Origin of the sequence: Streptomyces sp. NPDC001663, from assembly GCF_042893105.1 — a bacterium.
GTDB lineage: Bacteria > Actinomycetota > Actinomycetes > Streptomycetales > Streptomycetaceae > Streptomyces.
In genome coordinates, this window is sequence record NZ_JBIAUR010000008.1 from 386,468 (window position 1) to 441,910 (window position 55,443).

The 55,443-nt window shown below is 69.6% G+C and carries 49 protein-coding genes and 3 pseudogenes (1 of these 52 running past the window's edge); 27 read left to right on the forward strand and 25 right to left on the reverse strand.

Going from position 1 to position 55,443, the window contains the following annotated elements; genetic code table 11:
- Nucleotides 1-292: 292 nt before the first annotated feature.
- Together ACFY1L_RS26930 and ACFY1L_RS26935 are read right to left on the reverse strand one after the other, a co-directional pair.
- The gene (locus tag ACFY1L_RS26930; RefSeq protein ID WP_388829386.1) at nt 293-751 is read right to left on the reverse strand and encodes an SMI1/KNR4 family protein; all 459 of its coding nucleotides are present in this window, start codon (nt 749-751) and stop codon (nt 293-295) included.
- A gap of 129 nt (nt 752-880) precedes the next feature.
- Nucleotides 881-1,746 (reverse strand): annotated as a pseudogene (locus ACFY1L_RS26935) (IS5 family transposase).
- Between the two features lie 93 nt (nt 1,747-1,839).
- Between ACFY1L_RS26935 and ACFY1L_RS26940 the strand changes: the two are divergent.
- The 3 genes from ACFY1L_RS26940 to ACFY1L_RS26950 all read left to right on the forward strand — a co-directional run bounded on the left by ACFY1L_RS26940 (nt 1,840) and on the right by ACFY1L_RS26950 (nt 4,115).
- Nucleotides 1,840-2,616, forward strand: a complete 777-nt coding sequence (locus tag ACFY1L_RS26940) for an HAD family hydrolase (RefSeq protein WP_388829389.1) — start codon at nt 1,840-1,842, stop codon at nt 2,614-2,616.
- Nucleotides 2,617-2,655: 39 nt separating this feature from the next.
- Nucleotides 2,656-3,642 carry a hypothetical protein gene (locus ACFY1L_RS26945; RefSeq protein ID WP_388829392.1) on the forward strand — a complete coding sequence of 329 codons (987 nt, stop codon included), beginning with the start codon at nt 2,656-2,658 and terminating at the stop codon, nt 3,640-3,642.
- A 344-nt stretch (nt 3,643-3,986) separates the two neighbouring features.
- A complete protein-coding gene (locus ACFY1L_RS26950) occupies nt 3,987-4,115 on the forward strand; it encodes a hypothetical protein (RefSeq protein ID WP_388829395.1) in 129 nt (42 codons plus the stop codon).
- Nucleotides 4,116-4,124: 9 nt separating this feature from the next.
- On the opposite strand, the gene ACFY1L_RS26955 is transcribed toward ACFY1L_RS26950, so the two are convergent.
- Nucleotides 4,125-4,916 (reverse strand): hypothetical protein, encoded by a 792-nt coding sequence (locus tag ACFY1L_RS26955; protein WP_388829398.1) that lies wholly within the window; start codon nt 4,914-4,916, stop codon nt 4,125-4,127.
- Nucleotides 4,917-5,121: 205 nt separating this feature from the next.
- On the opposite strand from ACFY1L_RS26955, the pseudogene ACFY1L_RS26960 reads away from it, so the two are divergent.
- A pseudogene (locus ACFY1L_RS26960) lies at nt 5,122-5,372 on the forward strand (GntR family transcriptional regulator); the annotation flags it as partial.
- Nucleotides 5,373-5,493: 121 nt separating this feature from the next.
- On the opposite strand, the gene ACFY1L_RS26965 reads toward ACFY1L_RS26960, so the two are convergent.
- Both ACFY1L_RS26965 and ACFY1L_RS26970 read right to left on the reverse strand, forming a co-directional pair.
- Entirely contained in the window at nt 5,494-6,168 is a 675-nt protein-coding gene (locus tag ACFY1L_RS26965; RefSeq protein WP_388829401.1) for a pentapeptide repeat-containing protein, read from the reverse strand.
- A gap of 394 nt (nt 6,169-6,562) precedes the next feature.
- Entirely contained in the window at nt 6,563-7,924 is a 1,362-nt protein-coding gene (locus tag ACFY1L_RS26970) for a glutamine synthetase family protein (protein WP_388829404.1), read from the reverse strand.
- 327 nt (nt 7,925-8,251) lie between these two features.
- Between ACFY1L_RS26970 and ACFY1L_RS26975 the strand changes: the two genes are divergently transcribed.
- On the forward strand, nt 8,252-9,439 hold the full coding sequence (locus tag ACFY1L_RS26975; RefSeq protein WP_388829407.1) for a globin domain-containing protein: 1,188 nt from the start codon (nt 8,252-8,254) through the stop codon (nt 9,437-9,439).
- On the opposite strand, the gene ACFY1L_RS26980 is transcribed toward ACFY1L_RS26975, so the two are convergent.
- Nucleotides 9,436-9,873 (reverse strand): Rrf2 family transcriptional regulator, encoded by a 438-nt coding sequence (locus ACFY1L_RS26980; RefSeq protein ID WP_388829410.1) that lies wholly within the window; start codon nt 9,871-9,873, stop codon nt 9,436-9,438. The genes ACFY1L_RS26975 and ACFY1L_RS26980 overlap by 4 nt on opposite strands.
- A gap of 144 nt (nt 9,874-10,017) precedes the next feature.
- Between ACFY1L_RS26980 and ACFY1L_RS26985 the strand changes: the two genes are divergently transcribed.
- The 4 genes from ACFY1L_RS26985 to ACFY1L_RS27000 all read left to right on the forward strand — a co-directional run bounded on the left by ACFY1L_RS26985 (nt 10,018) and on the right by ACFY1L_RS27000 (nt 15,658).
- Nucleotides 10,018-10,698, forward strand: a complete 681-nt coding sequence (locus ACFY1L_RS26985; RefSeq protein WP_388829413.1) for a DUF3105 domain-containing protein — start codon at nt 10,018-10,020, stop codon at nt 10,696-10,698.
- 1 nt (nt 10,699) lies between these two features.
- Nucleotides 10,700-11,326, forward strand: coding sequence for a DUF305 domain-containing protein (locus ACFY1L_RS26990; RefSeq protein WP_388829416.1), 627 nt, complete (start codon nt 10,700-10,702; stop codon nt 11,324-11,326).
- A gap of 225 nt (nt 11,327-11,551) precedes the next feature.
- Nucleotides 11,552-13,495: a protease pro-enzyme activation domain-containing protein gene (locus ACFY1L_RS26995; protein ID WP_388829419.1), complete on the forward strand. Its 1,944-nt coding sequence runs from the start codon at nt 11,552-11,554 to the stop codon at nt 13,493-13,495.
- Nucleotides 13,496-13,621: 126 nt separating this feature from the next.
- On the forward strand, nt 13,622-15,658 hold the full coding sequence (locus ACFY1L_RS27000; protein WP_388829422.1) for an NAD(+) synthase: 2,037 nt from the start codon (nt 13,622-13,624) through the stop codon (nt 15,656-15,658).
- Nucleotides 15,659-16,063: 405 nt separating this feature from the next.
- Here the strand turns inward: ACFY1L_RS27000 and ACFY1L_RS27005 are convergent, their stop codons facing one another.
- The 4 genes from ACFY1L_RS27005 to ACFY1L_RS27020 all read right to left on the reverse strand — a co-directional run bounded on the left by ACFY1L_RS27005 (nt 16,064) and on the right by ACFY1L_RS27020 (nt 20,923).
- Nucleotides 16,064-17,284, reverse strand: coding sequence for an MFS transporter (locus ACFY1L_RS27005; protein ID WP_388829425.1), 1,221 nt, complete (start codon nt 17,282-17,284; stop codon nt 16,064-16,066).
- A 98-nt stretch (nt 17,285-17,382) separates the two neighbouring features.
- Nucleotides 17,383-18,351, reverse strand: a complete 969-nt coding sequence (locus ACFY1L_RS27010; protein ID WP_388829884.1) for an endonuclease/exonuclease/phosphatase family protein — start codon at nt 18,349-18,351, stop codon at nt 17,383-17,385.
- Between the two features lie 277 nt (nt 18,352-18,628).
- Nucleotides 18,629-19,270 carry a TetR/AcrR family transcriptional regulator gene (locus tag ACFY1L_RS27015; RefSeq protein ID WP_388829428.1) on the reverse strand — a complete coding sequence of 214 codons (642 nt, stop codon included), beginning with the start codon at nt 19,268-19,270 and terminating at the stop codon, nt 18,629-18,631.
- 63 nt (nt 19,271-19,333) lie between these two features.
- The gene (locus ACFY1L_RS27020; RefSeq protein ID WP_388829431.1) at nt 19,334-20,923 is read right to left on the reverse strand and encodes an MFS transporter; all 1,590 of its coding nucleotides are present in this window, start codon (nt 20,921-20,923) and stop codon (nt 19,334-19,336) included.
- 196 nt (nt 20,924-21,119) lie between these two features.
- On the opposite strand from ACFY1L_RS27020, the gene panB reads away from it, so the two are divergent.
- From panB to ACFY1L_RS27035, 3 genes are all read left to right on the forward strand, one after another.
- Nucleotides 21,120-21,995 (forward strand): 3-methyl-2-oxobutanoate hydroxymethyltransferase, encoded by an 876-nt coding sequence (gene panB / locus ACFY1L_RS27025; protein ID WP_388829434.1) that lies wholly within the window; start codon nt 21,120-21,122, stop codon nt 21,993-21,995.
- Between the two features lie 148 nt (nt 21,996-22,143).
- The gene (locus tag ACFY1L_RS27030) at nt 22,144-23,169 is read left to right on the forward strand and encodes an ATP-binding cassette domain-containing protein (RefSeq protein ID WP_388829437.1); all 1,026 of its coding nucleotides are present in this window, start codon (nt 22,144-22,146) and stop codon (nt 23,167-23,169) included.
- Nucleotides 23,166-23,981 carry an ABC transporter permease gene (locus tag ACFY1L_RS27035; protein ID WP_388829440.1) on the forward strand — a complete coding sequence of 272 codons (816 nt, stop codon included), beginning with the start codon at nt 23,166-23,168 and terminating at the stop codon, nt 23,979-23,981. Before ACFY1L_RS27030 ends, ACFY1L_RS27035 begins: the two co-directional genes overlap by 4 nt.
- 20 nt (nt 23,982-24,001) lie before the next feature.
- On the opposite strand, the gene ACFY1L_RS27040 is transcribed toward ACFY1L_RS27035, so the two are convergent.
- Entirely contained in the window at nt 24,002-27,499 is a 3,498-nt protein-coding gene (locus tag ACFY1L_RS27040; RefSeq protein ID WP_388829443.1) for a BTAD domain-containing putative transcriptional regulator, read from the reverse strand.
- A gap of 14 nt (nt 27,500-27,513) precedes the next feature.
- Nucleotides 27,514-27,954: a DUF6578 domain-containing protein gene (locus ACFY1L_RS27045; RefSeq protein WP_388829446.1), complete on the reverse strand. Its 441-nt coding sequence runs from the start codon at nt 27,952-27,954 to the stop codon at nt 27,514-27,516.
- Nucleotides 27,955-28,125: 171 nt separating this feature from the next.
- Between ACFY1L_RS27045 and ACFY1L_RS27050 the strand changes: the two genes are divergently transcribed.
- Complete coding sequence (locus ACFY1L_RS27050) at nt 28,126-29,523, forward strand: recombinase family protein (RefSeq protein WP_388829449.1); 1,398 nt, start codon at nt 28,126-28,128, stop codon at nt 29,521-29,523.
- A 141-nt stretch (nt 29,524-29,664) separates the two neighbouring features.
- A complete protein-coding gene (locus ACFY1L_RS27055) occupies nt 29,665-30,465 on the forward strand; it encodes a site-2 protease family protein (protein WP_388829452.1) in 801 nt (266 codons plus the stop codon).
- Nucleotides 30,466-30,475: 10 nt separating this feature from the next.
- On the opposite strand, the gene ACFY1L_RS27060 is transcribed toward ACFY1L_RS27055, so the two are convergent.
- The 3 genes from ACFY1L_RS27060 to ACFY1L_RS27070 form a co-directional block, all read right to left on the reverse strand.
- Nucleotides 30,476-30,661, reverse strand: coding sequence for a hypothetical protein (locus ACFY1L_RS27060; RefSeq protein ID WP_388829455.1), 186 nt, complete (start codon nt 30,659-30,661; stop codon nt 30,476-30,478).
- A gap of 65 nt (nt 30,662-30,726) precedes the next feature.
- The gene (gene npdG, locus ACFY1L_RS27065) at nt 30,727-31,443 is read right to left on the reverse strand and encodes an NADPH-dependent F420 reductase (protein WP_388829458.1); all 717 of its coding nucleotides are present in this window, start codon (nt 31,441-31,443) and stop codon (nt 30,727-30,729) included.
- A gap of 37 nt (nt 31,444-31,480) precedes the next feature.
- Nucleotides 31,481-32,554, reverse strand: coding sequence for an exo-alpha-sialidase (locus tag ACFY1L_RS27070; protein ID WP_388829461.1), 1,074 nt, complete (start codon nt 32,552-32,554; stop codon nt 31,481-31,483).
- Nucleotides 32,555-32,633: 79 nt separating this feature from the next.
- Between ACFY1L_RS27070 and ACFY1L_RS27075 the strand changes: the two genes are divergently transcribed.
- Together ACFY1L_RS27075 and ACFY1L_RS27080 are read left to right on the forward strand one after the other, a co-directional pair.
- Nucleotides 32,634-33,236 carry a hypothetical protein gene (locus tag ACFY1L_RS27075; protein WP_388829464.1) on the forward strand — a complete coding sequence of 201 codons (603 nt, stop codon included), beginning with the start codon at nt 32,634-32,636 and terminating at the stop codon, nt 33,234-33,236.
- A gap of 65 nt (nt 33,237-33,301) precedes the next feature.
- Nucleotides 33,302-34,615, forward strand: coding sequence for an MFS transporter (locus ACFY1L_RS27080; protein WP_388829468.1), 1,314 nt, complete (start codon nt 33,302-33,304; stop codon nt 34,613-34,615).
- Nucleotides 34,616-34,644: 29 nt separating this feature from the next.
- Here ACFY1L_RS27080 and ACFY1L_RS27085 read toward each other — a convergent pair whose 3' ends face one another.
- Nucleotides 34,645-34,875 carry a hypothetical protein gene (locus ACFY1L_RS27085; protein ID WP_388829471.1) on the reverse strand — a complete coding sequence of 77 codons (231 nt, stop codon included), beginning with the start codon at nt 34,873-34,875 and terminating at the stop codon, nt 34,645-34,647.
- 58 nt (nt 34,876-34,933) lie between these two features.
- On the opposite strand from ACFY1L_RS27085, the gene map reads away from it, so the two are divergent.
- Both map and ACFY1L_RS27095 read left to right on the forward strand, forming a co-directional pair.
- A complete protein-coding gene (gene map / locus ACFY1L_RS27090; protein WP_388829474.1) occupies nt 34,934-35,791 on the forward strand; it encodes a type I methionyl aminopeptidase in 858 nt (285 codons plus the stop codon).
- Between the two features lie 155 nt (nt 35,792-35,946).
- Nucleotides 35,947-36,594 carry a heme oxygenase (biliverdin-producing) gene (locus tag ACFY1L_RS27095; RefSeq protein WP_388829476.1) on the forward strand — a complete coding sequence of 216 codons (648 nt, stop codon included), beginning with the start codon at nt 35,947-35,949 and terminating at the stop codon, nt 36,592-36,594.
- A gap of 16 nt (nt 36,595-36,610) precedes the next feature.
- On the opposite strand, the gene ACFY1L_RS27100 is transcribed toward ACFY1L_RS27095, so the two are convergent.
- Nucleotides 36,611-37,267, reverse strand: coding sequence for a PhzF family phenazine biosynthesis protein (locus ACFY1L_RS27100; RefSeq protein WP_388829479.1), 657 nt, complete (start codon nt 37,265-37,267; stop codon nt 36,611-36,613).
- Complete coding sequence (locus ACFY1L_RS27105) at nt 37,260-38,144, reverse strand: hypothetical protein (RefSeq protein WP_388829482.1); 885 nt, start codon at nt 38,142-38,144, stop codon at nt 37,260-37,262. The genes ACFY1L_RS27100 and ACFY1L_RS27105 overlap by 8 nt, the downstream gene beginning before the upstream one ends.
- A gap of 40 nt (nt 38,145-38,184) precedes the next feature.
- Here ACFY1L_RS27105 and ACFY1L_RS27110 point away from each other — a divergent pair.
- The 5 genes and pseudogenes from ACFY1L_RS27110 to ACFY1L_RS27130 all read left to right on the forward strand — a co-directional run.
- Nucleotides 38,185-38,427, forward strand: a pseudogene (locus ACFY1L_RS27110) (hemin ABC transporter ATP-binding protein); the annotation flags it as partial.
- Between the two features lie 189 nt (nt 38,428-38,616).
- The gene (gene efeO / locus ACFY1L_RS27115; protein ID WP_388829485.1) at nt 38,617-39,756 is read left to right on the forward strand and encodes an iron uptake system protein EfeO; all 1,140 of its coding nucleotides are present in this window, start codon (nt 38,617-38,619) and stop codon (nt 39,754-39,756) included.
- 11 nt (nt 39,757-39,767) lie between these two features.
- Nucleotides 39,768-41,045: an iron uptake transporter deferrochelatase/peroxidase subunit gene (gene efeB / locus ACFY1L_RS27120; protein ID WP_388829488.1), complete on the forward strand. Its 1,278-nt coding sequence runs from the start codon at nt 39,768-39,770 to the stop codon at nt 41,043-41,045.
- Nucleotides 41,046-41,048: 3 nt separating this feature from the next.
- On the forward strand, nt 41,049-41,921 hold the full coding sequence (efeU, locus tag ACFY1L_RS27125) for an iron uptake transporter permease EfeU (RefSeq protein ID WP_388829491.1): 873 nt from the start codon (nt 41,049-41,051) through the stop codon (nt 41,919-41,921).
- Complete coding sequence (locus ACFY1L_RS27130) at nt 41,881-42,882, forward strand: hypothetical protein (protein ID WP_388829494.1); 1,002 nt, start codon at nt 41,881-41,883, stop codon at nt 42,880-42,882. The genes efeU and ACFY1L_RS27130 overlap by 41 nt, the downstream gene beginning before the upstream one ends.
- A gap of 30 nt (nt 42,883-42,912) precedes the next feature.
- On the opposite strand, the gene ACFY1L_RS27135 is transcribed toward ACFY1L_RS27130, so the two are convergent.
- The 5 genes from ACFY1L_RS27135 to ACFY1L_RS27155 form a co-directional block, all read right to left on the reverse strand.
- Nucleotides 42,913-43,650 carry a bifunctional DNA primase/polymerase gene (locus tag ACFY1L_RS27135; protein ID WP_388829497.1) on the reverse strand — a complete coding sequence of 246 codons (738 nt, stop codon included), beginning with the start codon at nt 43,648-43,650 and terminating at the stop codon, nt 42,913-42,915.
- Nucleotides 43,651-43,688: 38 nt separating this feature from the next.
- The gene (locus ACFY1L_RS27140) at nt 43,689-44,369 is read right to left on the reverse strand and encodes a TetR/AcrR family transcriptional regulator (RefSeq protein WP_388829500.1); all 681 of its coding nucleotides are present in this window, start codon (nt 44,367-44,369) and stop codon (nt 43,689-43,691) included.
- 25 nt (nt 44,370-44,394) lie between these two features.
- Entirely contained in the window at nt 44,395-45,390 is a 996-nt protein-coding gene (locus tag ACFY1L_RS27145) for a small ribosomal subunit Rsm22 family protein (protein WP_388829503.1), read from the reverse strand.
- A 153-nt stretch (nt 45,391-45,543) separates the two neighbouring features.
- Nucleotides 45,544-46,731 (reverse strand): serine hydrolase domain-containing protein, encoded by a 1,188-nt coding sequence (locus tag ACFY1L_RS27150; RefSeq protein WP_388829506.1) that lies wholly within the window; start codon nt 46,729-46,731, stop codon nt 45,544-45,546.
- Complete coding sequence (locus ACFY1L_RS27155; protein ID WP_388829509.1) at nt 46,683-47,981, reverse strand: multidrug effflux MFS transporter; 1,299 nt, start codon at nt 47,979-47,981, stop codon at nt 46,683-46,685. Before ACFY1L_RS27155 ends, ACFY1L_RS27150 begins: the two co-directional genes overlap by 49 nt.
- A 116-nt stretch (nt 47,982-48,097) precedes the next feature.
- Between ACFY1L_RS27155 and ACFY1L_RS27160 the strand changes: the two genes are divergently transcribed.
- Complete coding sequence (locus tag ACFY1L_RS27160) at nt 48,098-49,108, forward strand: Gfo/Idh/MocA family protein (protein WP_388829512.1); 1,011 nt, start codon at nt 48,098-48,100, stop codon at nt 49,106-49,108.
- Here ACFY1L_RS27160 and ACFY1L_RS27165 read toward each other — a convergent pair.
- Nucleotides 49,095-50,738, reverse strand: a complete 1,644-nt coding sequence (locus ACFY1L_RS27165) for an alkaline phosphatase D family protein (protein ID WP_388829515.1) — start codon at nt 50,736-50,738, stop codon at nt 49,095-49,097. The two genes, ACFY1L_RS27160 and ACFY1L_RS27165, sit on opposite strands and share 14 nt — an antisense overlap.
- A 130-nt stretch (nt 50,739-50,868) precedes the next feature.
- On the opposite strand from ACFY1L_RS27165, the gene ACFY1L_RS27170 reads away from it, so the two are divergent.
- A complete protein-coding gene (locus ACFY1L_RS27170; RefSeq protein ID WP_388829518.1) occupies nt 50,869-51,639 on the forward strand; it encodes an SDR family oxidoreductase in 771 nt (256 codons plus the stop codon).
- A 239-nt stretch (nt 51,640-51,878) separates the two neighbouring features.
- Here ACFY1L_RS27170 and ACFY1L_RS27175 read toward each other — a convergent pair whose 3' ends face one another.
- Entirely contained in the window at nt 51,879-53,027 is a 1,149-nt protein-coding gene (locus tag ACFY1L_RS27175) for a D-alanyl-D-alanine carboxypeptidase family protein (protein ID WP_388829521.1), read from the reverse strand.
- Nucleotides 53,028-53,227: 200 nt separating this feature from the next.
- Between ACFY1L_RS27175 and ACFY1L_RS27180 the strand changes: the two genes are divergently transcribed.
- Both ACFY1L_RS27180 and ACFY1L_RS27185 read left to right on the forward strand, forming a co-directional pair.
- A complete protein-coding gene (locus ACFY1L_RS27180; RefSeq protein WP_388829524.1) occupies nt 53,228-54,700 on the forward strand; it encodes an ABC transporter permease in 1,473 nt (490 codons plus the stop codon).
- Nucleotides 54,701-54,782: 82 nt separating this feature from the next.
- Nucleotides 54,783-55,443: the 5' portion of an ABC transporter ATP-binding protein gene (locus tag ACFY1L_RS27185; RefSeq protein WP_388829527.1), read on the forward strand. Its footprint extends 56 nt past the window's final position; the window shows 661 of its 717 coding nt (coding positions 1-661); it begins with the start codon at nt 54,783-54,785; its stop codon lies beyond the right edge, outside the window.

Here is a 55,443-nt window from a genome sequence, read left to right on the forward strand (position 1 = left end):
CGGCCCACAGGCGGCCCGAGGGCGGCCCCGTTACACGGTGCCGGCAGGTTACAGACCTCGCGCACGATGCGTTCTGACCAGCATGTGTGTGCATGGAAGCTACCGCCTTGCCCCACGCGCACCCCGCAAAGCCCTGACTGCGGCGATTTGATCGACGGTGCCGGCATCCTTTGAGGCGGCCCGGACAGGGATACGGCCAAGGCCCGGAGGAGTAGTTAACGAGCGGTCCTGCACACCGTCATGGCCGCCGCTGACTTACAACGGCTAACAAAATGGGCGCTGGGGCCTGTGCTTACAGGTATCCCGGATCACCGTCGGTTTTGAACCTTGTCAGGGAGCGCTCCAGCAGCTCCAGAAACTGTCGTAGGTCATCGGCCACCTTGTCGAGCTCCGGTTCGTCCAGCGACGCCGTCCGCGTCCGGTAGACGGTCCCATCGGGCCCCGCGACATAGATCAGGCCGCCGCCGTTCGAGCCGATGACCAGGCCATGGGCCTTGCGGTCCGTGCCGACGTCGACAACGCCGTACTCCTGGAGCCGCAGCAGGACGTCACCGGCCGGATCGAGGAAGTAGCCGTTGCCGACGTCCGCCCAGGTGACATCGCCGATGCTTTCGTAGAAGGTGACCAGGTCAGCTGGTGTAGGGGTGACTTGGGCGAGCGTGCGAGCCGCGGCTTGATCGTCGTGGTCGGCCAGCCGGACCTGGTTGGTCCCAGGCGGGAAGCCGTGCCGATACTCGAACTCGCCTGTCATTGCCGTGAGAGTCCCGGAGACTCTGTCTGTCCACGAGGCCAGCCAGGCAGGTGTAAGCGATCGGTCACTCATGAGGCCGGATCATGGCATGAGCCATGGACATCCATGGGGTGCCCAGCGCTTCCGGTGTCAGCACAATGCCCTGAGTTGCCGATGGGTGATGAGACAGCAGGCGAGTTTGAGGAACGCTTCGTGGATGTCGGCTCGCCGTTCCCAGCGGATGCGCAGGCGTCGGAAGCCGTGCAGCCAGGCAAAACTCCTCTCCACAACCCAGCGGTAGGTGCCCAGTCCGGTGCCGTGCAGGGTGCCGCGGCGGGCGATCGCGGCCACGATGCCGCGGGCGCGGACCTGGTCGCGGTAGATGTCGTGGTCGTAGCCGCGGTCGGCGAACAGCGAGTCCGGCTTCCGGCGAGGATGACCAACCCGGCCGCGGACCGGCGGGATCGCGTCGAGCAGGGGCAGGAGCTGGGTGACGTCGTTGCGGTTGCCGCCCGTCAGCAGGACCGCGAGCGGGGTGCCGCGCCCGTCGGTGATCAAGTGATGCTTGGAGCCGGCCCGGCCCCGGTCGACCGGCGACGGGCCCGTGTGCTGCCCCCTTTTAGCGCCCTGACGTGGGAAGAGTCGACCACACAGCGGGACCAGTCCAGACGTGCGGCCGCGTTCAGTTCTGCCAGCAGGACCTCGTGCAGCCGCTGCCAGACGCCGGCCTCGTTCCAGTCCCGCAGGCGCCGCCAGCAGGTCATGCCCGAGCCGAAGCCCAGCTCCTTCGGGAGGTACTCCCACTGGATCCCGGTGTGCAACACGTACAGGATCCCGCACAGCACCTCCCGGTCGGGCAACGGCTTGCGGCCCGGGTACCGGAAGCGCCGCTCGCGCTGCGGCAGCAGCTGCTCCAGGCGATCCCACAGCTCATCCGACACGATCCACGGCGAAGTCCCCACACCGCACCGAACGCTCAACTCCCGCCCCGGACACGGCAACCAGGGGCGATCCACCTCATTCTGTTAGCCGCTGTTAGATGAGCATTGGTTTGGGAGCTGACTCTACGAGGCTGGACGCGTGACTCCCATTGGCCCAAACTGAACCAGGTGGCCGTGACGGGACCTATGGACGACGCCCTCGACGAGCAGCAAGCTCTGCGGCGGCTCCTCGAAAGCACGCAAGCGGTGCTCCTGGACTTCGACGGTCCCGTCACTGATCTCTTCAAAGACATCTCCACCGAACCCATCGCCGACGAGATCAAGGGCGTCGTGCGCAGGCTCTGGGGTGCCCTGGACCAGGACGTCGACGACTCCAAGGACTCGCACGGCATCCTGCAACGCCTCAGGGACATGTACGACCGCCCCAGCCCAGCACCTCGTGGTCGCGAGGCACTCAAGCTGGCGGAGGACATCGTGACGCGCCACGAATCCGCGGCAGTTGAGACGGCCGCGCCGACACCGCACGTCACCAGGCTGGTGACGGCACTTCGCCAACTGCCGAGGCGCCTTGCGATCGTGGGCAACAACGCCGCGGCCCCGGTCCGGCGGTTCCTCGAACTCCAGGGCCTTCAGAAGGAGTTCGAAGCCGTGTTGGGGCGCGACCCCAACGAACTTCGCCACATGAAGCCCGACCCCGACTGTCTGAACCGTGCCGTCGAACACCTGGGCCTGGCACCTTCCGAGTGCCTCTTCATCGGAGACCAGCTCACCGATCTACAGGCGTCCCTCGCGGCGGGAACCCGATTCCTCGGATACGACCCGACGACGAAGCGCGCACCGGAGATGCGGCGGCTCGGTGCCGTCTGGGTCGTGCAGTCGCACGAGCCTCTCATCACCACCACCGAGGTGCTTCTGCACCCCAACCGACGCTCTGTGGCAGGCTAGTTGAACGAGCCATCATGGTGGCCACGAACGGGGGCGAGAGTGCTTTCACACAGCCCAGACAACGGCAGCCCGTCCAGGCTCGAGCGCATACGACATTCGCTGAGCGTACGGAAACCGCGCATCGCCAAGTGGCTGCTGGCCTTCGTCGCGGCCCTCGGGTTTGCCGCCGAAATCATCGAGCCGCTCGGAAACGCACTCAAAGTACTAGGGTTTCTCGGCGCCTCCTTCGCGGCATTCATCGCACTCATCCTCTTCGACGCCATCGGCGATTCCGGGCCGAAGGAGATATCGGATGTCTACGTCCTGACGGATCTGGATGATCTGAATGCCGCGACGAGGGACGCATTCCAGGCGCGACATGTGCGCATCGATTTCTCTGGGTTCAGCATGGAAACACTGCTCGAACTACTCAAGCCACACCTCAACAGGCTCGCCTCGCGAACCGAGCTCACGCAAGAATTGACGCTGAACCTCATCGTGACTCACCTCAATTTGCCACAGAGCCGGTCGGGCAATCTTGAACTTGCCCCGGAAAGCGCTGGACACGCTGCCAGAACAGAGTATTTCAGGGATTCGCCCGAGAATCGTGATCGAATTCGTGAAGAGTTTACGATTCCCAACTGGGGTCGCCTCAAGCGACTTCTCGACGATATATACGAAAAAAACCCGCACATCGCCATATCTTGCGAGGTGCGAGAGTCTCCACAGGTGCCCGAAAGAAAGCTTTACATCCTCAACCAGGAGAAGGTTTTCTCCGTGCCGTATGGCATGAGTAAAAATCACGTAACCTGGCACGGAAATTCCGTCCAGATCCTCGACACCGAGGGCGTTGGGCGCACATACGGAAATACCGGCATTATCCGCTGGGACAGGCGCTCGACTTCCCGTTCGACGCACGAGATCGTCGAGCATCACATAGCGTGGCACCAGAATCTGTGGGAGAAGCTGGAATACATCAAGCCCGAAAACCCCATTTTCGATGACCCGCGATGGGTGGTGCCGCGGCGGCCACGTGGCATGTGTTAGCCGGATGATGTTGCGACGGCACTGCTTAACGCGCCGGATGTGGAGTTAATCCTGGCACCACGCTGATTTTAATGGCTCCAGGAGAAGGTGAAATTGCAGGGCGAGGAAGGACAGCTGCCCCGCTCAATTCCGTCTGAGCAACAGGTCGACGCGTTGACTCGACAGCCTGCTGGCGCCACGCGATCAGATCATTTAGAGGGTGTCTCACGTGGCAAGTTTCGCGAGCGCTTCTTGTAGCGACGGCCAGGCCGAGGAAGGCGAGGAAGTGCGAGCCCTTTCGTTCGTATCGGACGGTGAGGCGGCGGTAGCCGAAGAGCCAGGCGCGAAGTCATCGATCATGCGGCATGAGCCTGCCATGGGCTGCTCATGGTCTGAAGATCCCGTACGTGGTCCGCAACGACCGGCAGAGCCGAGACCTGGCCATGGCCGCCGCCCTGACCTGCTACAAGAAGCTCGCGAAACTTGCCACGTGAGAAAACCTCTTAGGCCTGCCCGTCTCGTTTCGCCGAATTTCCTGAGGCTAGACCAGGCTTGCTACGGAGACCATTTTTCTTCCCGCCGGAGGGAGGAATCGGTTCACCCTGCCGTTCATTAGAGCGCACACTCACATGCAGGATCTGCTCAATAATCCGCTGCCTCATCTCCGGCATACTGTCACCTGCCAATCGCTCTGCCGCAAGGAAGTATCCATTTTTTACCGGCTGATCGAAGTATCGATTCAGTTGCGACAGAGTGTCCCGATAAATAGCGAGATACGTCTTGCTCAAGTAGCCAGTCATTGCACCACTGACTGCACCCATGGTTGCGGCGAATGCCTTGATTTCCGCGGCGTTGTATCTGAGACCTACGTAGAGGCACGCTGCCAGCATTGCGACACCTGACCACATCGCAAACTGAGCTGACCGATAAGATTGCTTCGCCTGCTTTGTGACAATATCATGATATCCCTCAATCTGGCGCTGGTTCAGGTCCATCAGAATTTTAAGGGAGTCAGGTTCCAGTAGATTCTGATAAGCCTCCTTCTCCTCTGATCGCCTCTCACGACGCGCCAGCGCCTCCTGCTTCTCTCCAAAATCGACTAGATATTGAACAATCAGTGCCGACGAGCCGATGGTAACTGACGCAATAAGCGCCATATTGTCGGTGGAATCCTGATTGAAGAGCTGAGTAACGAGAAAGGCCCCACCAGCCGCAAGGGCCGTAGTTAGAATCCTTAAGAAGAAACGCGGTATCGCCACGCGCTCCCGCTCTTGCGTTTCCTGTGCACCATCCATCAGAGCCCCCTTCCCGATAAGCAAGGTGTGGATTATAGCGACCGGTATCCCGGAGCGGGGAGGTCTTTGACGTCCCAGAAAAAATCGATCACTTGTTCTACATCTGATGCCTTGATACGGGATTGGCTTACAAGGTGCTGGAGGCTGGGTATACACAGCCCGCTCCGCTGGTACGCACCATGTCAGAACGGAGAGTGCTCCGCGGATGGGACCGAAGACGACCTACCTCTACGAGACGCTTCGCGCACGGCTCACCGCTGGCGAGTAGGCCCCCGGCGACAAGTTCCCTCGGAACGCTCGCTGGTCGAAGGACTTGGCATCGGCCGGACGGCGCTCCGGCAAGTTCTTGCCCGACTCGTGACAGAGGGCGCGTTGGAGGTTCGCGGCAGGAGTTCGTACCGGGTTCAGGGCCAGGCGACCGTGAAGGCACCCGAGGGGCTTAAGCCGTGGCGCGTTTGCCTCGACTGGGCCGTCCTCGCTCTTCCTCCCTCCTATCCGCCGGCATCGCGCTAAGGCTGTGTCTTGTCGCGACAAGACACAGCCTTAGCGCAGGGGAGACCGTGCCAGGCGACAAGCACTAGCGGAGGGACGGCGGTAGCCCGCGGGCTCCATCGAGGTGTGCACCGGTAAAGTCGGCGTTTGTCAGCTTGGCCCCAGTAAGGTCCGCGCCGCGGAGGTTCGCGTCCGCCAAAATCGCATTGGTAAGGTTCGAATCGATCAAGGAAGCATTGGACAGATCAGCGCCTGCCATATCCGCACCATGAAGGTTAACTTCGTCAAGAATCGCACTGTTCAGGAGCGCAAAATTCAAAGAGGCGCTGGAAAGGTTCGATCCCCTGAAATATGCAGCCTCGAAGTTGGCTTCTCCTCGTCCGGCGTCCAGTCCCCTCAGATTCGTTCGGTTCAGATCCACATTGTGAGCGTATCCGCCGCCCAGTACAGGAAGGTCAGCCAGAACATCCATCGCCGCCGCAATATCGGCGGGCGGTGATTTATCTTCCGACGTATTTTGCGTCTTCTCAGCTTCCGACGCTGACAGAGGCGCGTGAAGGCATACGTATGCGCTAAGGATCAACGGGATTGTCTCGGCGTCACGCTCGGAGTCCTCCATAATGCGCTCAAGAGCGTAGATTCCACCTAAACGCACATCAGTGGATGGCGATCCCAAGTTGGTGACAGCAGCGTTGAACCGGTTAGTGATCTGCCCCTGCTCACTGACTTGAAGTTCCTTGGCGGCTTGTCCCACCTGCATCCACGTGAACAGTAGTGCACCTAGAGCCGCGAGTCCTGGCAGGCTGGCCGCGATCGGAGTGACCCACTGCGTCCGGTCCCGAGCCTGAGACCTCGACGCCGTCGACCATCCATGATGGCGACGCCGACGGACGCTGCGGCGAAGTCCGGCGATACTCGGTTTCTCGGACACCTTCCCATCACATCTCGCAGGCCAAGCGTCAGCAACTCTTATTACTGCAGCGAGACCGCCACCAAGGTCGTCATGCAATCCAGCGAAACGCCCTAGATCACTTGCGGCGCTGGGCCTAATCCAGCGGCAGACGGCCCAGACTCAGTGAGACGCCACGGGGCCAACGGTCCGCGACCGTCAGCCCCAGTGGTCCAATGGGCGGGAAACCCGCCCCCACCTGCGCCTACAGCACCGGCAGATTCTTCCGCAGCTCGAACGCCGTGACCTCCGAGCGGTACTCCTCCCACTCCTGCCGCTTGTTGCGGAGGAAGAAGTCGAAGACGTGCTCGCCGAGCGTCTCGGCGACCAGGTCGCTGCGCTCCATCAGGGTGAGCGCCTCGCCGAGGTTCTGCGGGAGGGGCTCGATGCCCATCGCGCGGCGCTCGGCGTCCGACAGGGCCCAGACGTCGTCCTCTGCGCCCGGCGGGAGCTCGTAGCCCTCCTCGATACCCTTGAGGCCGGCGGCCAGCAGGACGGCGTAGGCCAGGTACGGGTTCGCTCCGGAGTCGAGGGAGCGGACCTCCACGCGCGCGGAGCCGGTCTTGCCGGGCTTGTACATCGGGACGCGGACCAGGGCGCTGCGGTTGTTGTGGCCCCAGCAGATGTACGAGGGGGCCTCGCCGCCGGCGCCGGCCGTGCGCTCCGAGCCGCCCCAGATGCGCTTGTAGGAGTTCACCCACTGGTTGGTGACGGCCGCGATCTCGGCCGCGTGCTTGAGCAGGCCCGCGATGAAGGAGCGGCCGACCTTGGAGAGCTGGTACTCCGAGCCGGACTCGTAGAAGGCGTTCCGGTCGCCCTCGAAGAGGGACAGGTGCGTGTGCATGCCGCTGCCCGGGTGCTCCGAGAACGGCTTCGGCATGAACGTCGCCTGGACGCCCTGTTCCAGCGCCACCTGCTTCATGACCAGGCGGAACGTCATGATGTTGTCCGCCGTGGACAGCGCGTCGGCGTAGCGCAGGTCGATCTCCTGCTGGCCGGGGGCGCCCTCGTGGTGGGAGAACTCGACCGAGATGCCCATCGACTCCAGCATGGTGATCGCCTGGCGGCGGAAGTCCATGCCGATGTTCTGCGGGGTGTGGTCGAAGTAGCCGGAGTTGTCGGCCGGGGTCGGGCGCGTGCCGTCGAGCGGGCGGTCCTTCAGCAGGAAGAACTCGATCTCCGGGTGCGTGTAGAACGTGAAGCCCAGGTCGGAGCCGCGGGTCAGGGCGCGCTTGAGGACGTAGCGCGGGTCGGCGAAGGACGGTGAGCCGTCCGGCATGAGGATGTCGCAGAACATCCGCGCCGTACCGGGGGCCTCCGCCCGCCAGGGCAGGATCTGGAACGTCGACGGGTCCGGCTTGGCGATCATGTCGGACTCGTATACGCGGGCGAAGCCCTCGATCGCGGAGCCGTCGAAGCCGATGCCCTCGTCGAAGGCCTGTTCCAGCTCGGCCGGGGCCACGGCGACGGACTTGAGGAAGCCCAGCACGTCCGTGAACCACAGGCGTACGAACCGGATGTCGCGCTCCTCCAGGGTCCGGAGCACGAACTCCTGCTGCTTGTCCATCTAGCTTCCCCATCCTTGCTGGTCAGGCCGCCTGTCTCCGTGTCCCGCAGGAGGCGGTCGGGCACCTGAGCATCACACCACAACAGCATTTCATGCGCGTTGCGCACCTTGATCGTCGTAGCGACCTCGGACCGAACGCCTCATGTACGCCGCGTGTACGGCTCTGCCGCCCATATTGCCTGCTCGGACCGACATCCGTAATGCCCGGCCCCGCAAGACCGTGCCGCCCGGCCCCACAGGACCGTGAGCGACGCCACTCCACTTTAATTTGCATCTCAGATGCAAGTTTAAATAGCGTGCCGATCAGCCGAGCCACGAGGAGCCCCGATGCTGTCCGAGCCGTCCGCCGCCACCGTCCGCGCCACCCTCCCCGCCGTCGGAGCCGCCCTCGGCGAGATCACCGAGCGCTTCTACGCCGGACTCTTCGCCGCCCGCCCCGAGCTGCTGCGCGACCTCTTCAACCGCGGCAACCAGGCCGCCGGCACCCAGCGCCAGGCCCTGGCCGGCTCGATCGCCGCGTTCGCCACGCACCTGCTGGAGCACCCGGACCGGCGCCCGGACGCGATGCTGACCCGCATCGCCCACAAGCACGCCTCCCTGGGCGTCACGCCCGAGCAGTACGCGCTCGTCCACGAGCACCTCTTCGCCGCCATCGCCGACGTCCTCGGCGAGGCCGTCACGCCCGAGGTCGCGGCCGCCTGGGACGAGGTCTACTGGCTGATGGCGAACGCCCTCGTCGCCATCGAGAAGCGGCTGTACGAGGAGGCGGGCGAGCCCGGCCGGCGGCGCTGGGAGGTCGTCGAGCGGGTCACGGAGACCGCCGACGTCGTCTCCTTCCGGCTGCGGCCGGTCGACGGCGGGGCGGTCCCGGACTTCCGGGCCGGACAGTACGTCTCGGTGCGCGTCGAACTGCCGGACGGCGCCCGGCAGATACGGCAGTACAGCCTCTCCGGGGCGCCCGGCACGGACATACGGCAGATCAGCGTGAAGCGGGTCGCCGGGGACACCGCGTCACCCGACGGCGAGGTCTCCGATCACCTCCACGCGCGCGTGCGCGAGGGCAGCGTCCTCGAACTGTCCGCCCCCTACGGCGATCTCGTCCTGGACGCCGACGACGACACCCCTCTTCTGCTCGCCTCCGCCGGCATCGGCGTGACCCCGATGGTCGCCATGCTGGCGCACCTCACGGACACCGGTCGCCGCGCCCCGGTCACCGTCGTGCACGCCGACCGCTCCCCCGCCGACCACGCCCTGCGCACCGACCAGGAGGCGTACGCGGGCAAGCTCGCGGACACCGCCGTACACCTCTGGTACGAGCGGGACGTCCCGGCCGGGGCCCACGCGGGCCTCGTCGACCTCGCGCGCGTGCCCGTCGCGTCCGGCACGCGCGCGTACCTGTGCGGTCCGCTCCCCTTCATGCGGGCGGTACGCACCCAGCTGATCGCGAAGGGCGTGGCCCCGGCCGACATCCACTACGAGGTGTTCGGGCCGGACCTGTGGCTGGCGCAGGGCTAGGAGGAAGCCCGGCCGATCTGCAGGAGCAGGGGGCCGGTGGGGTCGGCGACCATGTCGCCCACCGTCAGCGGGTCCAGTGAGGCGAAGAAGGCCTCCTGGGCCCGGCGCAGGGCGCCGCGCAGACGGCAGGCGGAGTTCAGGGGGCAGGGGGTGGCGCCCTCGCAGTCGACCACGTCGCCGTCACCCTCGAAGGTGCGCACGACGGCGCCCACGGACGCCGTACGCCCCTTGTCGGTGAGCGAGAGGCCGCCGCCGCGGCCGCGGCGGGCGTCGACCAGGCCCAGGTGCTGGAGTTCGGCGACGACCTTCGCCGCGTGGGTGTAGGGCACGTCCATGTCCGCCGCGACCGCGCGGGTCGTCGGGCTGGTCCCCTCGGCCACGGCGAGCCGCATGAGGACCCTCAGGGCCAGGTCGGTGGAGCGCAGCAGACGCATACCGGCAGCGTAGATAATGCGCATCTGCGCTTCAAATTATGGGTTGGCCGAGCCCGCCCTTCGAAAGCGCATACGTCCCCCATTACGATCAGCGGGCCCGACCCACCCGCACCACCCACCCCCCTTTCCCCAGAAGGACAATCCATGGGTTCCGCCAAGTCGAAGAGCAGCAACAACGCGGCACGCAAGGCGCGAATAGAAGAGATGCGGCGCGCCGAGCAGGCCCGGGAGCGTCGCAACCGGATCCTGACGATCGCCGCGAGCGTGGTCGTCGTCGCCGGTCTGGTCGTGGGCGGTGTCTTCGTCGTGAAGTCGCAGAGCGACAAGAAGGACGACACGGCGAGCGGCGCCAAGGGTTCCTCCGGGGACTCCGGCCACTTCACCACCGGCAAGGACGGCGTGCGGACCTGGACGGGCAAGCTGTCCCGCAACCACGTCGAGACGACCGTGAGCTACCCGATGCACCCCCCGGTCGGCGGCAACCACAACCCGGTGTGGCTCAACTGCAACGGCAACGTTTACACCAAGGCCGTGAAGGACGAGAACGCCGTGCACGCGCTGGAGCACGGCGCGGTCTGGGTGACGTACACCGACAAGGCGAAGAAGGCGGACGTCGACGCGCTGGCGGCGAAGGTGAAGCAGACGCCGTACACGCTGATGAGCCCGTACGCGAACCAGACCTCCCCGATCGAACTGTCGGCGTGGGGGCACCAGTTGGGCGTGAAGAGCGCCGACGACCCGAAGGTCGCCAAGTTCTTCGAGACGTATGTGGAGGGCAAGCAGACCCCGGAGCCGGGTGCCTCGTGCACCGGCGGGACGATGTGACGTGACGAGGCACATCGGCTGGATCGCCGGGACGACCGCCGCGGTGCTCGTCGCGGCCGGCGCCATCACCTACGCGGTCGCCGAGGACGGCGGGTCGAGCGCGAGCACGCCCACCGCCGGCTCCGCGGACGCCGGGTTCGCGCGGGACATGGCCGTGCACCACCAGCAGGCCGTCGAGATGTCGTACATCGTGCGCGACCGCACGAAGAACGCCGAGGTGCGGCGGCTTGCATACGACATCGCGCAGACGCAGGCCAATCAGCGCGGCATGCTGCTGGGCTGGCTGGACCTGTGGGCGCTGCCGAAGGTGTCGGCGGATCCGCCGATGACCTGGATGGGCATGGGCGACATGGCCTCCGGCAAGGACGGCGCGCTGATGCCCGGCATGGCGACCAACTCCGAGCTGACGAAACTCGGCACGCTCAGCGGCAAGCAGGCGGAGATCTTCTACCTGCAGCTGATGACGGACCATCACAAGGGCGGCATCCACATGGCCGAGGGCTGTGTCGCCAAGTGCAGGGTCGGCGTGGAGAAAAGTCTCGCGCAGGGCATGGTCGACGCGCAGACCTCGGAGATCAAGCTGATGGCGGACATGCTCAAGGAGCGGGGCGCGAAAGCGCGTTCCTAGCAGCCTTCGTAACACTGCCGTAAGAACGAAAGCCTCAAATCGCCCCACCTGACGGTTCCTTGGGCTTCTCTTGGCTTCCGATTTCCCCTGGCATGAACGGTTCATCGAAAGAGTGGCCCCCATCGCTTGATCCAATGCCCGCGCCTCCGCCGCGGAGCGGGATGTCTACGCGGATCACTGCGACGACCGACCACACATGCGAAGAACCGCATCGCAGGGGGTTCCATGAGATCCAACCGCGCCAAACTGCGCGCCGTGAGCATGGCAGCAACACTGCCCATGGTCGCGGGTGCGCTGGCGCTCGGCATACCCGCGGCGCACGCCGCGGACAACCCGGGCCGGGACGCGCTCGCGGGCACCAAGCCCGCGTGGGCGACGGCCAAGGCGGACAAGGGCGCTACCTCGAACAGCGCCGGCGTCTCCGCCCGGGTCTACCTCGCCGGCAAGGACGCCGACGGCCTCGCCGCCTACGCCAAGGCCGTGGCCGACCCGAGCTCCGCCTCGTACGGCAAGTACCTGAGCGCCAAGAAGGCTCAGGCCCGCTTCGGCGCGACCAAGGCCCAGGTGGCCGCGGTCAAGTCGTGGCTGACGTCCGCGGGCCTGAAGGTCACCGGCGTCACGCAGCACTACGTCTCCGTCACCGGTGACGTGGCCGCCGCCGAGAAGGCGTTCGGCACCCAGCTGCACAACTACACCAAGGGCTCGAAGACGTACCGCGCGCCGGCGAAGACCGCCTCCGCGCCGGAGAGCCTGAAGGGTGCCGTCCTGACCGTCACCGGTCTGGACAACGCTCCGCACAAGGCCACCCACAGCGACCAGCTGCCGGGTCCGGGCACCGTGTTCAAGAACTCCGGGCCGTTCTCCTCGTACTACGGCTCGAACATCGCGAGCACGCTGCCCGACGCGTACGGCACGAAGATCCCGTACGCCGTGCAGGGTTACACCGGCAAGCAGCTGCGGGCCGCCTACGGCGCCGGCAGCTACACGGGCAAGGGTGTGCGCGTCGCCATCACGGACGCGTTCGCCTCGCCGACCATCGCCTTCGACGCGCAGACCTACGCGAAGAAGCACGGCGACGCCGCCTGGAAGACCGGCCAGCTCAGCCAGGTGCTGCCCAAGAAGTACACGCACACCGGTGCCGACGAGTGCGACGCCTCCGGCTGGTACGGCGAGGAGACCCTCGACGTCGAGGCCGTGCACGCGGTCGCGCCGAACGCGAACGTCACGTACGTGGGCGCCTCGTCCTGCATGGACGACGACCTGCTGGACTCGCTCAGCAAGATCGTCGACAAGCACCTGGCCGACATCGTCTCCAACTCCTGGGGCGACATCGAGGCCAACCAGACGCCCGACCTCGCGGCCGCCTACGACCAGGTCTTCCAGTTCGGCGCGGTCGAGGGCATCGGCTTCTACTTCTCCTCCGGCGACAACGGCGACGAGGTCGCCAACACCGGTACGAAGCAGGTCGACACCCCGGCCAACTCGGCATGGGTGACGGCGGTCGGCGGTACCTCGCTGGCGGTCGGCAAGGACGACAAATACCTGTGGGAGACCGGCTGGGGCACCGAGAAGGCTCTGCTGTCCGCGGACGGCAAGAGCTGGACCGGCTTCCCGGGCGCGTTCACCTCGGGTGCGGGCGGCGGCACCAGCAAGACGGTCGCCGAGCCCTTCTACCAGAAGGGTGTCGTCCCGGACGCGCTCGCCAAGGCCAACAACGCCGCGGGCAACCGCGTCGTGCCGGACATCTCGGCGATCGCCGACCCCAACACCGGTTTCAAGGTCGGCCAGACGCAGACCTTCCCGGACGGGTCGGAGCAGTACAGCGAGTACCGCATCGGCGGCACCTCGCTCGCCGCTCCGGTGATCGCGGCCGTCCAGGCCCTGGCCCAGGAGGCGCGCGGCGGCAAGGCGATCGGTTTCGCCAACCCGTCGATCTACTCCAAGTTCGGGTCGAAGGTGTACCACGACGTCACGGACAACCCGACGGGCTCCGGCCTGGCGGTCGCCCGCGTCGACTTCGTGAACGGCTTTGACGCCTCCGGCGGCCTGGCCACCTCGGTCCGCAGCCTCGGCAAGGACAGCTCGCTGTCCGCGGTCAAGGGCTACGACGACGTCACCGGCGTGGGCACGCCCGCGAACGGCTACGTCGAGTCGTACCGCAAGCACTGAGGTACCGCCGGCAACGGCAACCTGAGGGGGCGCGGGGTGTGTTCACCCCGCGCCCCTTCGCCGTGCGTGGCGTGCCGCACGCCCCCGCACCACCCATCGTGTCGCTCTGACGATTACACTGTGCGGGTGCCTGCCTTGAACTTCTGGTCGATCTATCAGCACGGCTTCGCACGCGTCGCCGCATGTACGGGTCACACCGTCATCGCGGACCCGCTCGCCAACGCCGAATCGGTCCTGCGTCACGCCCGCCGGTGCGCCGAGGAGGGCGTCGCCGTCGCCGTCTTCCCCGAGATGGTGCTGTGCGGCTACTCCATCGAGGACCTGCTGCTGCAGGACGCACTGCTCGACCAGGTCGAGGAGGCGGTCTCGCAGGTGGTGGCCGGGTCGGCGGATCTGCTGCCGGTGCTGGTCGTCGGGGCCCCGCTGCGCCACCGCCACCGGGTCTACAACTGCGCGGTGATCGTGCACCGCGGCCGCATCCTGGGCGTCGTACCCAAGTCGTATCCCCCGAACTACCGGGAGTTCTACGAGCGTCGGCAGATCGCGGACGGCGCCGACGAGCGCGGTGGTTCGATCCGGGTCGGCGGCGAGGCGGTCCCCTTCGGTGTGGATCTGCTGTTCGCGGCGGACGACGTCCCCGGGCTCGTACTGCACGCGGAGATCTGCGAGGACATGTGGGTGCCGGTGCCGCCCAGCGCGGAGGCCGCCCTCGCCGGTGCGACCCTGCTCGTCAACCTCTCCGGCAGCCCGATCACGGTCGGGCGGGCCGAGGACCGCAAGCTGCTGTGCCGCTCGGCGTCCGCCCGCTGCCTCGCCGCGTACGTCTACGCGGCCGCCGGCCTCGGCGAGTCGACCACCGACCTGTCCTGGGACGGGCAGGCCATGGTCTACGAGAACGGTGTGCTGCTGGCCGAGACCGAGCGGTTCCCGCTGGGCGACGAGTACGCGGTGGCCGACGTGGACCTGGACCTGCTGCGGCAGGAGCGGCAGCGGATGGGCACGTTCGACGACAACCGGCGTACGCACCGGGCACGGACGAGTGACTTCCGCACGGTCGGGTTCGAGCTCGATCCGCCGCTCACCGACCTGGGGCTGCGTCGTCGGCTGGAACGCTTCCCGTTCGTGCCGGCGGACGCCGAGCGGCTCGCCCTGGACTGCTACGAGGCGTACAACATCCAGGTCGAGGGGCTTCAGCAGCGGCTGGCGTCGATCGGCGGGCCGAAGGTGGTCATCGGGGTGTCCGGCGGGCTCGACTCGACGCATGCGCTGATCGTCGCCGCGCGTGCGATGGACCGGGCGGGGCGGCCGCGCAGCGACATCCTGGCGTGGACGCTGCCCGGGTTCGCCACCAGCGACCACACGAAGGACAACGCGCATGCGCTGATGCGTTCCCTGGGTGTCACCGCGGCCGAGCTGGACATCACGCCGACCGCGCGGCTGATGCTGCAGGAGATGGAGCACCCGTTCGCGTCCGGCGAGCCGGTGTACGACGTCACCTTCGAGAACGTGCAGGCGGGCCTGCGGACCGACTACCTGTTCCGGCTGGCCAACCAGCGCGGCGGCATCGTGCTCGGCACCGGTGATCTGTCGGAGCTGGCGCTGGGCTGGTCCACGTACGGCGTGGGCGACCAGATGAGCCACTACAACGTCAACTCAGGTGTCCCGAAGACGCTGATCCAGCACCTCATCCGCTGGGTCATCAGCAGCGGGCAGTTCGACGAGGAGACCGGGAAGATCCTCGCGGCGATCCTCGACACCGAGATCAGTCCGGAGCTGGTGCCGGGCGAGGAGATGCAGTCGACCGAGTCGAAGATCGGGCCGTACGCGCTGCACGACTTCACGCTCTTCCAGGTGCTGCGGTACGGGTTCCGGCCGTCGAAGATCGCGTTCCTGGCGTGGCATGCGTGGCACGACGCGGACGGCGGGGCCTGGCCGCCCGGCTTCCCCGAAGCCAAGCGGGTGGCGTACGACCTGCCCGAGATCCGGCAGTGGCTGGAGGTCTTCTGCCGCCGCTTCTTCGCGTTCGCCCAGTTCAAGCGGTCGGCGATGCCGAATGGGCCGAAGGTGTCGGCCGGGGGTTCGCTGTCGCCGCGGGGTGACTGGCGGGCGCCGTCGGACAGTTCGGCCACGGCTTGGCTGCGCGACCTGGCCCGCTTCGACTAGTCCGGCACGGCTTCGACCAGTCCGGCACGGCCGGTGGTCCGGTGCGGGCAGGTGGGGTGCGCGGCCCTGGGGGCTGCGCCCCCAGACCCCCATCGGCCCGAAGGGCCTCGTCCTCAAACGCCGGACGGGCTGAATTGCGCGGACCGGCGACGAAAGGCTCGCCTCCGGCCGGGGGCTCGGGACGCCTGGACCTCGTCCTCGAACGCCGAACCGGCAGGAGATGCACAACCGGCACCGACAAGTACGCCCCACCGGCCGGGTGGGGCTCGGGACGGCAACTACTCGTCCTCGGACCCCGGACCCGCTGGAAACGCGTGACCAGCACCGCGAACCGCGGGCCACAACCGGCGGCAGGGACTCGGGACAGCCGCGCCGCGTCCCCACCCCCCGGGCGGGCCGAGTGCGTCAGCGGTACAGCGTCTCGGAGGCCTGAGGGACGTGCACCGCGACCAGGCGTTCGCGGCCGGACCGCGGAGCAACCCGTCGCCGGTCCACCGCATACGCCGTCCCCGCCACGCCCAGTCCGAGCACGGCCAGCGCCGCCCCCGCCAGGGCCGGGGACGTCACGCCGAAGCCGGCCGCCAGGGTCAGGCCGCCGATCCATGCTCCGCCGGCGTTCGCCAGGTTGAAGGCGGCCTGGTTGGCGGAGGAGGCCAGGGAGGGGGCGGCGGACGCCTTCTCCATGACCATCAGCTGGAGCGGGGAGCCGGTGATGAAGGCCGCCGCGCCGAGCAGGACCACGGCCAGGGCGGCGCTCCACTGCGTCGACATCAGCAGCGGGAAGAGGCCGAGTACCGCCACCAGGGACAGCAGCCCGCCGAACAGCGTCCCGCGCATCGAGTGGTCCGCCAGGCGGCCGCCCGCCAGGTTGCCGATCGTCGCGCCGACGCCGAACAGGGCGAGCAGCAGCGTGACGCTCGCGTCGGCGTAGCCCGCCGCGTCCGTGAGCATCGGTGTGATGTAGCTGTACGCGGCGAACAGGGCGCCGAACCCGGCGACCGTCGTGCCGAGGGCCAGCCAGACCGGGAGCGACCGGAGCGCCGCCAGTTCGCCCCGCAGCCCCACCGCCGGCGCCTGCGCGTGGTCGTGCGGGATCAGCAGGGCCAGCGAGGCGATCGCCGCCAGCCCGATCGCGCTGACGCCCAGGAACGTGGCCCGCCACCCCAGGTGCTGCCCCATGAGCGTGGCGACCGGGACGCCCGCGATGTTGGCGACGGTCAGGCCGAGGAACATCAGCGAGACGGAACGGGCCTTGCGCGCCGGCGCCACCATGTTCGTCGCGACGACGGCGCCCACGCCGAAGAAGGCGCCGTGCGGCAGACCGCTCAGGAAGCGGGCGGCCAGGAGGGAGTCGTAGCCCGGGGCGAACGCCGACAGCGCGTTGCCGGCCACGAACAGCGCCATCAGGCCGATCAGGACCGTGCGGCGGGACAGCCGCGCGGTGACGGCAGCCAGCAGCGGAGCGCCGATCACCACGCCCAGCGCGTACGCCGAGACCAGGTGACCGGCGGTGGGGATGGAGACGTTCAGGTCGTTCGCGACGTCGGGCAGCAAGCCCATCATCACGAACTCGGTCGTACCGATCCCGAAGGCGCCGACGGCCAGAGCGAGCAGGGCCAGGGGCATGAAGGGGCCTGTTCCTTTCGGAGTTCAGAGGGGTTCGTGTTCCGCAAGTGTATGTTCATTCGCGGAACAAAGCCTCTCAGGCCCAGTATTCCTGGAGGTTAAGAGCTGGTGTCGAGGCTCACACGGGCCGCGATCGGCAGGTGGTCGCTGCCGGTCCGGGGCAGTGTCCACGAGCTCACCGGCTCGATGCCCTGGACCATGATCTGGTCGATGCGCGCCATCGGGAACGAGGCCGGCCAGCTGAACCCGAAGCCACTGCCCGCCGCGCCCTGCGTGGAGCGCATCTGGGCGGTGACGGCGTTGAGCGAGCGGTCGTTCATGGTGCCGTTCAGGTCGCCGAGCAGGATCTTCCTGGGGAGCTTCTCGTCGGCGATGGCCTCACCGAGCGCGTTGGCGCTCTTGTCGCGCTGCCGGGCGGTGAACCCGGCCTCCAGCTTCACCCGCACCGAGGGCAGGTGGGCGACGTAGACCGCGATCCGCCCCTCGGGCGTGGTCACCGTGGCGCGCATGGCGCGGGTCCAGCCCAGCTTGATGTCGACGGGCTTGACGCCGGCCATCGGGTACTTGCTCCACAGCCCGACCGTGCCCTGCACGGAGTGGTACTTGTACGTCGACGCCAGCGCCTTCTCGTAGACCGGCACCGCCGACGCGGTCAGCTCCTCCAGGGCTACGACGTCCGCACCGGAGGCGGCCACGTCGCGGGCGGTGCCGGACGGGTCGGGGTTGTCGGCGTTGACGTTGTGCGTGGCGACGGTGAGGTCGCCGCCGCTGCCGGTCTTGTCGGTGAGCAGACCGCCGAAGAGGTTCAGCCATACGGCGACCGGGAGGATCAGGGCGATGAGCGCCGTCGCCGACTTGCGCACCAGCGCGAGCAGCAGCAGGAGCGGGATCAGCAGCCCCAGCCAGGGCAGGAAGGTCTCGGTGAGGCTGCCCAGGTTGCCGATGCGGTTGGGGATCCGCGAGTGCAGCAGCATGACCAGGGCGAGGATCACCGCGAGGGCGGCGACCACGATGCCGCGGCGCCAGATTCTCGGGTCACCGCGCCACCCGGCGACCAGGCGGTTCATCAGGCGCCGGAACCGGGCTCCCCGACGCTCGGGCCCCGAGCCGCCGTTGTCCGTCTCCGTCATGTACGCCTGCTGCGCCATACCGCGTCGCCTCACTGCCTGCCGTGCACACCGTTCGTCCCCCGTGTCCCGAGACTCTTAAGACCCTAGGGGATGATCGGTTCCGATCCTGCCGTCGCATGACGGCCGTACGGGCACGAGGACGAACAAGTCGGTCGCGCAAGTTCCGTCCTCGGACGCCGAAAGCGCCCTCTGTGACGAAACGCGCACATGCGGGCTACGTGGTCGGGGAGCTGACGGGCCGTAGTCCTTCGAGGAGGGTGTCGACGATCCGTTCCGACAGCCCCTCGGAGAGGTCGGTCTCCACCTCCGCCTCGGGGCGCATGACGGTGCGCAGCAGCATCGGGCCGACGAACAGGTCGTTCACCAGCTCGATGTCGACGTCCTCGCGCAGTTCGCCGTTCTCCTGACCGCGGCGCAGGATCTCGATCTGCAGTCTGCGCCGCGGCCGGACGACGGAGGCGTGATAGGCCGCCCAGACCTTCGGGCTGCTCTTCATCTGGGCGAACACGTTGTGCAGGAGCACCGAGGTGCGCGTCATGACGCCGCGTTGCCGCAGCTGCTCCAGGAGGGCCACCAGGTCGTCGCGCATGGAGGTGCCGGGGAGTTGGGGGTCCGGGGGCTCGGCGGCGCGTACGACGTCGACGAAGAGCTCCTCCTTGCCGCTCCAGCGGCGGTAGATGGTGGCCTTGCCGACACCGGCGGTGCGGGCGATGCGCTCGATGGAGAGTTCGGCGAGCGGGACCCCGTCCTCCAGGAGCTTCATCACGCCCTCGATGACGGCGCGTTCGACCGCCTCGCTGCGGGGGCGCCCCCGCGCGGGCACCCCGGGAGCGGCTGGGCTGTCGGCGAGGCTCACTCTGCGTCCCTTTCCTCGTACTGGAGCGATTCTCCCCGGTGCCACCCGGCACCGCGGAAGGCTTTATTCCGTCGCGGTCACCAACTCCTGCTTCTCCTCGCCCTCTTGACGGGCCGGCGGCTTCCCCGGCAGGAACACGGCCACGACCACCGCGCCGACGACCGCCACGGCCGAGCCCCACAGCGCGGTGATGTGCATCGCGTGCAGGAAGGCGTCGTTGGCCGGATCGACCAGGCCCCGGCCCTGCGGGCCGAGCTTCGCGGCGACGCCGAGCGTGGCCTCGATGGACTCGCCCGCGGTGTCGCGCAGCCCGGCGGGCAGCGAACCGAGCTTGCCCTCGACGCCGTTGCGGTAGGCGGTGGACAGCACCGAGCCGAGGACCGCGATGCCGAGGGCGCCGCCGACCTGGCGGAAGGTGTTGCTGAGCGCGGAGGCGGAGCCGGCCTTCTCGCGGGGCAGCGCCTGCATGATGACGACGCTGGTCGGCGTCATGATGTGCGCCATGCCGGTGCCCATGAGGAAGAAGATGACCTCCAGGAGCCAGATCGGGGTGTCCGCCTCGAAGGTGGCGAACGCGGCCAGCGTCGCGGCGATGACGACCATGCCGGCCGTGGTCGTGGCCCGGTTGCCGAAGCGCTCGACGACCAGCCGGGCGCGCGGCGCGAAGATCATCTGGGCGGCGGCCAGCGGCAGCATCAGCAGACCGGACTGCAGCGGCGAGTAGCCGCGCACGCTCTGGGTGTAGAAGACCGAGAAGAAGGTCACGCCCATGAGCGCGAAGAAGACCAGCGCGATGGCGGCCATGGCGGCCGAGAAGACCTTGTTCTTGAAGTAGGTGACGTCGAGCGACGGGTGGTCGCTGCGCTTCTCGAACACGATGAAGGCGGCGAGGACGACGAGGCCGGCGGCGATCGTCGACAGCACCTTGGCGTCCGTGAAGTCGGCGAGCTCGCCGCCCTTGATGATCCCGTAGACCAGCAGGACCAGGCCCACGACGGACAGGACGACACCGACGGGGTCGAGGCGGCCGGGCCGCGGGTCGCGGGAGTCGGGGACCAGCCACAGCATCAGCGCGAGGGCGAGGAGCACGATCGGCACGTTGATGAGGAAGACGGAACCCCACCAGAAGTGGTCGAGGAGCACACCGCCGGTGATCGGGCCGATGGCGATGGCGAGGCCGACGCCGCCGGCCCAGATGCCGATGGCCTTCGGCTGCTCCTCGCGCTCGAAGACGTTCATGAGGACCGCGAGGGTCGCGGGCATGACGAAGGCGGCGCCGAGGGCCATGAGCGCACGGAAGGCGATGAGCTCGGTCGGCGAGCCGGACTCGGCGGCGAGCGCGGAGCCGATGCCGAACACGACGAGACCGCCGAGCAGCACCTTCTTGCGCCCCACGCGGTCCCCGATGAGACCCGCGGTGAACAGCAGCCCCGCGAAGACGAGGGTGTAGGCGTTGATCGCCCACTCCAGCTCGCTCTGCGTGGCGCCCAGGCCGGTCGGCTTCGGGGTCGAGATCGTCTTGATGGCGACGTTCAGGATCGAGTTGTCGAGCACCACGATCAGCAGGCTCAGCATCAGGACGCCGAGGATCGCCCAGCGGCGCCGGTGCACGGCTTCGGGCACCCGGGTGGCAGCGACGGATGGAGTGGTCATGCGGAACAGGCTAGGCAATTCCGATACGAGACGGTCCCGTATCGTAAATGTTTTTACCCAGCCCTTACGTCAGCCCTCGACGTGAGCCCCCGACGTGACGGAGGTCCCCTTGGCTCCCCTGGCACGAAGTGCCACCATGGGAGGTGATCCGGGGACACCGTCAGGGTGCCTCGAGATGACTGAAGGAGCCGGTGCAATGACGCAGCTTTCGGCTGCCCAGACTGCTGGGAACAGGCCCTCCGACGGCAGCAAGGCGCTGTACGGGGGCAAGGGCACACGCCGTATCACCGTCCGCGACATCGCTCTCGCCAAGGAACGCGGCGAGAAGTGGCCCATGCTCACCGCCTACGACGCGATGACCGCGTCCGTCTTCGACGAGTCCGGCATCCCGGTGATCCTCGTCGGCGACTCGGCGGGCAACTGCCACCTCGGGTACGAGACGACCGTGCCCGTCACCATGGACGAGATGACGATGCTGTCGGCCGCGGTGGTGCGCGGCACGCAGCGTGCCCTGATCGTCGGCGACCTCCCCTTCGGCTCCTACCAGGAGGGCCCGGTGCAGGCGCTGCGCTCGGCGACCCGGCTGGTGAAGGACGCCGGCGTGGGCGCGGTCAAGCTGGAGGGCGGCGAGCGCTCGCACGAGCAGATCCGGCTGCTGGTGGAGTCCGGCATCCCGGTCATGGCCCACATCGGGCTCACCCCGCAGTCCGTCAACGCCATGGGCTACCGCGTCCAGGGGCGTGGCGAGGAGGCAGCCCAGCAGCTGCTGCGGGACGCGAAGGCCGTGCAGGACGCGGGCGCGTTCGCGGTGGTGCTGGAACTGGTGCCGGCGGAGCTGGCGGCCGAGGTGACGCGGGTGCTGCACATCCCGACCGTCGGCATCGGCGCCGGTCCGGAGACGGACGCGCAGGTGCTGGTGTGGACCGACATGCTGGGGCTGACCGGCGGTCGCGTACCGAAGTTCGTCAAGAAGTACGCCAACCTGCGTGAGGTCATGGGCAACGCGGTCAAGGAGTTCGCGGAGGACGTCGTCGGCGGGACGTTCCCGTCCGAGGAGAACTCCGTCCACTAGAGCCATCGCGGCACAGAGGCAGCCCGCCGATTTCCCCCGTCGGCGGGCTGCTGTTTTGACCAGCGGTTTCCGGGGATGTCGGCAGGCTGTAGGCAGCTGTAGGTGAGCTGTCGGTCGTTTGTCGGTGAGGGCTGACACCGTTCTCGGCATGACGCGAATCGACAAGAACCCCAGCGGCGGCAACACCGCCGTCACCGTGCGGGGGCTGGTCAAGCACTACGGCGAGACCAAGGCGCTGGACGGCGTCGACCTGGACGTGCGCGAGGGCACCGTGATGGGTGTGCTCGGGCCGAACGGCGCCGGCAAGACCACCCTCGTGCGCATCCTGTCCACCCTGCTCGCACCCGACTCGGGCCAGGCCACCGTCGCCGGTTACGACGTCCTGCGCCAGCCCCGGCAGCTGCGCCGGGTGATAGGCCTCACCGGACAGTACGCCTCGGTCGACGAGAAGCTCCCCGGCTGGGAGAACCTCTACATGATCGGGCGGCTGCTCGACCTGCCCCGCAAGGAGGCACGCGCACGTGCCGACGAGCTGCTGGAGCGCTTCTCGCTCACCGAGGCCGCCAAGCGGCCGGCGAGCACCTACTCCGGTGGCATGCGGCGGCGGCTCGACCTGGCCGCCTCGATGATCGGGCGGCCCGAGGTGCTCTTCCTCGACGAGCCGACCACCGGGCTCGACCCGCGCACCCGCAACGAGGTGTGGGCCGAGGTCAAGCGGATGGTCGGCGAGGGCGTCACCGTGCTGCTCACCACCCAGTACATGGAGGAGGCCGAGCAGCTCGCCTCCGAGCTGACCGTCGTCGACCGCGGCCACGTCATCGCGAACGGCGCCATCGACGAGCTGAAGGCCAAGGTGGGCGGACGGGCGCTGCGGGTGAAGCCCGCCGATCCGCTGCAGCTGCGCCCACTCGCCGCCGCTCTGGACGAGCTCGGCATCACCGGGCTCGCCACCACCACCGTCGACACCGAGCGCGGCGACGTACTCGTCCCGATCCTCAGCGACGAACAGCTCACCGCGGTCACCGGCGCGGTCGTCGCGCACGGCATCACGATCGCCTCGATCAGCACCGAACTGCCCAGCCTGGACGAGGTGTTCCTGTCCCTCACCGGCCACCGCGCCAGTGCCCCGCAGGACGCCGTGCCCACCGACACCCTCGAGGAGGTCGCCGTATGAGCGCCGCCACCGCCACCGTGAACACCGCCGACGCCCACATCCCGCTGCGCGGCCATCTCCGCCACACCGGCGCACTGATCCGCCGCAACCTGCTGTGGATCCGGCAGGACCCGGAGTCGATGTTCGACGCCGTGCTGTTCCCGGTGATCTTCACGCTGCTGTTCGTGTACGTCTTCGGCGGCTCCATCGGGCAGTCGCTGGGCGGCGGGCAGGAGAGGTATGTGCAGTACGTCATCCCCGGGCTGCTGGCCATGATGGGGATGAACATGGCCCAGGGCGTGGGCACCGGGTTCAACACGGACTTCAACTCCGGGGTCATGGACCGCTTCCGGTCCCTGCCGATCGGGCGCGGCTCGGTGCTGATCGCCAAGATCGTGGTGGAACTGATGCGCATGCTCGTCGCGTGCGCGATCCTCATGGTGGTGGCCGTGCTGGTGGGCTTCGACATCACGCACTGGCCGGGGCTGTTCGCGGCCGTGGGCCTGGCCACCCTGTTCGGCTCGGCGCTGATGTGGGTGTTCCTCACCCTCGGCGTGACGATGAAGAGCGCGCAGTCGGTGCAGGCGATGGGCTTCCTGGTGCTGATGCCGCTGCAGTTCGGCTCGTCCATCTTCGCCCCGACCGACTCGATGCCGGGCTGGCTGCAGAACTTCACCGACTACAACCCGCTGTCCTCGCTCGCGGACGCGGCGCGCGGACTGATGGTGGGCGGTCCGGTCGCACACGGGCTGTGGGTGACGCTGGCCTGGTCCGTGGGGCTCACGGCCGTGATGGCGCCGGTCGCGATCCACAAGTTCCGTACGAAGAGCTGAAGTTCACGGTCGGTTCCGCGTCAGACCAGGGCGGTGGCCTCCTCCGGGGAGAGGCCACCGCCCTCCGCGTACGCCGCCTCGAAGGCCTCGTCGCCGAGCACGGCGCGTGTGTGCCGCTCCGCCCGCTCGTACGCCTCACGCTCCATGGACATCGCCGAATGGCGCGGCGGTAGCGCCGCCCGCGCGGCCCCCAGGCACCGTGCTCCGTCCCCGGCGCGGCGGCCGCCGTCGGTCTCGGCGAGATCGATCGCGGCGATGGCCAGGTACAGGGAGCGCATGTGCGGGGCCATGGCCTCGGCGAGCGGGTCGGCGGAACGCTGCAGGGCCTGCCGGACCTTCTCCAGGGAGAGCTCGTAGTCGCCGGCGACCGCCTCCACCCAGGCCTCGGCGCCGAGGATGAACGCGTCGAAGATCACGAAGTAGGCGATCTTGAACTCCTCGCGCAGCAGCCGCAGTTGCTCGCGCGCCTCGTCTGTCCGTCCGGTCACGGCGAGGCAGCCCGCGAGGAACATCCGGGCGGCGGGCATGGCCTCGTTGTGCGCACCGAGCGGCGTGGCGACCACCTCCCGCAGGATCCGCTCGCCCCGCTCGCCCTCGCCCGCCTCGATCAGCGCACTGCCGAGCCGGGCACCCAGCACCGCCATCTGGGCGCGGGCGCCGAGCCGTTCGGCGCGTTCGATGGCCGCCTCGTAGTCGGCGGCGGCCAACTGGTACTCCCCGCCCCGCTCATGGGCCTCGCCGCGCGCGGACAGCGCCTCGGCGGTGCCCCACAGGTCGTCGATCCGCCGGTAGATGGCCAGCGACTCGTCGGCGTCGCGCCGCGCGTCGCCCGCCCAGTCGCTGCGGTTGGCGAGGAGGTTGGCGCGCATCTGGAGGGTGGCGGCGAGCTCCCACTCCATACCGGGCGTGGCACGGCAGGTGGCGACGGAGGCGTCGAGGATCGACGGCAGCCGGTCCACGCTGCCGGTGAGCATCACGGCGTAGAACCAGAGCATGCCGGGGGTACGGCAGGTCTGCGGGAGGCCGGGTTCGTAGACCTCGGTGATCAGGCGCAGTTTCTCCTTCGCCTGCGGTGACTCCCAGGCCTCCAACTCGGTGTCCATACAGGCGAGATGGGCCAGATGGACGCCGCGGCGGGCCTCGGCGAGGAGTTCTCCGGTCAGCGGGGGCGGGACGTCGGTGCAGCGCTGCCAGACCGGGGCGGCCCGCTGGACCGGGGCGGCGAACGGGTCGGGGCCGAGGGCCATGACCTCGACGCACCAGTTGCGGGCCTCGATACGGATGTCGCGCATCTGCCAGTACCAGGCGAGCGACAGGATGAGGCAGAGACCTTCCTGCTCGTCGCGCTCGGTGACCGCGTGGCGCAGGGCGGTGCGGAGGTTCTCGTACTCGCGCTCCAGCAGCTCGATGGCGGCGAGTTGGTCGGGGCCGCGCAGCAACGGGTCGGTGGTGCGGGCGAGTTCGCGGTAGTACGTCAGGTGGGCACGCTGTGTCTCGGCCCGTCGCCCGGTCTCCGCCAGCCGCTCACCGGCGTACTCGGCGACGGTCTCCAGGAGCCGGTAGCGCATGCCGCCCTCCCCCGAAGGAGTCGCCACGACAAGGGACTTGTCGACCAGCGAGCCCAGCGCCTCCAGGGCGAGGGGGCCGCAGACGGCCTCGGCGGCGGCGAGGTCGCAGCCGCCGGCGAACACGGACAGGCGCCGCAGGACGTCCCGCTCCTCCTCGTCGAGCAGGTCCCAGGACCAGTCGACGACCGCGCGCAGGGTCTGCTGGCGGGGCAGGACGGTACGGCTGCCGGAGGTGAGCAGCCGGAAGCGGTCGTCGAGCCGGTCGGCGATCTGACGGGGCGTCAACATCCGCAGCCGGGCGGCGGCGAGCTCGATGGCGAGGGGCAGTCCGTCGAGCCGCCGGCAGATCTCGGCACAGGCGTCCGGGTCGTCCTCGACCCGGAACCCGGGACGGGCGGCGGCCCCGCGATCGGTGAGCAGCCGCAGCGCGACCGGCTCGGGCAGCGGCTCCACGGGCCGCAGCAACTCCCCCGGTACGCCGAGGGGTTCACGACTGGTGGCCAGCACGGTCAGCTCGGGACACCGCTCGAGCAGCTCCTCCACGAGCCGCGCGGCGGCATCGACGACGTGCTCGCAGTTGTCGAGAACGATCAGCATCCGCCGCCGGCCGCAGTGCTCGGCGAGCCGCTCGACGGGATCGTCGTGCCGGTCGGCCCCGGCCGCCCGCATGGCCTCCGCACCGGCGCCGTACATCACGGTCTCGCGAGCGCCGACGGCGGTCAGCACGGCCTCCGGTACGGCGTCCGGGTGGTCGACGGGCGCGAGTTCGGCCAGCCACACCCCGTCCCGCGCCGCATACCGCACGGTCTCGGCGGCCTCCTGCGACAGCCGCGTCTTGCCGGCCCCGCCGGGACCGAGCAGCGTGACGAGGCGCGCCGCCGCGAGGTCCCCGCGGATGGCCTCGATGTCGGACTCCCGGCCGACGAAGGAGGTCAGGCGGGCGCGGAGGTTGCCGGGGGGTTGGGGGGCGTCCGCGCCGGAGACGGTCGCGCCGTGCGCGTGGGTGCCGGGGACCGACCGGGCCCCGGCGCCGGGCTCCGCGCCGGCCGCGCCATTCGATGATCCGACCGGCCGCTCGGCGAGGTGCCGCGCGCCACCCGGCCCGCCGCCCTGCGCTGCGCGCCACCCGCGGCCGTCCATGGGCGCGCCGTGCCTGCCCCCGTTGCCGCCCGTCGGCGCACCGGCCCCGGCCGCATGCTCGCGGTCATACCCACCCCGGTCCTCCGGTCGCAGCAACTCCCCATACAAGGACCGCAGTTCGGGCCCCGGGTCCGCTCCCAGCCGGTCCGCCAGCAGTTGCCGTACGTCCTCGAAGGCGGCCAGTGCCTCCGCCGTACGGCCCGCGTCGCGCAGGGCGCGCAGGCGCAGGGTCTGAAGGGGCTCGTCGAGGGGGTGGGTGTCGCACAGGGCGGTCAGTTCGGGGAGGGACTGCTCGGCGTGGCCCAGGGCGAGGGCGGCGGTGTGGCGGGCGCGCAGCGCGTCCAGGCGGCGGGTGTCCCAGCGGGCCGCCTCGGCGGTGCGGTCGGGCAGGTCGGCGAGGGCCGGGCCGCGCCACAGGGCGAGCGCGTCGTCGAGGACCACGGCCGCCTTGGCGGGATCGCCGTCGGCGAGCGCGCGCGTGCCCTCGCCGGTCAGCCGCTCGAAACGGTGCAGGTCGACGTCGTCGAGGGCGGCGCTGAGGCGGTAGCCGCCGTCGACGGAGGCGACCGCGTCCGCGCCCAACGCCCGGCGCAGCCGACCGATCAGCGCCTGCAGCGCGCCCGGGGCGTCGGCGGGCGGGTCGCCGTGCCACACCTCGTCGACCAGCAGGCCGGCGGGCACGGTACGGCCGGTCCGCAGCGCGAGCACGGTGAGCAGGGCACGCAGTCGCGCCCCGCCGACCGGGACGGGGGTGCCGTCGGGGCGGAGCGCCTGGGTGGTGCCGAGGATGCGATAGCGCACGGGGTCCATTGTCTCCGGAGGTGTCACGACGGGTCACGGGGTTCCGGTGGCGCGGCGCTCGGCACATCGAGAGCGACGAGGACACCGTTCGCATCGCGCCTGCGCCTACCGCCTCCCGGCTCCGTGGCGGGCTTGCCGCGCGCGAACCACTTCGGGCAACTGTCGACGGGCTCCAGCGACCGCTCGCCAGGCACCGGCTCGAAGGTACGTGAGCCCGGCCCGTTCTCTTCGTACACCTGGTACACGATGTGAATGCCGCGAACCCGGCCCGTGGTCCTCGTCCCCCGGCCGCCGTGCTGTTCGACCCGGTACAGCCCGGCGTACCGCTTCTTGTCCCAGCCCCAGGTCCGCAGATCCTCCGGCGCCATGGGCGCGAGCCGCCAGCTCACCTCCTCGCCCACGGTGAACGGCTTGCCGCAGCACTCCATCTGCCAGCTCTCGTAGAACACCTGCTGCAGTCCCATGCCCACACCCTCCAAGAATCGACAGGCGACCGCGAGATGTTTTCGACGCGCACCGGACCATTCTCAATAGCTCTGTGGCCCAGAAGGACTTCTCCGTGCAGAACGCTAGACCCAAGGGATAACTGTCGAACTCTCAGTAGCTTAGATACAAACAAGGTAGCCTTCGATACCGTGAGCACATCTCCAAGAGCACTCATCACTGCCCGGCTTACCGTCCAGACCGAGTCGACGACAAGTCCCGAGCGACAGATCGAAGAATGCAGGTCATTCTGTGAGCTGCGCGGCTGGGAGGTCGTCGGGGTCGCCAAGGATCTCTCCGTCTCCGCCACTGCCGTACCGCCATGGAAGCGTCCGGAGCTCTCCCGGTGGCTCGACGACCGAGCTCCGGAATTCGACGTCATCGTCTTCTGGCGACTCGATCGGTTCGTTCGCCGGGTCGGCGACCTTCACCAGATGGTCGAGTGGGCTGAGCGCCACGGCGGCAAGGGGCTGGTGTCCGCCACGGAGCCGTTCGATCTGACAAATCCGACGGGGCGGGCGACAGCCACCATGATCGCCACCTTCGCCCAGATGGAAGCCCACGCGGCGGCCGACCGGGTCGCTTCAGCGCGCGCACATCTGCTCATGTCCACACGATGGGGCGGCAGTTCACCGCCGTTCGGATATCGCACATACGCAAGAGACGGTGCTCGCTACTTGGAGATCAATCCGGAGACGGCCGACATCGTCCGGGAAGGCGCTCGACGCGTCATCGGCGGCGAATCGATCAACGCCATCTGTCGAGACTTCGAAGAACGCGGGATCCCAGCGCCTGCGGACACATATCAGCGCAACAAGTCGGGCAAGGACTTCATCTGGTATCCACGCACCCTGAAGGGAATCCTCACCTCCCCCACCCTCCGGGGATGGAAGACACGCAGCGAGGATGTTCCCGGCAAGAAATACAAGAGGCGCGTGCTGGTTCGCGATCAGGACGGCCAGCCCATCCGCGTAGCCGAAGGAGTGCTGGACCAGGAGTCCTTCGACCGCCTTCAGGAGGTCCTAGCCGATTCCGCGACGCCGCTCGGCCAACGTGCCGCAGCACCCAGAACCCCTCTCCTCAACGTGATCAAGTGTGGTGGGTGCGGCAAGAACCTTCAGTTGCACACGACCAGAAAGCAACGCAAGGACGGGACATACCGCGTCACTCAAAAAATCCGCTGCCTTTCGCGTGTCGGCTCCCCGGCCTGCCCCGGCTATGCGTTTCTACCGGACGCGGAAATCGTCACCCCCGTCCTCGACATGCTGGTCCATGCAATCGGAGATACCCCTGTCACGCGCCGTGAATACGTCCAACAAGCCAAGGACGAGTCCGAGCATCCTTCATACGATGCCCGTGAGGATCGCTGGCAGTTCGTACCACTCGGCACGACCATCGCCGAGCGCTGGCGCAGCATGGGGGTCACAGAGATCGGCGAGGACCTGGTTCACGCCGGCATCACGGTCAGATGCCACCCACGAGACCGAGGGGGCCATGTTCCGGAGATTCCCGAAGACTTCCAGGAAAAGCTCGCCAAGTTCGTGGCGTAGTCGAGGTCCCACGACGGATGGCCATGCGCCCTCACCGAACCGCTCCCCGGGAACTCACAGTCTCGCTGGACGTTGTCCCCATGTTCACCATTACGGTCGAAGCTCGTCCCGGACCGGCCGCCACGCACCAGGAGCCCTGCCATGACCACCACCGCCTCGCGCGCGAGGGACCAGCGGATCAGCCCCGTCTTCATCGGAATCCTCGCCGTAACAGCGGTGACTGGCTGGGCCACCTGGACCGGCTTCGCCGAACAGCCCGGCGTGGCCGTGTTCCTGTTCGTGACGGCGGCCTGGATCGTGTCCCTGTGCCTGCACGAGTACGCACACGCACGCACCGCCTTGCACAGCGGCGACATCAGCGTCGGCTCGAAGGGCTATCTGAGCCTCAATCCTCTCGCCTACACGCATGCGCTGTTGAGCATCGTGCTCCCGGTGCTCTTCGTGATCATGGGCGGGATCGGTCTGCCCGGCGGCGCGGTGTTCATCGAGCGGGGTCGGATCAGGGGCCGCTGGCGGCACAGTCTGATCTCGGCGGCGGGCCCCCTGACCAACGTGCTGTTCGCGGTCATCTGCACCGCACCGTTCTGGCTGGACGCCCTCGACGGCGTGCCGCAGGACTTCCGCTTCGCGCTGGCCTTCCTGGCGCTGCTCCAGGTCACGGCCGCGCTGCTGAACTTCCTGCCGGTCCCCGGCCTGGACGGCTACGGCGTCATCGAGCCCTGGCTGTCGTACAAGATCAAGCGGCAGGTGGAGCCCTTCGCGCCCTTCGGCCTGCTGTTCGTGTTCGCGCTGCTGTGGGTGCCGTCGGTGAACAGCGTGTTCTTCGACGTGATCGATTCGATCCTGCGGAGCCTGGGAATCGGCGACTTCTCCACGTACTGCGGTCAGGAGCTCTACCGGTTCTGGCAGGGCACGAACGAGTTCTGCTCGGTCAGCCCGTGACGGAGCCGGGTCAGCCGGTGGCGGAGTTCTGCCGGGCGGCCCGGCCCCGCTTGATGTAGTACCAGCACATGTTGCTGGACAGCCCCGCCAGCAGCACCCACACGATCCCCAGCCAGCTGCCCTGCGCGAAGGAGACCACGGCCGCGGCCACGGCGAGCAGGCAGACGATCAGGGCGTAGAGACCAAGGCGGGGCATTTCTGTCGACTCCTGTCGGGGGACACTGCTGGGACTGCTTGTGCCGACCAGTGTCCCCCATGCGCTCATACGTCCGTGACGCGGAGCCCGGCGTGCGCCTTGTACCGGCGGTTGACGGAGATCAGGTTGGCGACCAGGGACTCGACCTGGTGGGCGTTGCGCAGCCGGCCGGCGAAGATGCCGCGCATGCCGGGGATGCGTCCGGCGAGGGCCTGCACGATCTCGACGTCGGCCCGCTCCTCGCCGAGCACCATCACGTCGGTGTCGATCTCGACGATCTCGGGGTCCTGCAGCAGCACGGCCGACAGATGGTGGAAGGCGGCGGTGACCCGCGAGTCCGGCAGCAGGGCGGCGGCCTGCTCGGCCGCGCTGCCCTCCTCCGGCTTGATCGCGTACGCGCCCTTCTTGTCGAAGCCGAGCGGGTTGACGCAGTCGACGACGAGCTTGCCGGTCAGCTCCTCGCGCAGGGACTCGATGGTCTTGCCGTGTCCGTCCCAGGGCACGGCCACGATCACGATGTCGCTGCGGCGCGCGCACTCGGCGTTGTCGGCGCCCTCGACGCCGTGCCCGAGTTCGTCCGCTGCGGCCTGCGCACGCTCCGCCGCACGCGAGCCGATGATCACCTTCTGGCCGGCCTTGGCCAGCCGGTAGGCGAGGCCCTTGCCCTGCGGCCCGGTCCCGCCGAGGACGCCGACGACGAGCCCGGAGACGTCGGGGAGGTCCCAGGGGTCCTTGGCGGGGGCCTTCGCGGGGGTCTGTGCAGCACTGTCGGTAGAGGTCATGGGCCGACTTTACGTCCGCCCCGGCGACCCCAGTCGCTCAGGTGAGCCGCGTCACGGGCACCCGCCGGAAGACGATGCGCTCGTACGCCCCGAAGTCCCCGGTCTCGTAGAGGAGTCCGACGGTGGACCTGTCGATCCGCACCAGGTCGGAGTAGGCGGCGGGCAGGCCGTCGACCGTGTGGACCGGGCGCCAGGTCTTGCCGCTGTCGGTGGAGGCGCGGATGGTCATCAGGGCGCGGGCGGAGGCGTAGGCGGGGCCGGAGAAGAGCAGTACGTCCGGGTCGCGGAGCTGGAGGAGGCTGCCCTCGCAGACGGGGCCGTCGAGGCCGGCCTGCGGGCGGAAGGGGGTGTGCAGGGTCTTTCCGCCGTCCTCGGAGTGGGCGTCGGCGCGGTTGCCGGGGGACGTGGAGTCGTTGCGGGTGTTGAAGTAGACGCGGCCGTCGGGGAGTTCGGCGGCGGTGGTCTCGTTGGCGTTGATGTAGCCGTCGGGGTTCTCGTCGACGTAGCCGATGGACCAGGTCTCGCCGCGGTCGTCGCTGAGCAGGCAGTGGCCGCTGTTGTACTGGGCCTCGGTGCCGATGTCGGTGCCGGTGGGCGCGGGCGAGTGGTTGGCGGGGACGACGACCCGGCCGGTGCTCAGCTGGATCGCGTGGCCGGGTGTGGTGGCGTACCAGCGCCAGCCCGCCTTCTTCACCGACTTGGTGATCTCGGCCGGGTCCGACCAGGTGACCCCGTCGTCGTCGCTGTGCTGCACCCATACGCGGCGCCCGTCGGCGTCCTTCACCTTGCCCTGCCGGATCGCGGCCTCCGAGGCGGAGGCGGCGTTGCGGACGTGGACCAGCAGGATGCGGCCGGTGTCGAGGACGACGGGCGCGGGGTTGCCGGCGAGGTGGGCGCCGTTGTTCGCGGCGACCTGGAGCGGGCCCCAGGTGTGGCCGCCGTCCGTGGAGCGCTTGAGCACGATGTCGATGTGCCCGTGGTCGCTCGCCGACTTGACCCGGCCCTCGCAGAAGGCGAGGAGGGTGCCCTTGGCGGTGACGACCACCGCCGGGATGCGGTAACTGGCGTATCCCTCACGGCCGGCACGGAAGGGAACGGTTGCTTCTGTCATCCGCGCACTGTCCCCAGGTCGGGCGAATTCGTGGTGAACTCCGGGTCACGAGTGCCCGGTTGGTGCAGGATGCGCAGGCATGGACGCCGTACGTGTCGCGTTGCTGCGTGAAGTGCTCGCCGGGACCGAGTGGCTGGGGGCCACCCGGCGGTTCGCGGGGGCGCTGCGCGGGTCGGTGGTGTCGCACGGCGGCGGGCTGCTGCTGGTGGGCACGCCGGACTACGAGCCGTGGCATCTGGCGGCCCATCTGGTGGACGAGGCCGCGTGGTCGGGGACGCCGGAGCTGGCCCCGACTCTCGTACGGCACGACGCGCGCGCGTCGGATCCGGCGCATCTGGCGGTCGGGCTGGGGAGGTTGGCCGCCGCCCGGCGGGGCGAGACGCTGGTGGTGGTGTCGCCGGGAGGGCCGGACGTCCCTCTGCTGGAGCGGGTGCACGATGCACGGCGGGCCGGGGCGACGGTGCTGGCACTGGGCCCCGGCGAGGGCGAACTCGTCTCCATGGCGCACGAGTCGCTGACCGTCGCGGAGGGTTCCGAGCTGGACCTGGACACGGTGCAGCACCTGGTCAGCGCGGCGGCCGGGGAGAACGCACTGCCGGAACCGAGGGGCCGCCGACGGCTGCGGGACCGCCTGTCGCGGCTGGCGGATCAGCTGACGGCGCCGCCGCCGGCGCGCTGGTAGGCCTACGGCCCACCTCGGGAAAACCGGTTGCTCCCGGCAGTCGTCCCGCCCGACCATGACCCGTCGTGACCGACGACGCCCCCGAAGCCCCCTCCCGCCTCCGCACTCTTCTACCCGACCTCGCCCCCTGGCGGGCCTCGGCCGACTTCCGGCGGCTGTGGGTGTCGGGGACGATCTCCAACTTCGGGAGCTTCCTCACCTTCGTCGCGCTGCCGGTGCAGTTGAAGGAGCTCACCGGGTCCGCGGCGGCGGTCGGCGCGATCGGGGCGGTGGAGCTGCTGCCGCTGCTGGTGTTCGGGCTGTACGGGGGCGCGCTGGCCGACGCCCTGGACAAGCGGAAGCTGATCGTGTGGACGGAGGCGGGACAGGGTCTGCTGTCCGCCGTACTGCTGCTGAACGCCCTGCTGCCGCACCCCGCCGTCTGGCCGCTGTACGTCGTGGCCGCCCTGTCCTCGGCGCTGGTCTCGGTCCAGCGGCCGGCGATCGACTCGCTCTTCCCACGGATCGTGGCCCACGAGCACATGCCCGCTGCTTCCGCGCTGAACTCCCTGCGCTGGACGGTCGGTGGTGTCGCGGGCCCGGCGGTGGCGGGTGTGGTCGTGGCGTACGCGGGGCTCGGCTGGGCGTACGGCGCGGACCTGCTGACCTTCGTCGTCTCGGTCGTCCTGGTCGTGCGCATCGCCGCTTCCCCCGCCGCGCACGAGGCCGCGAAGCCGTCCCTCAAGGCGATCGCGGAGGGCGCCCGGTACGCCTGGAACCGCAAGGAGCTCCTCGGCACCTACGCCGTCGACCTCGCGGCGATGTTCCTGGCGATGCCGCTCGCCGTACTGCCGTTCCTCGCGGACGAGCTGGACGCGAACTGGTCACTCGGCCTGATGTACGCGGCCGTCCCGTTCGGCTCGCTGCTGGTCAGTCTGACCAGCGGCTGGACCTCGCGGGTGCACCGGCACGGGCGTCTGGTGGTGCTGTCGGCCGCGCTGTGGGGCCTGGCGATCGCGGCCGCCGGCGTCGTCGGAAACGTCTGGCTGGTGCTGGTGTTCCTGACCGTGGCCGGCGGCTGCGACATGGTCAGCGGGATCTTCCGCGGCGCGATGTGGAACCAGACGATCCCGGACGAGCTGCGCGGCCGGCTCGCCGGGATCGAGCTGCTGTCGTACTCGGTGGGCCCGACCGTCGGTCAGGTCCGCTCGGGCGGTTTCGCCGCGTGGTGGGGCGTACGGGCGTCGGTCTGGTCCGGCGGCCTGCTCTGTGCGGGCGCGGTGGGCCTGCTCGCCCTCTGCCTCCCGAAGCTGATGACGTACGACGTGCGCACGAACGAGCACGCGGTACGGCTGCGCGACCAGCGGACGGAAGCGGCAGCCGCACCGGCGCAGGCCTGAATCAGTCCCGAGGGCAGAAGAGATCGGCCTCAGTCGTCGTCAGGGGTTCCGGCCGGGGCGTCGTGCCACTTCGGGTCGTTCTCCCACTCGAGGTTGCGCTCGCGGGCGGTCTCCATCGCGTGCTCGGCCTCCTGCCGGGAGGCGTAGGGCCCGAAGCGGTCCTTGGCGGGGCACTCCGGACCCTCCTCGACCTTCTTGTGCTCCAGGCAGTAGTACCACTCGCCCGGCTTGCCGACCGTGCGCTTCTTGAACAAGGCCATGACCTGCTCCTCTCGCCACCGACATGTTCCCCCACAGGGGCTCGTTAGACTCGCTGGCATGTCTGGCCAGTCGCTGCTCGTACCAGGGGAGCTGTCCCCCACCCGTTCCGTGCCCGGAAACATCCGCCGTCCCGAGTACGTCGGCAAGCCCGCGCCGAAGCCGTACACCGGGCCGGAGGTGCAGACGCCCGAGACGATCGAGGCGATGCGCGTCGCCGGCCGGATCGCCGCGCGGGCGATGGCGGAGGCCGCGAAGCTGATCGCGCCCGGGGTCACCACCGACGAACTGGACAAGGTGGCGCACGAGTACATGTGCGACCACGGCGCCTACCCCTCCACGCTCGGCTACCGCGGCTTCCCCAAGTCCCTGTGCACCTCGCTCAACGAGGTGATCTGCCACGGCATTCCGGACTCCACGGTGCTGCGCGACGGCGACATCATCAACCTCGACGTGACGGCGTACATCGGCGGAGTGCACGGCGACAACAACGCGACGTACCTGGTCGGAGACGTCGACGAGGAGAGCCGCCTACTGGTCGAGCGCACCCGCGAGTCCCTCGACCGGGCGATCAAGGCGGTCCGGCCGGGCCGCCAGATCAACATCATCGGCCGGGTCATCGAGTCGTACGCGAAGCGCTTCGGCTACGGCGTGGTCCGTGACTTCACGGGTCACGGCATCAACTCGTCCTTCCACTCGGGCCTGATCATCCCGCACTACGACAGCCCGCACGCGACGACGGTCATGCAGCCCGGGATGACGTTCACGATCGAGCCGATGCTGACGCTCGGGACGTATGAGTACGACATGTGGGACGACGGCTGGACGGTCGTCACGAAGGACCGGAAGCGGACGGCTCAGTTCGAGCACACGCTGGTGGTGACGGAGACGGGGGCGGAGGTTCTCACGCTGCCCTAGCGATCCACGTCGCCGTATCGATCTTCGAGACCCGCCCCCCTTCCGGGGCGGGTCTTTTCCTGTACGCTTTTACCGACAAGGTGTCGGCAACTTTACCGACGAGAGGTCGGGAAAGCTGTTGACTTAGGTAAGCCTTACCTTAGAGGATAGGCCGTATGGAGCCCTTCTCGGCAGTCATCCGCACCGCTTCCCACGAGCAGCATGTGGAGGCGGAGACCTCGACGTTCATGAGCGACCTGCTGGGCGGGCGGCTGGGCGTGGACGCGTACGCGCGCTACACCGAGCAACTGTGGTTCGTCTACGAGGCGTTGGAGACCGGGGCCGAGCGGCTGGTGTCCGACCCGGTGACCGGGCCCTTCATCCGGCCGGAGCTGTTCCGGCTGGCGGCGCTGGAGCGGGACCTGGCGCATCTGCGGGGTGCCGGCTGGCGGGCCGGGCTGTCCGCGCTCCCGGCGACGAAGGCGTACGCGGCCCGGGTGCGGGAGTGCGCCGAGCGGTGGCCCGGCGGCTACCTCGCCCACCACTACACGCGCTACCTCGGCGACCTCTCCGGCGGCCAGATCATCCGCGGCAAGGCGGAGAGGACGTGGGGCTTCGAGCGCAAGGGCGACGGGGTCCGCTTCTACGTGTTCGAGGGGATCACCAACCCGGCCGCGTTCAAGAGGGGCTACCGCGCGCTGCTGGACGACGTCCGCGCGGACGACCTGGAGAAGCAGCGGATCGTGGCGGAGTGCAAGCGGGCGTTCGCGCTCAACACAGCGGTGTTCCGGGCGCTGGGCGAGGAGTTCCCGCTGAGCGCGTAGCGCTGGAAGGCGCCGGCTAGCGCTCCGGCTGGCGTTCCAGGTAGACGCGGCCGCCGATCTCGACCCAGCCGTACGGCTGTGGGGCCGTGAGGATCTGGGAGCCCGCACCCTGCGTGATGTTGAGCGCGCGGCCGAGTTGTTCCGTGAGCAGCAGGGCCGCGGCGCCCGTCGCCTCGTCCTCGTCGATGCCGTCGTCGCGGCCGGGGAAACCGCGGGCGCGGAGGCGGCCGGCGGACTCGTCCTCCCAGGCCCAGGCGTAGATCCACTCGCCCTTCGGCGGCACCGGCAGGTCGTCGACCTCGGCGGCCGTGGCGTACTGGCGGAAGGTGCGCGGCGGGGCCCACTCCGCCCGGGCCTCGATCCAGCTGAACTCGCCGTCCTGGCGGGCACCGACGACGCCGGCTGGCGTCACCAACTCCTCCACGTCGAGCAGCCAGGCCGCGCCGACGCAGGGGTAACCGGCGAAGGGCAGGCGCACGGACGGGGTGTAGATGTCGATGACGCCACGCTCGGGGTCGTCGACGAACACGGTCTCGCTGAAGCCGAGCTTCGCGGCGAAGGCCTGGCGCTCCGCCGGGTCGGACATCACCGAGCCCTCGCGGACGACGCCGAGTTCGTTGCCGTAGCCACCGTTGGGGGCGCAGAAGACGCGGAGCACGTCGTAGTCAGTCACGGGGGCATTCAAACATCGCCCGGGCTGCCAGGTCGTCCCAGGTGACGGGGCCGCCGGGGAGGGGCCAGGAGTCGGTGTACGCCTCCTCGTAGGGCAGCCACGACATGACGTCGGCGTATCCCTGTTCCAGAGCGGCGCGTTGGCGTTCGAGGTTGGCGTGCGCGGGGCGTGCCGCCAGCCGCGCCATGCGCTGCTCGTGCGACTCGGTGATCTCGTCGGCGGTCTGCCGCCACTTCTCGTCGTCCTGCACGAGCGCGAGCACGACGCAGGGTGGAACGGCGCCCTCCTCGAGCGCGGCCACCGCCCGGTCGTGGCCGTCGAGGATCAGCCAGCCGTCGAGGAACGACACCCACCACAGGAGTACGGGCGCGAGCGTGCCCTCGCGCGCATGCTTGTGGTAGGCCTTCACGCGCGGGGCATCGGGCGGCGAGAGGCGGCGCAGGGGGAGGACACCGTGCCAGCCACCGCCACAGAGCAGTTCGAGTCGGCCGTCCGGCCACCCGCGCACGAAGTCCTCGCTCCAGATGCCCGGCGCGAAGGTCACCCGCTCCTCGAGCTGCCAGCGACCGTCGCACAACGGGCCCGAGTCGGTCGCCTCCAGCCACCGTGCGTACTGGTGCGGCCAGTTGCCGGGTGCGCGCATCGCATCGGAGCGAAGCGGCGGCAGCGGCGAGCGACAGCCGTCCAGGCGCCGCACATGAAGGTCCCGGCAGCAGCCGTCACCGTCCAGCCGGCCCAGCATCAACGGCCGTTCCCCCAGCCGCAGCAGCAGCCGTCCACCGTCCGCCGTCTCGAAACGCAACGCCGGCGGACCGGGCCGACCCGACACGGCCAGCACCAGTCCGCCCGCTGGCAGCACTTCCCTGGTCGCCCTCATCACGGGCACCAGTCTCCGGGACGGAGGACCGCCCCGGAAACGGATTGCCGGGGAGAGGGCGCGTCAAGGGGACGCCGTGGTGGTCGTGTTGCACGATCTCGCGTTCGCCGCCGCCTGCGCGCACCGGGTCGCGATTCGGTGCGCCGGTCGTGTCGCGGCCGAAGGGCCGCCGGCCGAGGTGTTCGGCGAACCCCTCCTCTCCGAGGTCTACGACCAGCCCGTCGAGGTGCTCCCGCACCCCCGCGCCGGCGCCCTCCTGATCACCCCCGAGCAAAATCCTTGAATTTCCTTTGACCATTCCTTGGGGTGCGTTTTTGGCCACCGTGATCGGTCCGTGCTCATACACCGTCCATGAGAGCTGAATCACCGCATGGGTGGGTATCACGCAGGCAAGCCTTAGATAAGTTAGGCGAGCCTCACCATCCCTGTGTGAGCCTCAACACGCGTTTTTTCGCCAGCCTCAGGAGCCTGCATGCGAGCCGCCAGACTCTCCGTCGTCACCGCCGTCGCCACCGCGGCGGCCCTGACCGCCGTCACTGGCTGCACCGAGAAGAGCAAGGGCGACGGCGATGCCGCGATCAAGGTGACCGCCGCCGACTCCAAGTGCGACACCTCCACCAAGTCGGTGCCGGCCGGCCAGGTCACCCTGAGCATCGAGAACAAGGGCTCCAAGGCGACCGAGGTGGAGATCCTCTTCCCGGACGACCGGATCGTGTCGGAGAAGGAGAACATCGGGCCGGGCACGAAGTACACGCTGACGGCCGAGGTGAAGGCGGGCTCGTACGAGATCGCCTGCCGCCCGGGCATGAAGGGCCACGGCGTGCGGCAGAACCTCACGGTGACCGGCTCGGGCGCGGTCGCCAAGCGCAACCCCAAGCTGGACAAGGCCGTCGCCGACTACCGCGAGTACGCGCAGGAGCAGGCCGACGCGACGCTCCCGAAGGTGGAGGTCTTCGCCAAGGCGATCAAGGCCGGCGACCTCGAGGCCGCCAAGGACGCCTACGCCCCCTCCCGCGTCGGCTGGGAGCGCACCGAGCCGATCGCCGAGTCCTTCGGTGACATCGACCCGAAGACCGACACCCGCGCGGACGGCCTGGAGAAGGGCCAGAAGTGGACGGGCTGGCACGCGCTGGAGAAGGCGCTGTGGCAGGACAAGAAGATCGGCGCGGAGCAGAAGACCCTCGCCGACCAGCTGCTCACCGACCTCAAGGACTGGCAGAAGCGGGTCGGCAAGGCCGAGATCACCCCGACCTCCATGGCCAACGGCGCCAAGGAGCTCCTCGACGAGGTCGCCACCGGCAAGGTCACCGGCGAGGAGGACCGCTACTCGCACACCGACCTCAGTGACTTCAAGGCCAACGTCGAGGGCGCGCAGAAGGCCTACGAGCTGCTCAAGCCGGTCGCGCAGAGCAACGACAAGGCGCTGACCACCGAGCTCGACAAGCAGTTCGCGGCGCTGAACACCACGCTCGACAAGTACCGCACGGACAAGACCTCGGACGGCTTCGTGTCGTACGACAAGGTCACCGAGGAGCAGCGCAAGGAGCTCTCGGACGCGGTGAACGCGCTCGCGGAGCCGCTGTCCAAGCTCGCCGCCGCCGTCGTGAAGTAGGGGACAACACCATGACGGACACCCAGGAAGCAACCACCGCGGACGCCGGCAACGAGAAGGCTCCGTCCCGGCGTTCGCTGATCGGCTGGGGCGGTGCCGGGCTCGCGCTCGGTGCCGCCGCGGCCGGCGGTGCGGTCGCGATGAGCCGCGTCGGCAACGACGTGGACCCGGCCGGCGCCGAGATGGGCGCCGCGGTCGCCTTCCACGGCGCCAACCAGGCCGGCATCGCCACGCCGGTGCAGGACAGGCTGCACTTCGCCGCGTTCGACGTGCAGACCGACGACCGCGCCGCGTTCGTGCAGATGCTCAAGGACTGGACGGCCGCCGCGCGCCGGATGACCGCCGGGAAGGCGGTCGGCGAGGGCGCGTACGGCGGTCTGGCCGAGGCCCCGCCGGACGACACCGGTGAGGCGCTGGGCCTGAAGCCCTCGCGGCTGACGCTGACGATCGGCTTCGGCCCGTCGCTGTTCGAGAAGTTCGGGCTGACGGACCGGCGGCCCGAGGCGCTGGTGGACCTGCCGCAGTTCCCCGGCGAGAACCTCGACAAGAACCGCACCGGCGGCGATCTGTGCATCCAGGCCTGCGCGGACGACCCGCAGGTCGCCGTGCACGCGATCCGCAACCTCGCCCGCATCGGCTTCGGCACCGTCAACATCCGCTGGTCGCAGCTCGGCTTCGGCAAGACCTCGTCCACGACCCCGGACGCGCAGACCCCGCGCAACCTGATGGGCTTCAAGGACGGCACCCGCAACATCGCGGGCACGGAGACGGACCGGCTGAAGAAGTTCGTGTGGGTGGGCGAGAAGGACGGGCCGGACTGGATGGCCGGCGGCTCCTACCTGGTCGCCCGGCGCATCCGGATGCACATCGAGCCCTGGGACCGCACCTCGCTGCAGGAGCAGGAGGACATCTTCGGCCGGGACAAGGGCGAGGGCGCGCCGGTCGGCAAGGCCAAGGAGCACGACAAGCCGTTCCTGAAGGCGATGAAGCCGGACGCGCACGTGCGCCTCGCGCACCCCGACTCCAACAACGGGATCACGATCCTGCGCCGCGGCTACTCCTTCACCGACGGCACCGACGGCCTCGGCCGGCTGGACGCGGGCCTGTTCTTCCTCGCCTACCAGCGCGACGTGCGCAAGGGGTTCATCCCGTTGCAGCGCAACCTGTCGGCGAAGGACGCGCTCAACGAGTACATCCAGCACGTGGGTTCGGCGGTGTTCGCCGTTCCGCCCGGCGTCCGCGACAAGGACGACTGGTGGGGCAGCACGCTGTTCTCCAAGGAGGCGTGAGCCGTGTTCTCCAACTACCTGATCGGTCTGCGCGAGGGCCTGGAAGCCAGCCTGGTCGTCTGCATCCTGATCGCCTACCTGGTCAAGACGGGCCGCCGGGACGCCATCCGGCCCATCTGGATCGGCATCTCCATCGCCGTCCTGATCGCGATGGGCTTCGGCTGCATCCTCGAATTCGGCTCCCAGGAGCTGACGTTCCAGGCCCAGGAGGCGCTCGGCGGCTCCCTGTCCGTCGTCGCGGTGGGCCTGGTGACGTGGATGGTCTTCTGGATGCGGCGCACCGCCCGGCATCTGAAGTCCGAGCTGCACGGCAAGCTGGACGCGGCCCTGCAGATGGGCACGGGCGCGCTGGTCGCCACCGCCTTCCTCGCCGTCGGCCGGGAGGGCCTGGAGACCGCCCTGTTCGTGTGGGCGTCGGTCCACGCGGCCAGCGACGGCACCCCGCGCCCGCTGATCGGCGTGGCCCTCGGCCTCGCGACCGCGGTCTTCCTGGGCTGGCTGTTCTACCGCGGCGCCCTGAAGATCAACCTCGCGAAGTTCTTCACCTGGACCGGCGCCATGCTGGTCGTGGTCGCGGCGGGCGTACTGGCCTACGGCTTCCACGACTTGCAGGAGGCCGACTGGCTGCCGGGCCTGACGAACCTGGCCTTCGACATCAGCAACACCATCGACCCGTCCAGCTGGTACGGCACCCTCCTCAAGGGCGTGTTCAACTTCCAGCCGGACCCAACCGTTCTCCAGGTCACGGTGTGGCTGCTGTACCTGATCCCGACGCTCGCGCTGTTCTTCGCCCCGGTAGGGTTCGCCTCCGGGAAGGGGAAGGTGAAGGCACCTGATGAGCAGGGATCGCGGCCCTCGAAGGCTCCGCAGGCTTGACCGGCGCGTACTGATTGCGGCCTCGGTGACCGCTTTGTCGTTGACGGCGAGCGGTTGCGTGGTGGTGCACGGGGAGCGCGAGGTGCTCCCCTCCGCCACCCGCGCCGAGGCCGCCAAGGCGCTCCAGGCGTTCACGACCGCGTACAACAAGGCGGACAAGGCGTACGACAGTTCGCTCGACGCCGACCACACCACCGGCGCCCTCGGTGACATCGACGCGGCCCGGCTGAAGGCCGGTCATGCCAACAACCCGGACGGCAACCCGGGTTACACGCCGATGAAGTTCTCCGACGTGAAGTACACGATCCCCAAGAAGGCGGGCTGGCCACGCTGGTTCGTCGCCGACGCGGCCGGCAACAAGGGCGGCAGCGCGCGCTGGGTGATGGTGTTCCAGCGGGACGGCCTGGGCGAGCCGTGGCAGGTGTCGTATCTGACGCTGATGGCGGCCGGCCAGGTGCCGAAGTTCAAGACGGACAAGGACGGTTGGGCCGAGGCGGTCGACGTGAACTCGGCCGGGTTCGCCGTCGAACCGGCGGACCTGAGCAAGGACTACGCGACGTACCTGAAGAGCGGCGGGGACACCTTCGCGGACGGCCCGCACACCAACGGCTGGCGGGCGAAGCGCGTGAAGAGCGCCAAGCAGCCGGGGCGGGTCACGCAGTACATCGACGAGCCGCTGACGAGCGGGGACTACGCGCCGCTGGCGCTGCGGGCCGCGGACGGCGGGGCGGTGGTGTTCTTCACCACGCGCTACTACGCGAAGGAGACGGCCTACACGGGCACTTCGCTGCCCAAGCCCACCGACGCCGTGCGCGCCCTGACCAAGGGCGAGGTCAAGCAGTCGCTCACCATGGAGCTGATGTCCAACCAGGTGGCCCTGGACCCGGCGAAGGCCTCCGGCGGCGGCAAGGTGTCGGTCCTGTCCCGGCTGGAGGGTCTGACCTCCGCGCAGGGCTCCTAGGGCCGGTCCGGGGGCGGCCCCCGGGAAACCTCAGTGGCGCAGGGGCCAGGCCGCGCTCGCGTGGTCGGCCTCCTCGCCGGCGTAGCGGGCGCAGGCGTCGGTGAGGATCTCCAGCAGGCTCAGCGGGTCGGGCAGCGGGTGTTCCAGGCCGCGTACCCAGTGCACGGACCGGCCGTCGTCGCCGGGGAGCCGGGCGGGCGGGACCAGGACGTACGAGCCGCGGCAGTGCCAGCGCAGTCCGGGGTGCTCGTCCGCGGTCTCGGGGTGGCAGTCCAGTTCGCACGGCCACCACTCGTCCTCGTCCTCGGGGGTGCCGCGGGTGAGGGTGAAGAACAGCAGCCGGCCGTCGTCGCTCTCGGCGACCGGGCCGACCTCGATGCCGGAGCCGAGCAGTCGCTCCAGGGCCTCCCGGCCCGCCTCCAGCGGCAGGTCGAGGACGTCGTGGACCATGCCGGTCGCGGTGATGAAGTTGGCCTGCGGCTGGTGCCGGGCCCAGCGCTCGATCTGCGCGCGGTCCGTCGTGGACTGCGTCTGCCAGGCGAACGACACCGGGTGCCGGGCGGGAGTCGGACAGCCCACGCGGTCGCAGGAGCAGCGGTAGCCGGGGGCGGGATGGGCGGCGGGCGCGAGCGGCAGACCCGCTCCGGCGGCGGCGAGCAGCAGGCTCTCACGGCCGCCGTCGTCGGCGGCCTCCTTGGGGCGGCGGCCTCGCAGCCACTGGGAGAGCTTGCCCTGCCGGCCGGTGCGACCGCCGTACTCCGCGCTCATCTATCCCCTCGCCTCGCTGTCGTGCGGAACAGCATGCCCTATGGTCCCACCGATCCGTGCTCCGGGGTGCCAGAAGGGACATCCGGGGTACGCGGGGCCAGACCGTGCAGGGCGTAGTCGACGAGGGTGTCGGTGTACTCGTAGGTGATCGGGCCGGTGTGCTGGAGCCAGCGCTGGGCGAGCGGGGAGACCCACAGTTCCAGGGCGATGCGCGGGTCGACGTCCCGGCGGACCTGACCGGCCCGCTGCGCGGCGCGCACGCGGTCGACGTACAGCTGGAGCGACGGTTCGAGGAGCTTGGCCACGAAGGTGCGGCCCAGCTGCTCGTCGACCACGCCTTCGGCGGCCAGGGCGCGGGACGGGGCCTCGAAGCGGGGATCCTTGAGTTGGTCGACGGTCAGGCGCAGCACGGCCTTGAGGTCGGCGGCGAGGTCGCCGGTGTCCGGGATGGCGAACGCGTACTCCGGGCCCGCGTCCCGGGACGCCTGCTCGCTCAGGTCGAGGAAGGCCTCCAGCAGGACGTCCGCCTTGGATCCCCACCACCGGTAGATGGTCTGCTTGCCGACGCCGGCCCGTGCGGCGATGCCCTCGATGGTCGTCTTCGGATACCCGAGCTCTCCGACGAGCGCGAGGGCCGCGTCGTAGATCGCGCGACGGGACTTCTCGCTGCGGCGGGTGGCGTCCGGGGCCGGTTTGCCGGGGGCGGGCTTCTTGACCATGGTCCGACGGTATCGGTTCGCGGTTCTACGACTCCGGGGTGTACGGCGGCCAGGGGTCCCCCCAGTCCGCGTCCCGTGCCGCCTTGTACAGGTCGCCGTGGCGTTTGGTGACCGTGGTGCGGCGCAGTTGTTCGTCGGTCTCGCAGAGGTCCAGGAGCACCTGGCCCTTGCGGATCTGGGGCCTGCGGACGACGCGGGAGGGGGCCGGGGCGACCGGGAGGCGGGCGGCGGCGACGTAGCTGAACTTCTCGTCCTCGTACGGCAGGGAGCCGCCCTTGACCCGGCGGTGCAGGGAGGAGCGGCTGACCCTTGCCGAGAAGTGGCACCAGTCCTCGCCGGGGACGATCGGGCAGGCGGCACTGTGCGGGCAGGGTGCGGCGACGTGGAAACCGGCGGTGATCAGGCGGTCGCGGGCCTCGATGACGCGGGCGTATCCGGCGGGGGTGCCGGCCTCGACGATCACGACGGCCTGGGCGGCGGCCGCGGCGGCGTCGACGAGGGCGGTGCGGTCGGGTTCGGTCAGCTCGTTGAGGACGTAGGAGACGGTGACGAGGTCGGTCGGGTCGAGGGTGAGCGCGGTCCCGATGCGGGCGCGCCGCCAACTGGCCTGGCGCAGGGCCGGGTTGGCGGCGGCGAGCTGCTTGCCGAGGGTGAGGGCGGGTTCGGCCCAGTCGAGCACGGTGACGCTGCGCTCGCCGGGCCAGGTGGCGGTGACGGCCCAGGTCGCGGCGCCGGTGCCGCCGCCGACGTCGGTGTGGCTGCCGGGGGTGAAGTCCGGCACGGCCTCGGCGAACGCCGCCAGCGCCGAGCGCACCGCCTCGAAGGTCGCGGGCATCCGGTACGCGGCGTAGGCGGCGACGTCGGCGCGGTCGCGGAGGATGGGCGCGTCGGTGGGGGTGGCCCCGCGGTAGCTGGCGATGAGCCGCTCGACGGCTTGCGCGGCCTGCTTGGGCGGGAGGCCGTCGAGGAGGGTGGCGAGGGTGGTGCGGAGGGTTTCGGCGGGGGGTACGGGGGCGTTCACCCGGTGATTCTAGGGCGGCCGGGGTGGGTGCGGGCCTCGGCATTGTTCGCCCCCGCCGCCCCTACCCGTCCCCTCCCCCGGGGCGCTGCCCCTGCGACCCCGCCAGGGGGCTCCGCCCCCTGGACCCCCGTCGGCCCTTGAGGGGCCTCGTCCTCACACGCCGGACGGGCTGGGGTACACCGCCCTTGCCAAACGCGTGGCCGCCGCTGCCCTGGGCCGGCTGTTCGGATCCCGTCGTCTCGGATGCACCGTGTTCGCCAGCAGCACCAGGAACGTGTCCGTCGACGGGTCCAGTACCAGTGACGTGCCCGTGAAGCCCGTGTGGCCCGCCGCTCCCCGTCCCGCCAGTTCGCCCATGAACCAGGGCTGGTCCACTGCGAAGCCCAGGCCCGGTGGGGTCAGGAGGAGTTCCACGAAGTCGGCGCCGAGGATGCGGGCGGGGCCGTAGGAGCCGCCGGCGAGCAGGGTGCGGCAGAAGACGGCCAGGTCCCGGCCCGTGGAGAAGAGGCCCGCGTGGCCTGCGATGCCGCCGAGTGCCCAGGCGTTCTCGTCGTGGACGACGCCCCGCAGCATGCCCCGGTCCGCCTTGGCCCACGGGCGCCGCTGGTCCTCCGTCGCCGCCGCGCCGGGGCAGGGGCCGAAGTCGGTGGACAGCATGCCCAGCGGCCGGGTGATCCCGTCGTGGATCAGGACGTCCAGCGTGCGGCCGGTGATGCGTTCCAGGACGAACTGGAGCAGCAGGAAGTTGAGGTCGGAGTAGGTGTACGTGCCGGGCACCCCCACCGGTGCCTCCGCCCGCAGCTTCGCCAGCCGCTCGGCGTCGTCGGCGCAGTCGTACAGCGGGAGTTCGGGCCGCAGCCCGGAGGTGTGGGTGAGCAGCTCCCGTACGGTGATGTCGTGCCGGGCCGCCGCCCGGAACTCCGGCAGGTAGGCGCCGACCCGCGCGTCGATGCCGAGCGTGCCGCGCTCGATCTGCTGCACGGCGGCGACCGCGGTGAACAGCTTGGTGAGGGACGCCAGGTCGAAGGGCGTGTCGACGGTCACCGGGACGCGGGACCCGGCGGGCAGTTCGACTCCGCGGTCGCTCTCGGCGTCGTAGGCCGAGTAGCGCACGGCCCAGCCCGCCGCCGCCTCGACGGCGACCACCGGGCCGCGCCCGGCGACCACGACGGTGCCGGCCGCCCAGGGGTGGTCGCCGGTGGTCAGGTCGTGGACCTCCTGGACGAGGAGACGGAGTTCCCCGGGGTCGAGCCCGGCCCGTTCCGGGGTGTCGCTGCGCAGTTTCGGCGCGCTCAGCTCCCTGCTCCCTCCGCACTCGCACGCGTGTTCCAGGGACGGCACATTCCCACAAAACAGCCCAGCGCTACCAGTGCTGCCGCCAGTTGGACGACGGCCATCGGCACGGCGGTGTGCTCGCCGGCGATCCCGACGAGCGGGGAGGCGACGGCGCCGATGAGGAAGGAGGACGTGCCGAGCAGCGCGGACGCGGAGCCGGCGGAGTGCTTGGTGCGCATCAGGGCGAGGGCCTGGGCGTTGGGCAGGGTGACGCCCATGGCCGACATCAGGACGAACAGGGCGGCGGCGACGGGCGCGAGCCCGACCTGGCCGAGGACGCCGGCCGACATCAGGAGGAGGGCGGTCGCGGCGGCGATGACGACCGTCAGGCCGATCCCCATCACCTTCTCCAGGCTCACCCGTCCGACCAGCACCTTGCCGTTGACCTGGCCGACGATGACCAGCCCGACCGAGTTCAGGCCGAACAGCAGGCTGAAGGTCTGCGGGGAGGCGCCGTAGATCTCCTGGATGACGAACGGCGAGGCCGAGATGTAGGCGAACAGCGCGGCGAAGGCGAAGCCGCCCGCGAGCATGAAGCCGGTGAAGGGCAGGTCGGCGAGGAGGCGGCGCATCGAGTGCAGGGCCTCGCCCACTCCCCCGCCGTGCCGCTCGGCCGCCGGGAGGGTTTCCGGCAGCCTCGTCCACACGCACCCGGTCAGCAGCAGGCCCACCACCGTGAGGACCACGAACACGCCCCGCCAGTCCGTCACCCGCAGGATCTGCCCGCCGATCAGCGGCGCGACGATCGGGGCGACCCCGCCGATCAGCATGAGGGTGGAGAAGAAGCGGGCCATCGCGACGCCGTCGTACAGGTCGCGGACCACGGCTCGCGCGATGACGATCCCCGCCGCGCCCGCCAGGCCCTGCGCGAGCCGGAAGGCGACCAGCGACTCGACGGTGGGCGCGAACGCGCACAGTGCGGTCGAGACGACGTAGGCGACGAGGCCGATCAGCAGCGGGCGCCTGCGGCCCCACCGGTCGCTCATCGGGCCGGCCACCAGCTGCCCGAGCGCCATCCCCAGCAGACAGGCGGTGAGCGTGAGCTGGACGGTGGCCGCGGGGGCGTGCAGGGAGTCGGTGACCTCCGGGAGCGAGGGGAGGTACATGTCCATCGCGAGCGGGGGCGTGGCGGTGAGGCCGCCGAGGATGAGCGTGACGACGAGACCCGTGCGGCGCACAGCAGCGTCGGCGGCCGGTTCCGCTTGCGATCCGGCCGCCTGCTGTATGTGTGATGTCGACGCGCCCTGCTCGGGCATGAGCCCCTCCCTTTCCGAGTACTGCATTGTCCCGGGGGACACCCCCGAACCCCCGGCCACCTATGCTCTCAGCTCGTACACAGTGCCGAATGTCACAGCAGCGAGGGTGGGCCGGGATGACGGCGGAAAGCGTGCGGTGGGGGATCCTCGCGACCGGTGGGATCGCCGCCGCGTTCACGGCGGATCTGGTGGATCTGCCCGATGCCGAGGTCGTCGCGGTGGCCTCGCGGACCGAGGCGTCGGCGAAGGCGTTCGCGGAGCGGTTCGGGATCGAGCGGGCGTACGGCGACTGGGGTGCGCTGGCCGAGGACGCGGACGTCGATGTCGTGTACGTCGCCACCCCGCACTCGGCGCACCGGGCGGCCGCGGGGCTGTGCCTGGAGGCCGGGCGGAACGTGCTGTGCGAGAAGGCGTTCACGCTGAACGCGCGCGAGGCGCAGGAGCTCGTCGCGCTGGCGCGGGCGCGCGGGAGCTTCCTGATGGAAGCGATGTGGATGTACTGCAATCCGCTGGTGCGGCGGCTGAAGGAGCTGGTCGACGGCGGCGCGATCGGTGAAGTGCGCCATGTGCAGGCCGACTTCGGGCTGGCCGGGCCCTTCCCGCCCACTCACCGGCTGCGCGACCCGGCGCAGGGCGGGGGCGCGCTGCTCGACCTCGGCGTCTACCCGGTCTCCTTCGCCCACCTCCTCCTCGGCGAACCCTCGGACATCGTGGCGAGAGCAGCGCTCTCCGACGAGGGCGTCGATCTCCAGACGGGTGCACTGCTCTCCTGGGAGAGCGGCGCTCTCGCCTCCGTGCACTGCTCCATCGTCGGCGGTACGGCGACCTCCGCGTCCGTCACCGGCTCGCAGGGCCGCATCGACATCCCGTACGGCTTCTTCTTCCCGGACCGCTTCGTGCTGCACCGCGACGGCCGCGACCCCGAGGAGTTCACGGCCGACCCGGCCGACGGCCCCCGCAACAGCCTCAGGCACGAGGCCAGGGAGGTCATGCGTGCTCTGCGGGCGGGCGAGAGGGAGTCTCCGCTCGTCCCGCTCGAGGGGACCCTGGCCGTCATGCGGACGCTCGACGCGGTACGGGACCGCATCGGCGTCCGCTACCCGGCGGAGGCCGTCAGGCCGGCTTGAGGCCGTGCTCGCCGACCTCGGTCACGAAGGACGCGGCCGTCTCGACCGGCGCCCCCTGCCGGGTCACGTACGGCACCGTCTTGAAGTCGGCCCGGGCCTGGGTCTCCCCCAGGGTGACCTTGGCGTAGCCGCGCCGGCCGTCGTAGAACTTCAGGTGCGGGTTGGCGGTCATGTAGGTGTTCCAGTTCGCGGGCGTCTTCGTGCCGTCCTGGCCGCTCACGGTGGACGTGGCCACGATCTCGGTGCCGAGCGTGCGCGAGTCCGGGTCGTCGAAGTCGTCCTTGATGTCGAAGGCGTATGCGACGTGTACGTCGGCGCTGAGCACCATCAGGTTCTCGATGCCGGCCGCCTTGGCGCCGTCCAGGATCCGGCGGCGTGAGGCCGAGTAGCCGTCCCAGGCGTCCATGGAGACCTGGGCGACGGCGTTGAGGTCCATCCGCCGCTGGGAGAAGCAGACCTGCTGCGGCAGGACGTTCCACAGCGCCCTGGAGGCGCGCCAGCCGTCGAGCAGCCACTTCTCCTGGGCCTGGCCGGTGATGGTGCGGCTCGGGTCGTCGGACTCCGGGCCGGGGATGTGCCTGCCGTCGCCGTAGGCCTGGTCGGAGCGGTACTGGCGGGTGTCGAGGACGTCGAACTGGGCGCGCAGCCCCCAGTGCAGCCGCCGGTAGAGCTGCATGCCGGAGCCGACCGGCAGCTGCGGCGTGCGCAGGGGCTGGTTCTCCCAGTAGGCGCGGTAGGCGGCGGCGCGGCGCAGCAGGAACTGGTCCGGCGGCATGCCGTTGTCGGAGACGGCTGCCGCGTAGTTGTTCGCGGTCTCGTGGTCGTCGAAGGTGACGACGAAGGGGTGCGCGGCGTGCACGGCCCGCAGGTCGGCGTCGGTCTTGTAGAGGGCGTAGCGCAGCCGGTAGTCCTCCAGCGTCATGGTCTCGTGGCCGAACGCCGAGGAGAGCGCGTGGTCGGTGTACTTGCGGGCGCCGGCTGCCGCGTCGATGGCGTACTCGTAGATGTAGTCGCCGAGGTGGAAGACCAGGTCGACGTCGTCCTGGGCGAGGTGGCGGTGGGCGGTGAAGTAGCCGTCCTCGTACGCCTGGCAGGAGACGGCGGCGAAGGAGAGCGCGGGGGCGGCGCTGTCGGCGGCGGGCGCGGTGCGGGTGCGGCCGGTCTCGCTGATCCAGCTGCCGGTGCGGAAGCGGTAGTAGTAGACGCGGCCGGGCTCGAGGCCATCGGCCTCGACGTGCACGGTGTGGTGGAACTCGGGGTGCGCGGTGGTGGTGCCCTTGGCGGCGAGTGCGGAGAACGTCTCGTCCTTGGCCATCTCCCAGTCCACGTCGACGCGTTCGGCGGGCATCCCGCCGTCGGGCTGGTAGGGGGCGGGTGCGAGGCGTGTCCACAGCACCACCGAGTGGGGCAGCGGATCGCCCGAGGCGACGCCGAGCGTGAAGGGGAACTCGGCGATGCGTGCCGCGTCGAGCGGGGCGGCCGCCGCCGCGCCGACCGCGGGCAGGTCGATGGCGAAGGCGAGCGCGACGGTCGCGGCCGTCAGGCTGAGCATGCGGCGGCGGCCGATGTGTCGGGCGGCGGCACGGAGTTCGGGCGCGTGCCGCCGGGACCGAGCTGTTGTGATTGTCATTCTGTCCTCCCGTCACAGTTCAGGGAGGAGGCGGACGACTGGCCGGAGTCGACACGCGTTGTCGGCTGCACAGCACCCGGATGGCGGACGGGTCGTCCCGCATGGCAGACGCTCACCTACGCTGCGGCCCATGAATGCCATGCGGACGGAAGTGCAGTCGAGGATCGCGGTGGTGACGGGCGCCGGCTCCGGGATCGGACGGGCGGTTGCCGTGGAGCTGCTGCGCGCGGGCTGGTCGGTGGCGCTGGCGGGGCGGCGGCCCGAGACGCTGGCGGAGACGGCCGCGCTGGTGCCGGAGGGCGCGTCTCTCGCCGTACGCACCGACGTCTCGCAGCCGGCGGACGTGGCCGCGCTGTTCGCCGCCGCGGTGGAGCGGTTCGGTCGGGTGGACCTGCTGTTCAACAACGCGGGGACGTTCGGGCCGGGCGGGGTGCCGGTGGAGGAGCTGCCGTACGAGGCGTGGCGGCATGTGGTGGACACCAACCTCAACGGGGCGTTCCTGTGCGCGCAGGCGGCGTACCGGCAGATGAAGGAGCAGGACCCGCAGGGCGGACGGATCATCAACAACGGGTCGATTTCCGCACATACGCCCCGGCCGCTGTCCGTCGCCTACACGGCGACCAAGCATGCGCTGACCGGGCTGACCAAGTCGCTGTCGCTGGACGGGCGGGCGTACAGCATCGCGGTCGGGCAGATCGACATCGGTAACGCGGCGACCGACATGACCGCGCGGATGCAGACCGGGGCGCTGCAGGCCAACGGCGAGATCGCGGCCGAGCCCGTGATGGACGTCGTCGACGTGGCGCGCACGGTGCGGCACATGGCCGAGCTGCCGCTGGAGGCGAACGTGCAGTTCGCGACGGTGCTCGCCACCGCGATGCCGTACGTCGGGCGCGGCTGAGCTCCCGCGGAAGGCCGTCGACTCCTCAACTTGCACAAGCGGAATCTGGACGTCCGCTCCATTGCGGCCGGTCTCGGGCTTATGCTCAAATCATCTTCACCAGAGCTTCACAGATGGAGCACTGGCGTTCCGCGGTCCAAACCGAGGGGGGATGCGGCAGCCGTTCCGGCACCGGGTGGGGGTGGATCTCGCGTGGGACCGCGAGGTACGCACCGGTGCGTGGAACGGCTGCCGCTACGTCATTTGCGGCCCTTGCCGCCGGCCTCCGCGGCCGCCGCCCGTCGCCGGCGCAGCGCCCACGCACCGCCCGCCAGCAGGGCGACCGTGCCGGCCGCGCCCTCCAGCAGACGCCAGGTCGAGGGGCTATCGGCCGCCCCGCCCGGAGCGCCGGCCGCCGCCTGCGCCGCCTTCCCGGTGGGCGTCACCTTCGTCCCGCCCTCGCTGAGCGGCTCGACCAGCGTGCCCACCGCCTGCACCGAACCGGCCCGCTCGAAGCCCCAGTCGAGCAGCGCGGCCGTCTCCTCGTAGACGGCGTTGTAGCCGCTCTTGGGGTGCATCACGGTGACCAGCAGGGTCCGGCCGTCGCGGGTGGCCGCGCCCGTGAAGGTGTTGCCGGCGTGGCTGGTGTAGCCGTTCTTGACGCCGATCAGTCCGTCGTACGTCTTCACGCCCCAGGCGCCCGTGAGCAGGCGGTCGGTGTTCTGGATCTGGAAGGTCTTCTTGCCGCCGGCCGGGAAGTTCGCGGTCTTCAGGTGGCAGTACTCGCGGAAGTCATCGTTCTTCAGGCCGTGCCGGGCGAAGAGGGTGAGGTCGTAGGCGGAGGACAGCTGGCCCTTGTGGTCGAAGCCGTCGGGGCTGACCACGTGGGTGTCCAGGGCCTGCAGGTCCTCGGCCTTGGCCTGCATCTGGGCGACCGTCTTGGCCACTCCCCCGTTCATGTGGGCGAGCACATGCACCGCGTCGTTGCCGGAGCGCAGGAAGACGCCCTGCCACAGCTGCTCGACGGTGTAGGTGATCCCGGGCTTGACGCCGACCAGGCTGGAGCCGGCCGGGATGTCGGCCAGATCGGCGTCGGTCACCTTGTACCGCTCGGTGCGGTCGAACTTCTTCAGGACCGTGTCGGCGAACAGCATCTTCAGCGTGGAGGCGGGCGCGAGCCGCTTGTGCGCGTTGTAGGAGGCGAGTACCTCTCCACTGTCGCAGTCGGCCACGAGCCAGGCGGCGGCGGTGAGCTTCTTGGGCAGCCCTGTGCCCTGAATTCCGTCATGGGCGAGGCGCGCCCCGCCGACGACGGTCGAGGCGTGCGCAGGGGTCGCCGCGGCAAGCGGAATCGCGGCGGCGGCAAGGCCCAGAGCGGCACGCCGGGAGAGCGGAGAGGAACCGTGCATCCCGGGAACTTAACACCCACCCAACAGGGGTTTCCTGGCAGTACGCCCTCTACGGCATAAGAATTGGCTGTCTTACGGAATTCTGACCCGACACCCCACTTTCTCAGCTCTGACACATCCTTTACTCAGTCCGGCTCAAAGGTTTCTCCCTAGCTTGTGGCAGCGCCCACAGCGGGCGCCAAGAACCTTCGAGGAACGGGATGTTTGGCATCTATCTCAAGCGCGAACTGGGCCGCAGAAAGAAGGCGGCCCTGGTCATCGCACTGGGTCTGGCGCTCGGAATCGCCCTGGTCATCACCGTCAACTCGGTGTCGGCCGGCATGACACAGGCTCAGGACAAGGTCCTCAAGTCGCTCTACGGCCTCGGTACCGACATGACCGTGACCAAGGCGCAGTCGGCTCCCAAGGCGGGCAGCTCGCAGGGCCCGAACTTCAAGTTCGACGCCAAGTCGAGCAGCAAGTCCAAGCAGAGCTCGGACCGGGTGATGACGCAGGGTGGTCAGGTCCTGGCGTCCTCGCTGGTCACCAAGGTCGCCTCGCAGAAGGGTGTGGCGGACGCGGTCGGCGCGATCACCCTGAACGTGACGAAGGTCGACGGCTCCTTCACGCAGGGCAAGGCGAAGTCCTCGACGTCCTCCGGCTCCTCCGACTCCCAGCAGGGCGGCCCCGGCGGCAGCAGCAGCGGCGGCGGGCAGCCGCAGGTCCAGGGCGGCGGCGCCTCCTTCAACGTCAACTCCTACTCGGTGGCCGGCATCGACGTCACCGACCAGGAGCTCGGCCCGCTGGCCACGTCGAAGATCACCTCCGGCAAGACGTTCACGGCCTCGCAGACCAACGCGAAGGTCGCCGTGATCAGCAAGTCGTACGCCAAGTCCAAGAAGTACAAGCTCGGCTCGACCTTCAAGATCAACGGCACCAAGTTCACCGTCATCGGCATCGCGACGCCCGACAGCAGCGAGTCCACCACGGACGTCTTCGTGCCGCTGAAGCAGGCGCAGACGCTGGGCGACTCCAAGAACAAGGTCACCACGATCTACGTCAAGGCGACCGACTCCAAGCAGATCGCCACCGTCAAGAAGACGATCCAGAGCAACATCTCCGGTACGACGGTCACCACCTCCGCCGATCTCGCGTCCACCGTGTCCGGCTCGCTGTCGACCGCCTCCAACCTGGCGACCAGCGTCGGCAAGTGGCTGTCGATCGCGGTGCTGGCCGCCGCGTTCCTGGTGGCCGCGCTGCTGACCTCCTCCGCGGTCTCCCGCCGGGTGCGTGAGTTCGGCACCCTGAAGGCGCTGGGCTGGCCCAGCCGCAACGTGACCCGGCAGGTCGTCGGCGAGTCCATGGTCAACGGTCTGCTCGGCGGCGCCCTCGGCATCGGCCTGGGCCTCGCGGCCGCCTACACGGTCACCGCGATCAGCCCGAAGCTCACCGCACAGCTCGGCAGCAGCGGCGGCGGGGGCGGGATGGGCGGCGGCCCCGGCGGCGGCATGGGCGGCCCGGGCCAGCAGTCGGCCTCCAACACCATGGAGATCGCCCTCTCCGCCCCGGTCTCCCTGACCACCATCGCGCTCGCGGTGGGCCTGGCGGTCACCGGCGGCCTGATCGCCGGCGCCATGGGCGGCTGGCGCGCCTCCCGCATGCGCCCGGCGGACGCCCTGCGCAGCGTGTCGTAACACCACCCCCTGAGCTGGGGCGCCGCCTCCGAATTCCCCCCGGGAGGCGGCGCCCCACCCCGATGCTTCTTCTGGAGAACCCATGTACAGACTCACCGGCGTCACCAAGCGCTACACGCGGGGCAAGGAGACGGTGGAGGCGCTGCGCGGCATCGACCTCACCATCGAGGACGGCGACCAGCTCGTCATCCAGGGCCCGACCGGAGGCGGCAAGTCCACCCTGCTGCAGATGATCGGCGGCCTGGACCGGCCCTCCGAGGGCAGCGTCGAGCTGGACGGCGTCGACCTGGCGCGGATCAGCGAGGCCAAGCTGACCCGGCTGCGCGCCGAGAAGATCGGCATCATCTTCCAGGCGTTCAACCTCATCCCGACCCTGACCGCCCAGGAGAACGTCGAGACGGCCCTGGTCCCGCTCGGCGTGAAGCCCGCCGAACGCCGGGAGCGCGCGGCCGAGGCGCTGCGCTCGGTCGGCCTCGGCGAGCGCCTCTCGCACGTCCCGACCGAGCTGTCCGGCGGCCAGCAGCAGCGCGTCGCCATCGCCCGCGCACTGGTCAAGAAGCCGAAGGTGCTGCTCGCCGACGAGCCCACCGGCAACCTCGACGAGGGCACCCGCGACGACATCATGGCCCTGCTGGAGGGCCTGTGGCGCGAGCACGGCCTGACGTTCGTCATCGTCACCCACGACTCGTCCATCGCCCGCCGGGCCCCGCGCCTGGCGACCATCAAGGCGGGGCAGCTGACGC

Excerpts from the sequence above, each read along its gene's own strand:
- ACFY1L_RS27140 (WP_388829500.1), bottom strand. The coding sequence starts at position 44,369 with ATGGTCAAGAAGCCCGCCCCCGGCAAACCGGCCCCGGACGCCACCCGC.
- panB (WP_388829434.1), top strand. The coding sequence starts at position 21,120 with ATGACGCAGCTTTCGGCTGCCCAGACTGCTGGGAACAGGCCCTCCGAC.
- ACFY1L_RS27095 (WP_388829476.1), top strand. The coding sequence starts at position 35,947 with ATGGAGCCCTTCTCGGCAGTCATCCGCACCGCTTCCCACGAGCAGCAT.
- ACFY1L_RS27045 (WP_388829446.1), bottom strand. The coding sequence starts at position 27,954 with ATGGGACTGCAGCAGGTGTTCTACGAGAGCTGGCAGATGGAGTGCTGC.
- npdG (WP_388829458.1), bottom strand. The coding sequence starts at position 31,443 with ATGACCTCTACCGACAGTGCTGCACAGACCCCCGCGAAGGCCCCCGCC.
- ACFY1L_RS27010 (WP_388829884.1), bottom strand. The coding sequence starts at position 18,351 with ATGAACCGCCTGGTCGCCGGGTGGCGCGGTGACCCGAGAATCTGGCGC.
- ACFY1L_RS27055 (WP_388829452.1), top strand. The coding sequence starts at position 29,665 with ATGACCACCACCGCCTCGCGCGCGAGGGACCAGCGGATCAGCCCCGTC.
- ACFY1L_RS27180 (WP_388829524.1), top strand. The coding sequence starts at position 53,228 with ATGTTTGGCATCTATCTCAAGCGCGAACTGGGCCGCAGAAAGAAGGCG.
- ACFY1L_RS27130 (WP_388829494.1), top strand. The coding sequence starts at position 41,881 with ATGAGCAGGGATCGCGGCCCTCGAAGGCTCCGCAGGCTTGACCGGCGC.
- ACFY1L_RS27005 (WP_388829425.1), bottom strand. The coding sequence starts at position 17,284 with ATGCCCCTGGCCCTGCTCGCTCTGGCCGTCGGCGCCTTCGGGATCGGT.
- ACFY1L_RS27070 (WP_388829461.1), bottom strand. The coding sequence starts at position 32,554 with ATGACAGAAGCAACCGTTCCCTTCCGTGCCGGCCGTGAGGGATACGCC.
- ACFY1L_RS26955 (WP_388829398.1), bottom strand. The coding sequence starts at position 4,916 with ATGGATGGTGCACAGGAAACGCAAGAGCGGGAGCGCGTGGCGATACCG.
- ACFY1L_RS26950 (WP_388829395.1), top strand. The coding sequence starts at position 3,987 with ATGAGCCTGCCATGGGCTGCTCATGGTCTGAAGATCCCGTACGTGGTC.
- ACFY1L_RS27030 (WP_388829437.1), top strand. The coding sequence starts at position 22,144 with ATGACGCGAATCGACAAGAACCCCAGCGGCGGCAACACCGCCGTCACC.
- efeB (WP_388829488.1), top strand. The coding sequence starts at position 39,768 with ATGACGGACACCCAGGAAGCAACCACCGCGGACGCCGGCAACGAGAAG.
- ACFY1L_RS27165 (WP_388829515.1), bottom strand. The coding sequence starts at position 50,738 with ATGACAATCACAACAGCTCGGTCCCGGCGGCACGCGCCCGAACTCCGT.
- efeO (WP_388829485.1), top strand. The coding sequence starts at position 38,617 with ATGCGAGCCGCCAGACTCTCCGTCGTCACCGCCGTCGCCACCGCGGCG.
- ACFY1L_RS27135 (WP_388829497.1), bottom strand. The coding sequence starts at position 43,650 with ATGAGCGCGGAGTACGGCGGTCGCACCGGCCGGCAGGGCAAGCTCTCC.
- ACFY1L_RS26970 (WP_388829404.1), bottom strand. The coding sequence starts at position 7,924 with ATGGACAAGCAGCAGGAGTTCGTGCTCCGGACCCTGGAGGAGCGCGAC.
- ACFY1L_RS27075 (WP_388829464.1), top strand. The coding sequence starts at position 32,634 with ATGGACGCCGTACGTGTCGCGTTGCTGCGTGAAGTGCTCGCCGGGACC.
- ACFY1L_RS27085 (WP_388829471.1), bottom strand. The coding sequence starts at position 34,875 with ATGGCCTTGTTCAAGAAGCGCACGGTCGGCAAGCCGGGCGAGTGGTAC.
- map (WP_388829474.1), top strand. The coding sequence starts at position 34,934 with ATGTCTGGCCAGTCGCTGCTCGTACCAGGGGAGCTGTCCCCCACCCGT.
- ACFY1L_RS26930 (WP_388829386.1), bottom strand. The coding sequence starts at position 751 with ATGACAGGCGAGTTCGAGTATCGGCACGGCTTCCCGCCTGGGACCAAC.
- ACFY1L_RS27175 (WP_388829521.1), bottom strand. The coding sequence starts at position 53,027 with ATGCACGGTTCCTCTCCGCTCTCCCGGCGTGCCGCTCTGGGCCTTGCC.
- ACFY1L_RS26975 (WP_388829407.1), top strand. The coding sequence starts at position 8,252 with ATGCTGTCCGAGCCGTCCGCCGCCACCGTCCGCGCCACCCTCCCCGCC.
- ACFY1L_RS26985 (WP_388829413.1), top strand. The coding sequence starts at position 10,018 with ATGGGTTCCGCCAAGTCGAAGAGCAGCAACAACGCGGCACGCAAGGCG.
- ACFY1L_RS27170 (WP_388829518.1), top strand. The coding sequence starts at position 50,869 with ATGAATGCCATGCGGACGGAAGTGCAGTCGAGGATCGCGGTGGTGACG.
- ACFY1L_RS27020 (WP_388829431.1), bottom strand. The coding sequence starts at position 20,923 with ATGACCACTCCATCCGTCGCTGCCACCCGGGTGCCCGAAGCCGTGCAC.
- ACFY1L_RS27040 (WP_388829443.1), bottom strand. The coding sequence starts at position 27,499 with ATGGACCCCGTGCGCTATCGCATCCTCGGCACCACCCAGGCGCTCCGC.
- ACFY1L_RS27060 (WP_388829455.1), bottom strand. The coding sequence starts at position 30,661 with ATGCCCCGCCTTGGTCTCTACGCCCTGATCGTCTGCCTGCTCGCCGTG.
- ACFY1L_RS27105 (WP_388829482.1), bottom strand. The coding sequence starts at position 38,144 with ATGAGGGCGACCAGGGAAGTGCTGCCAGCGGGCGGACTGGTGCTGGCC.
- ACFY1L_RS26965 (WP_388829401.1), bottom strand. The coding sequence starts at position 6,168 with ATGCAGGTGGGACAAGCCGCCAAGGAACTTCAAGTCAGTGAGCAGGGG.
- ACFY1L_RS26980 (WP_388829410.1), bottom strand. The coding sequence starts at position 9,873 with ATGCGTCTGCTGCGCTCCACCGACCTGGCCCTGAGGGTCCTCATGCGG.
- ACFY1L_RS27160 (WP_388829512.1), top strand. The coding sequence starts at position 48,098 with ATGACGGCGGAAAGCGTGCGGTGGGGGATCCTCGCGACCGGTGGGATC.
- ACFY1L_RS27035 (WP_388829440.1), top strand. The coding sequence starts at position 23,166 with ATGAGCGCCGCCACCGCCACCGTGAACACCGCCGACGCCCACATCCCG.
- ACFY1L_RS27155 (WP_388829509.1), bottom strand. The coding sequence starts at position 47,981 with ATGCCCGAGCAGGGCGCGTCGACATCACACATACAGCAGGCGGCCGGA.
- ACFY1L_RS26995 (WP_388829419.1), top strand. The coding sequence starts at position 11,552 with ATGAGATCCAACCGCGCCAAACTGCGCGCCGTGAGCATGGCAGCAACA.